At 60.6% G+C, this 57,671-nt stretch carries 56 protein-coding genes, 2 tRNA genes and 1 pseudogene (2 of these 59 running past the window's edge); 9 read left to right on the top strand and 50 right to left on the bottom strand.

Annotated features, from left to right (window positions below; translation table 11 throughout):
- The 3 genes from NBH09_RS01055 to gltB all read right to left on the bottom strand — a co-directional run.
- Nucleotides 1-311 carry the 5' portion of a hypothetical protein gene (locus NBH09_RS01055; protein WP_250786804.1) on the bottom strand. It extends 397 nt beyond the left edge of the window, so only the first 311 of its 708 coding nucleotides appear in the window; the start codon lies at nt 309-311; the stop codon falls past the left edge of the window.
- A gap of 415 nt (nt 312-726) precedes the next feature.
- Complete coding sequence (locus NBH09_RS01050; RefSeq protein ID WP_250786803.1) at nt 727-2,208, bottom strand: glutamate synthase subunit beta; 1,482 nt, start codon at nt 2,206-2,208, stop codon at nt 727-729.
- Nucleotides 2,209-2,213: 5 nt separating this feature from the next.
- Nucleotides 2,214-6,911 carry a glutamate synthase large subunit gene (gltB, locus tag NBH09_RS01045; RefSeq protein ID WP_250786802.1) on the bottom strand — a complete coding sequence of 1,566 codons (4,698 nt, stop codon included), beginning with the start codon at nt 6,909-6,911 and terminating at the stop codon, nt 2,214-2,216.
- Between the two features lie 459 nt (nt 6,912-7,370).
- Between gltB and gpmA the strand changes: the two genes are divergently transcribed.
- Both gpmA and NBH09_RS01035 read left to right on the top strand, forming a co-directional pair.
- Entirely contained in the window at nt 7,371-8,144 is a 774-nt protein-coding gene (gpmA, locus tag NBH09_RS01040; protein WP_089572215.1) for a 2,3-diphosphoglycerate-dependent phosphoglycerate mutase, read from the top strand.
- A 75-nt stretch (nt 8,145-8,219) separates the two neighbouring features.
- On the top strand, nt 8,220-9,476 hold the full coding sequence (locus NBH09_RS01035) for an Nramp family divalent metal transporter (RefSeq protein WP_124786021.1): 1,257 nt from the start codon (nt 8,220-8,222) through the stop codon (nt 9,474-9,476).
- Between the two features lie 307 nt (nt 9,477-9,783).
- Here NBH09_RS01035 and NBH09_RS01030 read toward each other — a convergent pair whose 3' ends face one another.
- From NBH09_RS01030 to NBH09_RS01005, 6 genes are all read right to left on the bottom strand, one after another.
- Nucleotides 9,784-9,927 (bottom strand): rubredoxin-like domain-containing protein, encoded by a 144-nt coding sequence (locus NBH09_RS01030; RefSeq protein WP_117638060.1) that lies wholly within the window; start codon nt 9,925-9,927, stop codon nt 9,784-9,786.
- 89 nt (nt 9,928-10,016) lie between these two features.
- Entirely contained in the window at nt 10,017-10,520 is a 504-nt protein-coding gene (locus tag NBH09_RS01025) for a flavin reductase family protein (protein ID WP_124786020.1), read from the bottom strand.
- A 206-nt stretch (nt 10,521-10,726) separates the two neighbouring features.
- Nucleotides 10,727-11,197 (bottom strand): SsrA-binding protein SmpB, encoded by a 471-nt coding sequence (gene smpB / locus NBH09_RS01020; protein ID WP_124786019.1) that lies wholly within the window; start codon nt 11,195-11,197, stop codon nt 10,727-10,729.
- Nucleotides 11,187-12,104, bottom strand: a complete 918-nt coding sequence (locus NBH09_RS01015; protein ID WP_117634813.1) for a tetratricopeptide repeat protein — start codon at nt 12,102-12,104, stop codon at nt 11,187-11,189. Before NBH09_RS01015 ends, smpB begins: the two co-directional genes overlap by 11 nt.
- Nucleotides 12,105-12,201: 97 nt before the next feature.
- Nucleotides 12,202-12,278: transfer RNA gene (locus tag NBH09_RS01010), tRNA-Glu, on the bottom strand.
- A 17-nt stretch (nt 12,279-12,295) separates the two neighbouring features.
- Nucleotides 12,296-12,369, bottom strand: a tRNA-Gln gene (locus NBH09_RS01005).
- A gap of 266 nt (nt 12,370-12,635) precedes the next feature.
- Here NBH09_RS01005 and NBH09_RS01000 point away from each other — a divergent pair.
- A complete protein-coding gene (locus tag NBH09_RS01000; protein ID WP_250786801.1) occupies nt 12,636-13,046 on the top strand; it encodes a hypothetical protein in 411 nt (136 codons plus the stop codon).
- 72 nt (nt 13,047-13,118) lie between these two features.
- On the opposite strand, the gene NBH09_RS00995 is transcribed toward NBH09_RS01000, so the two are convergent.
- From NBH09_RS00995 to ftsE, 9 genes are all read right to left on the bottom strand, one after another.
- Entirely contained in the window at nt 13,119-13,478 is a 360-nt protein-coding gene (locus NBH09_RS00995; protein WP_117564210.1) for an arsenate reductase family protein, read from the bottom strand.
- A gap of 92 nt (nt 13,479-13,570) precedes the next feature.
- Complete coding sequence (locus tag NBH09_RS10060; RefSeq protein ID WP_250786800.1) at nt 13,571-14,623, bottom strand: MupG family TIM beta-alpha barrel fold protein; 1,053 nt, start codon at nt 14,621-14,623, stop codon at nt 13,571-13,573.
- Nucleotides 14,624-14,740: 117 nt separating this feature from the next.
- Nucleotides 14,741-16,171, bottom strand: a complete 1,431-nt coding sequence (locus NBH09_RS00985; protein WP_250786799.1) for a PTS transporter subunit EIIC — start codon at nt 16,169-16,171, stop codon at nt 14,741-14,743.
- Between the two features lie 57 nt (nt 16,172-16,228).
- Nucleotides 16,229-17,152 carry an N-acetylmuramic acid 6-phosphate etherase gene (gene murQ, locus NBH09_RS00980; protein ID WP_250786798.1) on the bottom strand — a complete coding sequence of 308 codons (924 nt, stop codon included), beginning with the start codon at nt 17,150-17,152 and terminating at the stop codon, nt 16,229-16,231.
- 10 nt (nt 17,153-17,162) lie between these two features.
- Entirely contained in the window at nt 17,163-18,014 is an 852-nt protein-coding gene (locus NBH09_RS00975; RefSeq protein ID WP_250786797.1) for a MurR/RpiR family transcriptional regulator, read from the bottom strand.
- A 399-nt stretch (nt 18,015-18,413) separates the two neighbouring features.
- The gene (locus tag NBH09_RS00970; RefSeq protein WP_250786796.1) at nt 18,414-19,019 is read right to left on the bottom strand and encodes a recombinase family protein; all 606 of its coding nucleotides are present in this window, start codon (nt 19,017-19,019) and stop codon (nt 18,414-18,416) included.
- A gap of 178 nt (nt 19,020-19,197) precedes the next feature.
- Entirely contained in the window at nt 19,198-21,333 is a 2,136-nt protein-coding gene (locus NBH09_RS00965) for a ribonuclease R family protein (protein WP_250786795.1), read from the bottom strand.
- 193 nt (nt 21,334-21,526) lie between these two features.
- Entirely contained in the window at nt 21,527-22,447 is a 921-nt protein-coding gene (gene ftsX / locus NBH09_RS00960) for a permease-like cell division protein FtsX (RefSeq protein WP_250786794.1), read from the bottom strand.
- Nucleotides 22,434-23,654 (bottom strand): cell division ATP-binding protein FtsE, encoded by a 1,221-nt coding sequence (ftsE, locus tag NBH09_RS00955; protein ID WP_250786793.1) that lies wholly within the window; start codon nt 23,652-23,654, stop codon nt 22,434-22,436. The genes ftsX and ftsE overlap by 14 nt, the downstream gene beginning before the upstream one ends.
- Before the next feature lie 414 nt (nt 23,655-24,068).
- Between ftsE and NBH09_RS10055 the strand changes: the two are divergent.
- Nucleotides 24,069-24,152: pseudogene (locus tag NBH09_RS10055) on the top strand (zinc-ribbon domain-containing protein); the annotation flags it as partial.
- A gap of 108 nt (nt 24,153-24,260) precedes the next feature.
- Entirely contained in the window at nt 24,261-24,818 is a 558-nt protein-coding gene (locus NBH09_RS00950; RefSeq protein WP_250786792.1) for a hypothetical protein, read from the top strand.
- A 121-nt stretch (nt 24,819-24,939) separates the two neighbouring features.
- Here NBH09_RS00950 and NBH09_RS00945 read toward each other — a convergent pair whose 3' ends face one another.
- From NBH09_RS00945 to rpmE, 6 genes are all read right to left on the bottom strand, one after another.
- Nucleotides 24,940-25,881: a transketolase family protein gene (locus tag NBH09_RS00945; RefSeq protein ID WP_250786791.1), complete on the bottom strand. Its 942-nt coding sequence runs from the start codon at nt 25,879-25,881 to the stop codon at nt 24,940-24,942.
- Between the two features lies 1 nt (nt 25,882).
- Nucleotides 25,883-26,713, bottom strand: a complete 831-nt coding sequence (locus NBH09_RS00940; protein ID WP_006235308.1) for a transketolase — start codon at nt 26,711-26,713, stop codon at nt 25,883-25,885.
- 207 nt (nt 26,714-26,920) lie between these two features.
- Complete coding sequence (locus tag NBH09_RS00935) at nt 26,921-27,811, bottom strand: YitT family protein (protein ID WP_250786790.1); 891 nt, start codon at nt 27,809-27,811, stop codon at nt 26,921-26,923.
- Between the two features lie 167 nt (nt 27,812-27,978).
- A complete protein-coding gene (gene prfB, locus NBH09_RS00930; RefSeq protein ID WP_250786789.1) occupies nt 27,979-29,127 on the bottom strand; it encodes a peptide chain release factor 2 in 1,149 nt (382 codons plus the stop codon).
- Nucleotides 29,127-31,934, bottom strand: a complete 2,808-nt coding sequence (gene secA, locus NBH09_RS00925; RefSeq protein ID WP_250786788.1) for a preprotein translocase subunit SecA — start codon at nt 31,932-31,934, stop codon at nt 29,127-29,129. The genes prfB and secA overlap by 1 nt, the downstream gene beginning before the upstream one ends.
- A gap of 356 nt (nt 31,935-32,290) precedes the next feature.
- Nucleotides 32,291-32,716 carry a 50S ribosomal protein L31 gene (gene rpmE / locus NBH09_RS00920; RefSeq protein ID WP_195364312.1) on the bottom strand — a complete coding sequence of 142 codons (426 nt, stop codon included), beginning with the start codon at nt 32,714-32,716 and terminating at the stop codon, nt 32,291-32,293.
- A 349-nt stretch (nt 32,717-33,065) separates the two neighbouring features.
- Here rpmE and NBH09_RS00915 point away from each other — a divergent pair, with 349 nt between their 5' ends.
- From NBH09_RS00915 to NBH09_RS00905, 3 genes are all read left to right on the top strand, one after another.
- A complete protein-coding gene (locus tag NBH09_RS00915) occupies nt 33,066-33,353 on the top strand; it encodes an ACT domain-containing protein (RefSeq protein ID WP_006235289.1) in 288 nt (95 codons plus the stop codon).
- Nucleotides 33,354-33,430: 77 nt separating this feature from the next.
- The gene (locus NBH09_RS00910; protein WP_250786787.1) at nt 33,431-34,849 is read left to right on the top strand and encodes a citrate synthase; all 1,419 of its coding nucleotides are present in this window, start codon (nt 33,431-33,433) and stop codon (nt 34,847-34,849) included.
- Nucleotides 34,850-34,936: 87 nt separating this feature from the next.
- Complete coding sequence (locus NBH09_RS00905; RefSeq protein ID WP_250786786.1) at nt 34,937-35,779, top strand: Cof-type HAD-IIB family hydrolase; 843 nt, start codon at nt 34,937-34,939, stop codon at nt 35,777-35,779.
- A gap of 119 nt (nt 35,780-35,898) precedes the next feature.
- Here the strand turns inward: NBH09_RS00905 and NBH09_RS00900 are convergent, their stop codons facing one another.
- The 4 genes from NBH09_RS00900 to NBH09_RS00885 all read right to left on the bottom strand — a co-directional run bounded on the left by NBH09_RS00900 (nt 35,899) and on the right by NBH09_RS00885 (nt 42,285).
- Nucleotides 35,899-36,693, bottom strand: a complete 795-nt coding sequence (locus NBH09_RS00900; protein WP_250786785.1) for a Cof-type HAD-IIB family hydrolase — start codon at nt 36,691-36,693, stop codon at nt 35,899-35,901.
- 206 nt (nt 36,694-36,899) lie between these two features.
- Nucleotides 36,900-38,720, bottom strand: a complete 1,821-nt coding sequence (locus tag NBH09_RS00895) for an adenine deaminase (protein WP_250786784.1) — start codon at nt 38,718-38,720, stop codon at nt 36,900-36,902.
- Nucleotides 38,721-39,000: 280 nt separating this feature from the next.
- The gene (gene tyrS, locus NBH09_RS00890; protein ID WP_118079442.1) at nt 39,001-40,212 is read right to left on the bottom strand and encodes a tyrosine--tRNA ligase; all 1,212 of its coding nucleotides are present in this window, start codon (nt 40,210-40,212) and stop codon (nt 39,001-39,003) included.
- A gap of 96 nt (nt 40,213-40,308) precedes the next feature.
- A complete protein-coding gene (locus tag NBH09_RS00885; protein WP_250786783.1) occupies nt 40,309-42,285 on the bottom strand; it encodes a peptidase U32 family protein in 1,977 nt (658 codons plus the stop codon).
- Between the two features lie 164 nt (nt 42,286-42,449).
- Here NBH09_RS00885 and NBH09_RS00880 point away from each other — a divergent pair, with 164 nt between their 5' ends.
- A complete protein-coding gene (locus tag NBH09_RS00880; protein ID WP_250786782.1) occupies nt 42,450-44,660 on the top strand; it encodes a transglycosylase domain-containing protein in 2,211 nt (736 codons plus the stop codon).
- Between the two features lie 215 nt (nt 44,661-44,875).
- On the opposite strand, the gene NBH09_RS00875 is transcribed toward NBH09_RS00880, so the two are convergent.
- The 22 genes from NBH09_RS00875 to NBH09_RS00770 form a co-directional block, all read right to left on the bottom strand.
- On the bottom strand, nt 44,876-45,313 hold the full coding sequence (locus NBH09_RS00875; protein WP_022094272.1) for an arginine repressor: 438 nt from the start codon (nt 45,311-45,313) through the stop codon (nt 44,876-44,878).
- 132 nt (nt 45,314-45,445) lie between these two features.
- A complete protein-coding gene (locus tag NBH09_RS00870) occupies nt 45,446-46,486 on the bottom strand; it encodes a glycosyltransferase family 2 protein (protein ID WP_250786781.1) in 1,041 nt (346 codons plus the stop codon).
- A gap of 161 nt (nt 46,487-46,647) precedes the next feature.
- Nucleotides 46,648-47,472: a tRNA pseudouridine(38-40) synthase TruA gene (gene truA / locus NBH09_RS00865; RefSeq protein WP_118079434.1), complete on the bottom strand. Its 825-nt coding sequence runs from the start codon at nt 47,470-47,472 to the stop codon at nt 46,648-46,650.
- A gap of 92 nt (nt 47,473-47,564) precedes the next feature.
- Nucleotides 47,565-48,032 (bottom strand): 50S ribosomal protein L17, encoded by a 468-nt coding sequence (rplQ, locus tag NBH09_RS00860; protein ID WP_006235277.1) that lies wholly within the window; start codon nt 48,030-48,032, stop codon nt 47,565-47,567.
- Nucleotides 48,033-48,062: 30 nt separating this feature from the next.
- Nucleotides 48,063-49,004 carry a DNA-directed RNA polymerase subunit alpha gene (locus tag NBH09_RS00855; protein WP_006235276.1) on the bottom strand — a complete coding sequence of 314 codons (942 nt, stop codon included), beginning with the start codon at nt 49,002-49,004 and terminating at the stop codon, nt 48,063-48,065.
- Between the two features lie 32 nt (nt 49,005-49,036).
- Nucleotides 49,037-49,633, bottom strand: a complete 597-nt coding sequence (gene rpsD / locus NBH09_RS00850) for a 30S ribosomal protein S4 (RefSeq protein ID WP_006235275.1) — start codon at nt 49,631-49,633, stop codon at nt 49,037-49,039.
- Nucleotides 49,634-49,652: 19 nt separating this feature from the next.
- On the bottom strand, nt 49,653-50,057 hold the full coding sequence (gene rpsK / locus NBH09_RS00845) for a 30S ribosomal protein S11 (RefSeq protein ID WP_006235274.1): 405 nt from the start codon (nt 50,055-50,057) through the stop codon (nt 49,653-49,655).
- Between the two features lie 14 nt (nt 50,058-50,071).
- Nucleotides 50,072-50,446 carry a 30S ribosomal protein S13 gene (rpsM, locus tag NBH09_RS00840; RefSeq protein WP_022094275.1) on the bottom strand — a complete coding sequence of 125 codons (375 nt, stop codon included), beginning with the start codon at nt 50,444-50,446 and terminating at the stop codon, nt 50,072-50,074.
- Nucleotides 50,447-50,460: 14 nt separating this feature from the next.
- Nucleotides 50,461-50,574, bottom strand: coding sequence for a 50S ribosomal protein L36 (gene rpmJ / locus NBH09_RS00835; protein ID WP_006363204.1), 114 nt, complete (start codon nt 50,572-50,574; stop codon nt 50,461-50,463).
- A gap of 147 nt (nt 50,575-50,721) precedes the next feature.
- Nucleotides 50,722-50,940, bottom strand: coding sequence for a translation initiation factor IF-1 (gene infA, locus NBH09_RS00830; protein WP_035137443.1), 219 nt, complete (start codon nt 50,938-50,940; stop codon nt 50,722-50,724).
- Nucleotides 50,941-51,044: 104 nt separating this feature from the next.
- A complete protein-coding gene (map, locus tag NBH09_RS00825; RefSeq protein WP_250786780.1) occupies nt 51,045-51,833 on the bottom strand; it encodes a type I methionyl aminopeptidase in 789 nt (262 codons plus the stop codon).
- Nucleotides 51,830-52,456, bottom strand: coding sequence for an adenylate kinase (locus tag NBH09_RS00820; protein ID WP_006235269.1), 627 nt, complete (start codon nt 52,454-52,456; stop codon nt 51,830-51,832). Before NBH09_RS00820 ends, map begins: the two co-directional genes overlap by 4 nt.
- 18 nt (nt 52,457-52,474) lie before the next feature.
- Nucleotides 52,475-53,761 carry a preprotein translocase subunit SecY gene (gene secY, locus NBH09_RS00815; protein WP_022094278.1) on the bottom strand — a complete coding sequence of 429 codons (1,287 nt, stop codon included), beginning with the start codon at nt 53,759-53,761 and terminating at the stop codon, nt 52,475-52,477.
- On the bottom strand, nt 53,755-54,204 hold the full coding sequence (rplO, locus tag NBH09_RS00810; protein ID WP_006235267.1) for a 50S ribosomal protein L15: 450 nt from the start codon (nt 54,202-54,204) through the stop codon (nt 53,755-53,757). The genes secY and rplO overlap by 7 nt, the downstream gene beginning before the upstream one ends.
- 3 nt (nt 54,205-54,207) lie before the next feature.
- Complete coding sequence (gene rpmD / locus NBH09_RS00805; RefSeq protein WP_006235266.1) at nt 54,208-54,390, bottom strand: 50S ribosomal protein L30; 183 nt, start codon at nt 54,388-54,390, stop codon at nt 54,208-54,210.
- A 2-nt stretch (nt 54,391-54,392) separates the two neighbouring features.
- Nucleotides 54,393-54,917 (bottom strand): 30S ribosomal protein S5, encoded by a 525-nt coding sequence (rpsE, locus tag NBH09_RS00800; protein WP_006235265.1) that lies wholly within the window; start codon nt 54,915-54,917, stop codon nt 54,393-54,395.
- 14 nt (nt 54,918-54,931) lie between these two features.
- Nucleotides 54,932-55,300, bottom strand: coding sequence for a 50S ribosomal protein L18 (gene rplR, locus NBH09_RS00795; RefSeq protein ID WP_006235264.1), 369 nt, complete (start codon nt 55,298-55,300; stop codon nt 54,932-54,934).
- Nucleotides 55,301-55,375: 75 nt separating this feature from the next.
- A complete protein-coding gene (gene rplF / locus NBH09_RS00790) occupies nt 55,376-55,912 on the bottom strand; it encodes a 50S ribosomal protein L6 (RefSeq protein ID WP_006235263.1) in 537 nt (178 codons plus the stop codon).
- Nucleotides 55,913-55,945: 33 nt separating this feature from the next.
- Nucleotides 55,946-56,344, bottom strand: coding sequence for a 30S ribosomal protein S8 (rpsH, locus tag NBH09_RS00785; protein ID WP_006235262.1), 399 nt, complete (start codon nt 56,342-56,344; stop codon nt 55,946-55,948).
- 119 nt (nt 56,345-56,463) lie between these two features.
- Nucleotides 56,464-56,649 carry a type Z 30S ribosomal protein S14 gene (locus tag NBH09_RS00780; protein ID WP_022094280.1) on the bottom strand — a complete coding sequence of 62 codons (186 nt, stop codon included), beginning with the start codon at nt 56,647-56,649 and terminating at the stop codon, nt 56,464-56,466.
- A gap of 79 nt (nt 56,650-56,728) precedes the next feature.
- Nucleotides 56,729-57,286, bottom strand: a complete 558-nt coding sequence (gene rplE, locus NBH09_RS00775; RefSeq protein WP_006235260.1) for a 50S ribosomal protein L5 — start codon at nt 57,284-57,286, stop codon at nt 56,729-56,731.
- A 311-nt stretch (nt 57,287-57,597) separates the two neighbouring features.
- A protein-coding gene (locus NBH09_RS00770) for an XdhC family protein (RefSeq protein WP_250786779.1) crosses the window boundary here: on the bottom strand, nt 57,598-57,671 show its 3' end. 970 nt of this gene lie beyond the right edge of the window; only the last 74 of its 1,044 coding nucleotides appear in the window; its start codon lies beyond the right edge, outside the window; its stop codon occupies nt 57,598-57,600.

The following is a 57,671-nucleotide window of genomic DNA, read 5'->3' as shown; positions in this document are numbered from 1 at the left end:
TCGAGCCGCTTGAGCGCGGCAGGCGAAAGCGATGTCGGCGGCTCTTCAACATACAGCTCGAGCAGCGTCTTGCCATGGCGATAGGGGCGCTCGAAGAGCAGCCAATCGGTAAATGCCATGTTGTAGGCCATGATTTCGTTTTGCGAAGGCTCGGTGCAATAGCTGAGCCACGGGTCGACAATGATCTCGAACTGTTCGCGCGCCGGCTCCAAAAACTGGAACTTCCGCAGCATCCAAAAATGGGCCATGTCGGCAATATCGTTGCCGACGGCTTCGGCTAGCTGCGCTCGGTCTAAAACGTGGTCAGTCACGGCATCCTCCTCAAACTGATGAACCTCAATTTGAGCTTACGAGGAGGGTGGGCAGCCACTGTCAGCACGGACAAAATAGGCCTCCGGCTGCAAACCAACTGCCGACCAAACACTTGACGGGATGCTTGACCGAAAATGCGCACCGCAAAGAAACGGCAGGTAGATATAGACAGCTGACCCGCCATTTTGAGCCAGATGCCCGCTGCCACCACAGAAACAGCAGAGCACCACAGTCGCAAACGTCGACGAATGAATACTTGTACGTCGACAAATGACAAAGTCGCCCGCAAACCCGCAAGGAGTGTCCCCGAATGCCGGCACATAAGGAACGCCCCCAGCTGCCGGCACTTGGGGACGTTCCTTTTGGGCCGGCCGTTGGGGACAGCCCTTGACGATTCAGCTGTGGACAGCCGCCTTACAGCTCCAGCGCCGCGGCGGCTTCGGCAGCGCAGGCCAGGGCGTCGGCCATGGCGCTCACTACGAGCGAGCTGCCGTTGCGGGCGTCGCCGGCCACATACACCGGCGCGGCATCTGCGGCGACGCCGTCGACACGCGCCGCAAGATGCGAGCCCTCGGCGACCATCACAGGCAGCGGGCGGCCCGCCGTGGCAACAGGTACGCCGACAGCTTCGAACACGCTGCGCTCCGGACCCGTAAAGCCACAGGCGATGAGCACCAGCTGGGCCGGCACCTCGTGCTCGGAGCCCGCGATGCGTTCGGGCTTGCCGGCCGACCAATCCAGATCGACCACGCGCAGGCCCGCTGCCGCGCCCTTCTTGTCCAGCAGCACCTCGAGCGTATCCACGCCCCAGGCACGCATCTCGCCGCCCATGGCAGCGATAGCCTCCTGCTGGCCGTAATCGGTCTTCTTAACGTTGGGCCACTGCGGCCAGGGGTTGCTCGCTGCGCGCGCATCAGGCGCGGCCGGCAAAAACTCAAACTGGCGCACGCTGCGCGCGCCCTGGCGCACCGCGGTACCCACGCAGTCGTTGCCGGTATCGCCGCCGCCAATGACCACAACGTCCAGGCCGCGCGCGTTCACTGCGGGCTCGCCGCCATCGAGCACCGAGACGGTCGAAGCCGTCAGGTAGTCCACGGCATACACCACGCCGGGAGCGTCAATGTTCGCAGCCGAAAGCCCGCGCGGGGCACGGGCACCAGCTGCCACCACGACAGCGTCAAAACCATTGAGCTTGGCCGCCACCGCAGGGTTCGTAGCGTCAGTGCCCAGCTCAAAGACGATACCCAGCTCGCGCATGAGCGCCACGCGACGCTCGACCACAGACTTCTCGAGCTTCATGTTGGGAATGCCGTACATGAGCAGGCCGCCCGGGCGGACGTCACGCTCAAACACCGTCACGCGGGCACCGCGACGCGCAAGCTCCCATGCAGCCACCAGGCCAGCCGGGCCAGAACCAACCACGGCGACCGAGGGCGCGTCCTCCCCCGCCGGCTCAAAGCGACGCGGGCCACCGTTTGCCCATTCGTGGTCGCTGATTGCGCGCTCGTTATCGTGAATCGTCGTGGGCTGGCCGTCGACCGATCCCAAGTTGCACGCGGCCTCGCACAGCGCCGGGCACACACGGCTCGTAAACTCGGGCATGGGCGAGGTGAGCGACAGGCGCTCGGCAGCCTCGTCCCAACGGCCGCGGTACACCAGCTCATTCCACTCGGGAATCAGGTTGTGCAGCGGACAGCCGCTCGGGCGCGCCTTGCCAAAGCTCGCGCCCATCTGGCAAAACGCCACGCCGCACATCATGCAGCGGCTCGCCTGGGCACGGCGCGCGTCGTCATCGAGCTCCACGTACAGCGGGTCAAAATCATGGCTGCGCTCCTCCACGGGGCGAAGCTCGTGGGTCACGCGATCGATATCAAGAAAAGCACCGGGCTTACCCATGGCACTTACGCCTCCTTCTTGGTCGAAGCAACAGAGCTGGCAGCCACGGACGCAGCGTCCGCGGCACCGCCCGCGACATCAAAGCGAGCGACATCCGCGGCGCTCGCGCGACCGGTCACAATGTCAAACGCCAGCTCCTCTGCCTGCGCATGCGTCTTGCCGGCAGCCTCGCCCGCAGCGACAATCGCCAGCACGCGCTCGTACTCGGTCGGAATGACCTTCACAAAGTGCTTGCTCATCGTCTCAAAGCTGTAGAGCAGCTTAATGCCGCGCGGGCTCTGCGTCGCGTCCACGTGCTCCTGGATGAGTTCTCGAATCTGCGCCAGCTCGCCGGCCGTCGGGGCCTTGAGCTCAACGCTCTCGTGGTTCACACGGGCATCGAGCGTACCGTACTGGTCAAAGACATAGGCCACGCCACCCGTCATGCCGGCGGCGAAGTTCTGCCCGACCTCGCCCAGGATGAGCGCCAGACCGCCCGTCATGTACTCGCAGCCATGGTTGCCGCAGCCCTCGACTACCACGGTGGCGCCGGAGTTGCGCACGGCAAAACGCTGGCCGGCAAGACCGTTAATGAAGCCGCGGCCGCTCGTGGCGCCAAAGAACGCAACGTTGCCCACGATGATGTTCTCGTCGAACTTGTAGGTCGCATGCGGGTTGGGGCGCACCGACACCTCGCCACCCGAAAGGCCCTTGCCAAAGTAGTCGTTGGCGTCGCCGCACACGTTGAGCGTAATGCCGCGCGGCAGGAAGGCGCCAAAGCTCTGACCGGCCGAACCATCGCAATCGATGGTGATGGAGCCGGCGGGCAGGCCCTCGGGATGTGCCTTGGTCACCGCGTTGCCCAGGATGGTGCCCACGCAGCGGTTGACGTTGGCGATATCGGCGCGGAAGCGAATCGGACGCAGGTGCGCACGGGCATCGGCCGTATAGGGCACAAACAGCGTGGAGTCGAGCGTCTTGTCGAGCTCGCTGTCCGCGGCCATCTGCGGGAGGAAGTGGCGACCGTCGGCACCCGGGATATGGGCACCGAACTCGCAGGTCGCGCTCGCCAGCACGGGCGACAGATCGAGCAGGTTGGCCTTGCGGTTGCCCGGCACCTCGATCTGGCGCAGGCACTCGGGATGGCCGACCATCTCGTCGACGGTGCGGAAGCCCAGGGTCGCCATGACCTCGCGCAGCTGCTCGGCAACAAAGAGCATAAAGTGCTCAACGTGCTCGGGCTTACCGCGGAAGCCGTGACGCAGACGGCAGTTTTGCGTCGCGATGCCGGCCGGGCAGGTATCCTGCTGGCAGTCGCGCTGCATGAGGCAGCCCATGGAGATGAGCGGCATGGTTGCAAAGCCAAACTCCTCGGCGCCCAGCAAGCAGGCGACGGCAACATCGGTGCCGTCCATGAGCTTGCCGTCGGCCTCGAGCACCACGCGGGAGCGCAGGCCGTTTTGCAGCAACGTCTGCTGGGCCTCGGCAAGGCCGAGCTCCAACGGCAGACCGGCGTGCCAAATGGAATCGCGCGCCGCGGCACCCGAGCCGCCGTTATGGCCGCTGATCAAAATCTTGTCGGCGGCACCCTTGGCCACGCCGGTAGCAATGGTGCCGACGCCGGCCTCGCTGACCAGCTTGACCGACACGCGCGCGCCGGGGTTGGCGTTCTTAAGGTCAAAGATCAGCTCTGCCAGGTCCTCGATGGAGTAGATGTCGTGGTGCGGCGGAGGCGAGATCAGGCCGATGCCGGGCGTGGACTGACGGACCTCGGCGATCCAGGGGTAGACCTTCTTGCCGGGCAGGTGGCCGCCCTCGCCGGGCTTGGCGCCCTGGGCCATCTTAATCTGAATCTCAAAGGCGCTGCACAGGTAGCGGCTCGTCACGCCAAAGCGCGCGCTTGCCACCTGCTTGATCGCGGAGTTCTTGGAGTCGCCGTTGGCCAGCGGGGTCTCGCGACGCGGGTCCTCGCCGCCCTCGCCCGAGTTGGAACGGCCATGCAGGCGGTTCATGGCGATAGCCATGCACTCGTGCGCCTCTTTGCTGATGGAGCCGTACGACATGGCGCCGGTGTTAAAGCGGCGGACGATGTTGAGCGCGGGCTCCACCTCGTCGAGTGCCACCGGGGTGCGGCCGCCGGCATCAAAGTCCAGCAGGTCGCGCAGGCGCACGGCACGGCCGGTGCGGTGCAGGCGGGCGCTGTACTCCTTAAAGGTGTCGTAGCTGTCCTCACGGCAGGCGGTCCGCAGCAAGTAGACAGTCTGCGGATCGATGAGGTGATCCTCGCCGCCGAGCGGGCGCCACTTGGTCAGGCCCAGTGTGGGCAGCTGATCGGGAGCCGGACTCTTAAGGATGGCGAGCGCGGCGTCATAGCGCTCATTCTGCTCGCGCTCGACATCTTCGACGCCCATACCGCCCACACGGCTCACCGTGCCGGCGAAGTACGCGTTGACGAACTCCGGCGTAAAGCCCACGGCCTCGAAGATCTGCGCAGAGTGGTAGCTCTGCACCGTGGAGATGCCCATCTTGGACATGATGGAGACGATGCCCGCCGTCGCAGCCTTGTTGTAGTTGGCGATGCCCTGCTCGGCCGTCACGTCCAGGTCGCCGCGTGCAGCCAGATCTCGGATGCACGCATGTGCGTTGTACGGATAGATGCCACTCGCAGAGTAGCCCACCAGTGCCGCAAAGTCATGCGGGGACACGGCGTCGCCGCACTCCACCACGATGTCGGCAAAGGTACGCACGCCGGCGCGGATCAGGTGGTTGTGCACGCAGCCCACAGCGAGCAGCGACGGCACGGGCACCTCGCCCGCAGCGGCACGATCGCTCAACACCACGATGTTCACGCCGTCGCGGACCGCAGCCTCAACGTCCTCGGCAAGCTGCTTGAGCGCAGCCTGCAGTGCGCCCTCGCCGGCGTCGCGGCGGTAGACGGCACGGAAGCGGCGAGTCTTAAAGCCCACGCGGTCGATGGCGCAGATGCGGTCAAACTCTTCCTCGTTGAGCAACGGGCGCTCCAAGCGCACCAGCTGGCAGGCCGTGCGGGAATCCTCGAGCAGGTTGCCGTGGTTGCCCAGATAGAGCGTGGTCGAAGTCACCATATGCTCGCGAAGGGCATCGATCGGCGGGTTCGTGACCTGAGCGAATAGTTGATAGAAGTAGTCAAAGAACGAGCGCGTCTTCTTGGACAGGCAAGCCAGCGGCGCGTCGATGCCCATCGAGGCGAGCGGCGCCTTGCCCTGCTGGGCCATGGGACGCACGACCTCGTCAACGTCATCCCAGTGGTAGCCGAGCTTGGCCATACGCACGGCGACGGGTACCTCGGCGTCCTCGGCGGGCGTTGTCGCAACGGGCTCATCAAGCGCGTCAACGGTCAGCGTCTCCTCGGCAATCCAGTCGCGGTAAGGCTTTTCCTTGGCATAGCGGGCGCGCAGCTCGTCGTTGTAGATGACGCGGCCGCGGGCAAAATCGACCTCGAGCATCTGGCCCGGCCCCAGACAGCCGCTCGTCAGGATGTTCTCGGGGCTTACCTCGATGGTACCCACCTCGCTTGCCAGCATAAAGCGACCGTCGCGCGTCACATAGTAGCGGGCGGGACGCAGGCCGTTGCGGTCGAGAGCAGCACCCAGGGTACGGCCGTCGGTAAAGGCGATGGCGGCAGGGCCGTCCCACGGCTCCATGAGCATGGACTGGTAAGCGTCGTAGGCGCGGCGCTCCTCACTCAGGCTGTCGTTATGGTCCCACGGCTCGGGCAGCAACATGGACGCGGCACGCGTAAGCGGGCGACCGTTCATAACCAAAAACTCGAGCACGTTGTCCAGAATCGCGGAGTCGGAACCCTCGCGGTTGATGATGGGCATCACGCGCTCAAGATCATGCTGCAGCACGGGGCTGTACAGGTTGGGCTCGCGGGCGCGAATCCAGTTGACGTTGCCCTTGAGGGTGTTGATCTCGCCGTTGTGGATGATAAAACGGTTGGGGTGCGCACGCTCCCAGCTGGGCGTGGTGTTGGTGGAGTAGCGCGAGTGGACGAGCGCAACGGCCGTCTTGACAGCGGCGTCGTTGAGATCGATGAAGAAGCGGCGCATCTGCGTGGCGACGAGCATGCCCTTGTACACGATAGTGCGCGAGCTCATGGAGCAGACGTAGAAGATCTTGTCGCGCAGGGCAAACTCGGCATCGGCCTTCTTCTCGATAGTGCGACGGCACACGTACAGGCGGCGCTCGAAGGCGTCACCCGCCGGCGTATCGTCGGGGCGGCCCAGAAAGGCTTGCAGAATGGTGGGCATGCAGGCGCGTGCCGTCTCGCCCAGGTCGTGCGGGTCGACGGGCACCTCGCGCCAAAAGAGCAGCGGCACGCCGGCCTCGGCGCAGCCCTCCTCAAACACGCGACGGGCATCCTCTACGCCCTTGTCGTCCTGCGGAAAGAACAGCATGGCCACGCCATAGTCGCCCTCTGCCGGCAGAATCTGGCCGCACTTTTGAGCCTCTTTGCGAAAAAAGTGATGCGGAACCTGGAACAGGATACCGGCACCGTCGCCGGTGTTCTTCTCGAGTCCCGTGCCGCCGCGGTGCTCCAAGTTGACCAGAATGGACAGCGCGTCGTCCAGAATCTGGTGATGGCGCTCACCGTTGATATCGGCAAGTGCGCCGATGCCACATGCATCGTGGTCGAATTCGGGGCGATAAAGGCCCTGCTGTTGAGCGGAATCTGCCTGCATCGCGATCCTCCCCTAGATATTTAGACAGTCAGTTGAATAGGCATAGTAGGAGCATCAGGGCATCGTTGTGTTTCCCGCCCGTTTCGAAACAATCGCGTAACGCACACCTTACGAGTGGGCACCGCCGACCTCAAGGGCGGCAACAAGGCGCCCAAGTTCGGCTTGTAAGCTCACCGCTTCAAACATCTCAATCTGTAACAGGAGGAACCGATTTTGGCGCCTAGATGTTACAGATTGAGATTTTCTGCGGGACGGTTTTGGTTTGTCTCGATCTGTAACACGAAGGGTCGGTTTTGGCGGCAAACTGTTACAGATCGAGACATTTCGGCAGCCCCCTTTCACCATCCCATTCAAATACAACAATTTTGTTAGTCTTGGTTAACTTTTAAGCTTAAAACGGGTATCCTTTGCGGCGTCAAGCAAACGGCACGCACACCGTGCCAGATCAAGGAGGCCCCTATGGCGCACCAAGCAGACCAGCAGACGATGCAACTCGTCCTCATCCGTCACGGAGAGTCCGAGTGGAACAAGCTCAACCTGTTCACCGGCTGGACCGATGTTGAGCTCACCGACACGGGCCGCGAAGAAGCCGCAGCAGGCGGTCGAGCCCTCAAAGAAGCCGGTTTCGACTTTGACGTCTGCTACACTTCGCGCCTCAAGCGCGCGATCCACACCCTCAACATCGTGCTCGGCCAAATGGATCGCGAGTGGCTGCCCGTCATCAAATCCTGGAAGCTCAACGAGCGCCACTACGGAGCGTTGCAGGGTCTCAACAAGGCCGATGCCGCGGCGGAGCACGGCGACGAGCAGGTGCTCATCTGGCGCCGCTCCTTCGATATCTGCCCGCCGGCACTCGAGCCGAACGACGCGCGCGATCCCCACACCCAGGAGCAATACCGTGATGTCGCGCCCGATCAGCTGCCCTATACCGAATGCCTCAAGGACACGATCGCCCGCGCCTGGCCCTATTTCGAAGACGAGATTCGCCCCCAGATGCTCGCCGGCAAGCGCGTACTCATCGCCGCACACGGCAACTCCCTGCGCTCACTCGTCATGAAGCTCGAGCACCTCACGCCCGAGGAGATCCTCAAGGTCAACATCCCCACCGGCGTGCCGCTCGTCTACACCTTCGATACCGATTTCAATGTCCTCGACAAGCGCTACATCGGCGACCCGGCGACCATCGCCGCCAAGATCGACGCCGTGGCCAATCAGGGCAAAGCGCACAAGTAGCCCCAACCCAAATCCGACGCGTGGCGCCGCACGACCCAGATGCGACGTCACGCCGCCCATACGCAGGAGCGCACCATGCTCAACCATCTCAAACAACACTTTGGCTCCCGACGCACCGGTGGTCACGGAGGCCTAGACATTGCGCGGCATATCGGCCCCGGGCTGCTCGTGACCGTCGGCTTTATCGACCCGGGCAACTGGGCCTCCAATATGGCCGCGGGCTCGCAGTTTGGCTACGCGCTGCTGTGGATCGTCACGCTGTCCACGATTATGCTCATCGTGCTGCAGCACAACGCGGCGCACTTGGGCATCGCCACGGGCGCCTGCCTTGCCGAGGCCACGACCCGCTTTCTCCCCCGCATCGTGGGACGCGCGGTGCTCGGCAGCGCCTATCTCGCGACCATCGCCACCGCCATGGCCGAAGTCCTGGGCGGCGCGATTGCCCTTCAAATGCTCTTTGGGCTGCCCGTGCGTGCGGGCTGCGTCATCGTGGCGGCAGTATCGATGGCGATGCTCATGACGAACTCCTACAAGCGAGCCGAACGCTGGATCATCGCCTTCGTAGGCGTGGTAGGACTCTCGTTTTTGGCCGAGCTTGCACTAGTCAAGGTCGACTGGCCGCAAGCCGCCGCAAGCTGGATCACGCCCAGTATGCCCACTGGCTCTGCCGCGATTATCGTGAGTGTCCTGGGTGCGGTCGTTATGCCACACAACCTTTTTCTGCACTCCGAGGTCATCCAATCCATGCACTTCGAAGGCCAAGGCGAGCAGGTTATCGAAGAGCGTCTGCGCTACGAGCTCTTCGACACGCTCATTTCGATGGGCGTGGGCTGGGCAATCAACTCGGCCATGGTCATCCTGGCCGCAACGACCTTCTTTGCGCACGGCATGGTCGTAGACGACCTCGCCGTCGCAGCGGCCACGCTCTCCCCCATTCTGGGCCCGGCGAGCTCGACCATCTTTGCGGTAGCGCTGCTGTTCGCGGGACTATCGAGCAGCGTGACAGCGGGCATGGCGGCGGGGACCATCACTGCGGGCATGTTCGACGAGGAATACGATATCCACGACCGACATTCCTCGATCGGGGTGGCGGCCTGTTTCGTCGGCGCAGTGACGGCGTGCCTGGTCGTCCCAAATCCTTTTGAAGGTCTCATCTGGAGTCAGGCACTGCTGTCGCTTCAGCTACCGATTACGGTCTTTGTGCTCATACGGCTCACCAGTTCACCCCGCGTCATGGGCAAATACGCCAATTCGCGTCCACTCAACGCGCTGCTCGTAGGGATCGGTGCCATCGTGACGATTCTCGATGTCGTGTTGTTGACAGGGATGTAATGGGGCGGGGCACCTACTCAGGCAAACGTCTCGATCTGTAACATCTAGACCCGCTTTTGATGTCTAGATGTTACAGATCGAGATCATTCCGAGGGTCAGCTCCGTTTGTCTCAATCTGTAACAAGTGGGCCAAATTTCCACCGTTAGATGTTACAGATTGAGACAAAAGGTCGGCCGGACTCACAACAGACAGGATCGGCCAACAGCAACCGCGATCCCTTGGGGGCGGAGGAAAAGGGCCCCGGGCGAGAATTCGACCGAGGCCCTTGGACAGAGCTATGTTCGGCTTTCGCCGTGTGTCTGCGAGCTACTCCTCGACGAGCTCAAACTGATCGGGACCGACGCCGCAGACCGGGCACACGTAGTCCTCGGGCAGCTCGGGCGTGTCGACCTCAACCTCGTAGCCACAAACGATGCACACGAACTTATACGTCTTCTTCTCCTCAGCCATGATGTTCTCCTCTCGAACGCGACTGGTGATGTACTTCGCTTATTAGTATATGTTATCAATAATATAATGCAAGTATTTTTAGAACATTTCTAGCCTTGATACGAGGACGCCTTCGGAGGCGTCTTGCCCTTCAGGACCTTATGGTAGTAATCGTAGGTGAGCGGCGTCTCGTCGCTCAGGTGCTCGGCATCCTCGACCTCGCCGATAAACAGTAGATGCGTGCCCACATCCACAGTGTCGATCAAACGGCAGCTAAACAGGGCCGTCGCGTGCTCGGGCACATAGGGCATGCCCAGAGCCGTCTCGCGGGTCTCGTATTTGGCAAACTTGTCATAATCGCTGCTGGTGCGGAACCCAAAGTTACCGATGTAGAGCATGTCGGCGGTCTGATCGATCACGGTCAGCGCGAACGCTTTGGCCGATGCGATGACGCCCGAGGTGACGTTGTCCTTGTTCACGGCAACCGAAATGCGCGGCGGCATGGACGTCACCTGCACCGCAGTGTTGATGACGCAGCCGGCGCGCAGCCCGTCTGCCGCGGCGCTCACCACGTACAGACCGCTCGGCATGGTAAAGAACGCAGTTTTGTCCATAACGATCACTCCCCTAACCCGGGTTGGAACCTCATGGATGTATGTACCCACAAAAAAGGCGGCGCCCATAACGGATGCCGCCTTTGAGACATATGTGTCAGAACAGTAAGAAAGATGAGACGCCCGCAGTTGCGGTGAAATAGGGACTGAATAGCCCCTCAAACAGGCAAAACAGTCCGTATTCCACCGCAACTTATACAGAACGCCTAGCGATTGTGCTCCTTGAGGGCGCGGTCGATCTCGCGCTGGACATCGCGCTTGGCCATATCCTCGCGCTTGTCGTAAAGCTTCTTGCCGCGGCCTAGGCCCAGCAGCAGCTTTACGCGACCGTCGGTATTAAAGTAGAGCTCCAACGGAACCAGCGCATAACCACGGTTGCGAAGTTTGCCGTCAAGAAAGTCGATCTCCTTGCGGTGCAGCAGCAGACGGCGCCGACGGTCGGGATCGCGATTCCACACGCCACCATGGCTATAAGGGTGGATATGTAGGCCGACGAGCCAGCACTCCCCGCCACGAATCAGTGCAAAGGTATCGGTAATCTGGCACGCGCGCTCGCGAATCGACTTGACCTCGGTACCGCTCAGCTCAATACCGCACTCAAACGTCTCATCGATAAAGTACTCGTGATGTGCCGAGCGATTCTTGGAAATGAGCTTGCGCTCGCGCTTACTGGGCATCGCCGGCCTCCTTGGCGCCATCGGCGTTTGAGCCCGCAGCCTCGCGCTTTGCCTTGCGCTCGGCGTTAAGCTCGGCATCACTCTCGCGCACCAGCTTGATAATCGCCGCGCACGCCTCTTCGCCCACCAGGTCGCGGGCACGGACCGTCAGGCGCGTAGCCTCCTGCTTGTCGCCGTCGCTCGCAGCGTCGGTCGCGCACATGATCAGGCAGATGGCGATCTCGGCCGAAGGCGAGGTCGGCACGCCCTGCAGGGCGAGCTCACCCATCACATGGTCGTCACTCTCGTCCGCGGCATCCGGATAGGTGGTATGGATCTTGTTGAGCAGGCGCGTCGTATGCGCATCATTGGGCGCCAGGCGCAGCGCCAGACGCGCGCAGCCCACGGCAGCCGAAATGTTCTCGGTCTCGGGCTCCAAGAAGTACTGACCCAAGTTGGTGTAGGCGCGTGCGGCGCACTTACCGTCGCTCGCGCGCTCCAGCACCGAGAACGAGAGCGATGCCCACTCCTGCTTGTCCTCGAGCGCGCGGAACAGCTCGGCCAAGTCCAAGCGATAGTTGCAGTTCATGGGATCCCAACGCACGGCCTGCATCAGGGCATTCCGAGCACTCACATAATCCTGCTGGCGAATGTAGGCAAACGCCATGTCGGAGTACAGGCGGTCAAAGGGAACCTCGACCTGCACCAGCTCGCGCGGATCCTTCTCCACGCGGCGATAGGCCAGGCGCTCAAACTTGCTGTCGAAGCTAAAGTACTGGCGCTTCTCCTCCGTCTTGCACTCAGCGTCGATATACTCCTCGGCGAGCTCCACCAGACGCTCAAGCAGCGGCGTCGCCGTAGCCAGGTCGCCCTGCGCCAGATAGTTCTCGGCATACGTGATGTCTTCCAAGCTGATAGGCAGGTCCATGACAACTCCTCGGTCCGGGCGGCAGACTCAACGCGCGCCTTAAATATCGGTCAATACACAAAACCCGGGTCTCTTACGAGGCCCGGGCGTTCAATTTTGGTAGCCCGTACCAGATTCGAACTGGTGATCTCCGCCTTGAGAGGGCGGCGTCCTAAACCGCTAGACGAACGGGCCATATGTAGCAAATGCAATGGCTGGGATGGAGGGAGTCGAACCCCCATTGACGGAACCAGAATCCGCTGTCCTGCCATTAGACGACATCCCAATGACTGCATCGCTGCGCTCGGCTGTGCCTTTGCGCAAGAAAGAAATATACGGGAAGTCCGGCCGTGACGCAAGCCCCAATTTTGACTTTTTTGAAATTCAGTCAAATACGGCCAACACGTGAAGGACCTGTGAAGTCGACCGCTGCACACGAAGGGCAAAACGCCGCGAGCGGTAGCCGTCAACCGTTGGCAGATTCTACCGCGAAAACGATAGCACCAGGCAACACAATCGAAGTATCAATGATCACGTAGATATCGAGGCGCCATGGACGAAGAGCTTGATTACCTATGGGAGACCCTGGGCCTCGAGATCACTGCTGACCTTTGGCCCGAACGGGACAAAATCCATCCCACTCTGCGCCCCGCCATCACGGTGATGCAGGCAAAAAACCGCCGTGCATCCTTTTTGATCATGCGGATGTCATGGCACGCGGGACTCCCCGACCTTAAGCGAATCCAGGCAAGCCTCGTCGAGCTGTCCGGTATGCCGACTGTCATATCCGAGGCGCACCTGGAGCAGCGACAGCGCGAGCGACTGCAACAGCAGCGGATTCCCTTTATCTGCCCCGGTGTTCAGGCATATCTGCCCTTTATGGACGAGGAGTACTGGAGCGGCAAGCCCAACAAGCACGTAAAGGTCTACGATCCGCACGAATGGGCACAGCTCGAGGATTGAGCCGAGCGAGCCCGCCGATGGAAAACACGTCCCACCCTGAGCACTCAAAACGGGTCGCACTTTCCGCAGCCGCTACAGCAACGCCTCGACCCAAGCCGATTCCCTAAAGCCGGGAATCGCAAAGTCGTCGCCCACCAACAGCGGACGCTTAACCAGCATGCCGTCGGTCGCCAACAGCTCGTAGCACTCCCGATCCGTCATGCCCGCATCTAGACGCGCCTTCAGGCCCAGCTCTCGATATTTCATGCCCGACGAATTAAAGAAGCGCCGCACCGGCAGTCCCGAACGAGCAATCCAGGTCGCAAGCTCATCAGCCGTGGGATTGTCCAAAACGATATCGCGGTCGATATACTCTACCCCGTGTTCGTCCAGCCATGCCTTGGCCTTCTTACAGGTCGAGCACTTGGGATATTCAACAAACAGTACGGTCATGGGAATCCTCCGAATATAGATCGGCCAACGCAGGCACACGCCACACGAGACGCCTTCGTATGATGGGCCAATTGTAGCCCACGGGTCACACGCTAAACGAACCGTACCCCGAATCCGCGTTTGATGAACGGCAGCAGCTCCATTGCCTCGGGCGTGATATGGCCCGCAACGTTCATGCGCTCGTCACCGGGAAGATCGACCCGCGCAATCTCAAGCTCGCCTTCGTAGCGCCCATAGCCGCTATTGCTCACAGCGATCGACCCCGTCTTTCGTGACAGGCCGGCACCGGCATCCATCGGCACGGAATCCGGCTTAAGCGTCGTACGCGACTCCTGAGACCTAAAGATGAGGGTGCTCGAATCGGGTCGGTCGTGATGAATCTGCCCACGTACATAGGCATAACCGGGCTCAAGCTCGCATTGCAGGTCCACGTATCCGGCGGAAACATGAGCAAACTGCGTCCAGCCCGCATCGGAAAGATCGGGGTCGCCGGCCAACACAATGTCGCAATCGGCGCCATGTGCAAGCTCAAGCATATTGAGAGCAACCTTTGACGCGCGACCGCGCTGTGCCTCGACCGTCGGCAGTCCCTCGAATACCGGCCCGCGAACGTTGGCATCACCCGGCACAAAAGCCATGATTTCGAATCCAAGCGCCGCAAGACGAAGATTCACCCGAGCAATGTCCTCCAGAGCTAAACCGGTATAAGGCTTGGGGTAAAAATTGTGACAGGCGGCAAAACGAGTCACATCGGCACCGGCCTCACACCACGATGCGATTTCATCAGAACTCACCGTCGATGCATTGACCACAATGCGAAATACACCGGACAGCTCCGCGACCCGCTGGGCGCTAAAGCCATAGTCCAAACGAAGGTATTCCAACCCCAGATCGCGCAGGTCCTCGATGCGCTCAAGCCCGAGCAAATCGCACGTGCGCGGCCCCACATCGGCGATGAGCGCAATGCCGCGGGCGGAAAGCAGCGACAGCACATGACGGACCTTATCGGCATACGCCGCCCCCCCATCCTCGGGAATATGCAGCGAGGTGAACGCATAGCGCGCACCCGCCGCGGCACCATGCTCAATCGTCCGCTCAATATCCTGCAGAGGGCTGGAAAGATAAATCGAAATACCCGTTTTCACGCTTCAACACTCCTTTAAAAAAGGCCGGCGGAGCAGTTAGCCCCGCCGGCACAACCATAGCATCAAGAAATCTGCCGCGCGCCGCGAGCCCTGAGCAACACGGCTCGCGATATCAAACTACTCGCCAAAGAACTCGTTGATCTTCTGCTCGTCGACGCCAAAGAACCACGTCAGGACAAAGCCGGCGGCATAGGCAAGCAGCATAGCGGCAACGTAGCCGAGCTGCTGACCAGGAACGACGATCAGCAGGCCAAACAGACCGGAAACGCCCTGAGAAACCGTGCCGATGTGAAGCAGCGCCGCGAGCGCGCCGCCAAATCCGGCACCCAGGCAGGCCGTTACAAACGGACGAACGAGCGGCAGCGTAACGGCATACATCAGAGGCTCGCCCACACCGAGGATTCCAACGGGAATGGACTCTGCGACGTACTTCTTGAGCTTGGCGTTCTTGGTCTTAAAGTACAGCGCCAAACCGGCACCGACCTGGCCGCCGCCAGCCATCATAAGGATGGGGAGCAGGTAATTGATGCCCTTGGTAGCGCCGTCGGGATCGTTGAGCATAGCATGGATCGGCGTGAGCGCCTGATGCAGGCCGACGGAAACCAGCGGCAAGAAGCCTGCCGACAGGATATAGCCGCCCAGGACGCCCAGCTTCTCGAAAATAAAGGTCAAAACGCTAAAGATCGCCGTCGTCAGCCATGCGCCAACCGGCTGGATGACGAGCATCAGAGCAAAGGCGCCGATGATGAGCACCAGCAGCGGGGACAAGAACGTGTCGAGTGCGTTGGGCATAACCTTGCGAATCTGACGCTCCATCCAGGCAAAAAATGCGCCAGCGATAAGAGCCGCGATCATGCCGCCCGCTGCGGGGTTGTACTGCGCATTGGTGAGCGGCAGCAGAATGGCAGCGGCAGGATCAGCCGCACCAGGCGCAAGCAGGGGCATGGCACTGTTGGCGATACACATCATGCCGGCGATGCCGCCCAGCGCAGCGGAGCCGCCAAACTCACGTGCCGCGTTATAGCCCACCAAGATGGGCAGATAGGCAAACAGGGCCCAGCCCATGGAGCGAATGCCCTGGTACCACCACTCGCCTGCAAGCGCGCCTGCCGTCGAGACGTTAATGACGTTGCAGATACCGTTGATGAGGCCAGCCGCAATGATGCCGGGAAGCAGGGCGACGAAGACATTGGAAATCTTCTTGAGGAAGGCCTGAACCGGCTTGGACTCGTACTTTGCCTTCTGCGCGGCCTTGTTTGTGGCCGCAGCGTCAACCACGCTCTCGTCGGCAACGCCTTTCGCAAGGCCGGTGAGCTTGGAGAACTCCTCGAGCACCTTATTCACCTTGCCCGGCCCCAGCACGATCTGCATCGTGTCGTCCTCGACCAGGCCCATCACGCCGTCGAGTGCCTTAATACCCTCCGTGTCGACGCTGCCCGTGTCTTTGACGGTCACGCGCAGGCGCGTCATGCACGCCGCGTTTGCGAGCACGTTGTCTTTACCGCCCAAAAGGTCCAGCAGCTTTTGAGCCAGTTCTTTGTTCGTCATAACTCCTCCTTGTATTGGGTATCTCGTCTGGATGTCATATCAGCTCACGCCGCGCACCTATTGGGCATCGGCATTGCTCTTCTCATGGCCACTCACCGCAGCACGGACATGGCCGCGCGCCCGCTCAAGAGCCACCGCAGCCTGCTCGGCATCGCAGCCCAGCAGCACCGAGACAATAGCGGTTTTAACGTGGCCGCCGGCATCTGCAAGTGCCCGAACAGCGCGCTCGCGTGTGCAGCCGGTTGCTTCCATCACGATGTTCTGGCCGCGCACCACCAGCTTTTCGTTCGTTTGCTGCACATCGACCATCAGGTTTTGGTATACCTTGCCGATCTTGACCATGGCACCGGTCGAAATCATATTGAGAATGAGCTTTTGGACCGTTCCCGCCTTGAGCCTCGTTGAGCCGGTAAGCACCTCGGGGCCGGGCACGGGCTCTATGGCAAGATCTGCGTCCTCCCCGATCCTCGACCCCTGGTTGCAGGCGATAGCAATGGTCTTGCACCCGGTTGCCTTGGCGTACGCGAGGCCGCCCACCACATAGGGGGTACGACCGCTTGCCGCCAAACCAACGACGAGATCCTTGGAGGAGAGCCCATGTTCCCGCAGGTCGCTCGCGCCAAGCTCCTCGCTATCCTCGGCACCTTCGACAGCCTTGATAAACGCCCTCTCGCCTCCGGCAATGAGTCCGACAATCAGATCGGGCGATACGCCAAACGTGGGTGGGCACTCCGACGCGTCGAGCACGCCCAAACGACCGCTCGTGCCCGCGCCCATATAAAAGACGCGTCCGCCGCGCTCGAGCGCCTCGGCAGCCCAGTCGATTGCCGTGGCAACCCGGGGCAACACTTTCGTGACCGATTGGACGGCGCGAAGATCCTCATCGTTCATCGTCGTGACGATTTGCAGCGATGTCATCGTGTCGAGGTCCATTGACTTTTGATTTCGCTGTTCTGTCGTGAATTTTGTTAAATCGAGCATTTTGTTCACCTCATCTTTCCTGTTTCTCGATGTAGTTTTGCTTGATGAGATGCGTCGCCCGTTCGTAATCGCTCGCAACGTAAGCAGCGTAGAGGGCATCGACAACCATAAGCTGAGCCATACGCGAGGCCATGGCACCGCTGCGGACCAAGGGCTCGCTTGCAGCAACGCCGAGCACGGCATCGGCCATGGTGGCAAGCTTGGACGATCCATCTACTTTGGTCACGGCCACAACGGGACAGTTGTGGCGTTGGGCCTCGGCGGTGCAGTCCAGTACTTCTTGCGTTAAGCCCGAGTAGCTAAAAGCAATGCCGATATCGCCTTCGTGCATGTTCTTGGCGCACAAGAGTTGGTCGTGCCAGTCATCGTACAGATGGCATTCCTTGTCGACACGCATGAGCTTTTGTGCCAGATCGTGTGCAACCAAGCGAGAAGCACCAATACCGAACAGATTGACCATGCGCGCCTGCTTAAGATAGGCTGCACATCGTTCCAAAACGGTGTAATCGAGTGTTCGCGCCGTCGCCTCGATCGTGCGCACGTTGCTTTTCATCACCTTCCCCACGATACGTTCGACGCTGTCATCCACGGAGATGTCCTCGAGGGCCACGTCTTTCTTGTCACCCAAGAGCGCCAGCTCGGCAATCAGTTCGCGCTGGAACTCCTTGTAGCCCGCAAAACCCAAGCGCTTGCAAAAGCGCAAAATGCTCGAGGGCGAGGAGAACGTGGCATCGGCAAGACCGCGGACGGACAGCCCGACCACCTCATGCGGATGAGCACTCACGTATGCGATGACATTGCGCTCCGCCGGACTTGCGCTGAGCTCACGCTCGCGAAGCCTTAAAAGCAATCCGTTTGCCATCTCAAACACCTCCGTTGAGAAGAATTAAAGACCAACGAACGATTCGTACCGGATATAAACAGCTTTTACGGTACATTGTGCCGCATCATGGCGCACAAAGGGCGGGCATTCTACCACTCGCCCCTCAAATCCGACCGCTCGGAAATACGCGCGACACAAAATGATTCATCAAGGTCGCATTATTCGTAACAGGGTTGTTAACAGCGTCTCGCGTGGGCGCCAATGGGACAGGTTATGCGCTTATCCAAGCACACCGCCGCCAACGAGGCAAACAGCCCAACAAAGAAGAACTCTACGGTATGGGCGACACGACGGATGTTGGTGCCCATCCATATGCGAACGGGGGCAAGCGGGTCGGGATAGGCGGCGGTAGTCGCTGAGCCCGCATCCCCGGCACCCCTACTCCGTCTCGCGCATCCAGCGATCGAAGGTCCCCACGCACACACCTAGGCGCTTTGCCGCCTGACTCCGGGTAATATTGCCCGCCTCATAGATATCGCGCACTCGTTCAAATTGCGGAGGGCACGGCTTGCGGGGTCGACCAAAACGCACGCCGCGTGCCCGCGCCGCCGCGATTCCCTCCGCCTGACGACGGTGGATGTTCTCTCGTTCCACCTGCGCTACGTAACTCAACAGCTGCAAAACGATATCGGCGATCAGCGTGCTGGTCACATCCGATCCGCCGCAATCTCTCGCACGCGTATCGAGCAACGGCATATCCAGCACAACGATGGCCGCACCAAGTTCCTTGGTTATACGACGCCATTCCTCGAGTATCTCGCTGTAGTTTCGACCCAGCCGATCGATGGAAAGCACCACCAACACGTCACCGGAAGCCAAGACATGAAGCAGTTCCCGATACCGAGGGCGATCAAAGTCCTTACCGCTCGCATGGTCGGCAAAGATGTTCGCCGGTTCCACGCCATAGGCACCCAGCGCATCCAGCTGCCGATTCAGATTTTGATCACGCGAGCTCACCCGCGCATACCCGTACACCGTTGCCACAACATCCCCGCTCTCTCGTAAACCCGCCAAATAGGGACAGGTTTGTTTTGGTAGGTCCTATCTCCCAAAAGCATATGAAGAAGAGGCCGAGCTCATGGCAGGGTAATCAAGAGACACGCAAAGAGGGCGGCCCCGAAAGACCGCCCTCTACGCTCTGCCGATACTCACTCCGTGCCGGTTAATGAATGAGCTTAAAGTCCAAATGTCCGCGAGTCGTGTTGACGCGCGAGACCTCGATGATCACGCGCTGCCCCAACTCAAAACGACGCCCCGTGTCGGCACCCGTCAACGTGAGCGCGTCCTCGTCAAACTCAAACCACTCGTTACCCAAACTCTTAATGGAAACCAGTCCCTCGACCTGCGTTAGATCAAGGCGCACAAATAGCCCCATGCTGCTGACCCATGAGACCGTTCCGGCATAGCGCTCGCCCAGGCGATCCTCGTAGTACTGCGCAATCTTGATTTTTTGCGTCGCATGGCTGGCAGCGTCGGCCGCACGCTCGGCATCGCTGCACGCGCGGCAGATTTGCGGCAGGATGCGCGGAAGCGACTCTCGGCCTTTTCCGATCAGCCTCGGCGTACGCACCAAGGCGTCTTTTCCACCCAGCTGCTCGTATGCCAGCTGCAGCTTGAGTACGCGATGCACCACCAGATCGGGATAACGGCGAATGGGGCTTGTAAAGTGGCAGTAGCACGGCGCGGCGAGCGCAAAGTGGCCCTCGTTGCGAGGCTTATACAACGCACGCTGCATACTGCGCAAAAGGAGCGTGTTGACGAGTGGCGCGTTAGCCGTGCCGGCAGCAGCGTCAACCGTCGCCTGCAACTCGTCTGGACTTCCCAGGGTAATGCCCGCCGCACGGCGATCATCGATGATACCGAGCTGCGCCAGCGCCGCAGCAGCACCGTGCAGACTGTCGGGGCTGGGGTCATCGTGCACGCGATAGCACGCCTCGATATCGCGGTCGGCCAGCCACTCGGCGACGCACTCGTTAGCCAGCAGCATTGCCTCCTCGATAAGCGAGGTTGCGCAGGAGCGCTCGCGTGCCACAATCTGCACGGGCACGCCGTCCTCATCCAGCAGCGCGCGAATCTCGGCCGTATCAAAGTCGACCGAACCGCGTGCGCGACGTATGCGACGCCGAAGCTCCGCGAGTTCGTTTGCGGCGACCAGGAAATCGGCCAGGTCAACGTTACAGCTGTGAGCAGTGTCCTCGCACGCAAGCCCGCGCTCGAGCGCTTTTTCGCGCGAGGCTTCGGCCGCAGCGACATCCTCCGCAGCGCCCTCCAACACGGAATACTCAACTGCGCCGGCACGCACCAGCAGCGCCTCGGCACCGTCATAGTCCATACGCACACGCGAGCGAATCACACTGGGATAGGGGTCATAATGGCGCACACGGCCCTGCGCGTCGAGCTCGATGTCGACGGTAAACGCCAAGCGGTCCTCGTCAGGACGCAGCGAGCACAAATCGTTCGACAAGCGTTCGGGCAGCATGGGGAGCACGCGATCGGCAAGGTACACCGACGTCGTGCGATGGCGGGCCTCCAGGTCGATATGCCCATCCCAGGCAACATAGTGCGAAACATCGGCAATATGTACGCCCAGCTTATAGCCGCCCTCGGGCGTGCGCTCGAGCGAGATGGCATCGTCAAAGTCGCGCGCATCGACCGGGTCGATGGTGATGACAAAGCGATCGCGCAGGTCACGACGAAGCGGGTCTTTAAGCGCTGCAGCCACATCGAGCGAAAGCGCCTCTGCCTCTGCCAGAGCCGCTTCGGGATAGCTGTCGGTATAGCCATAGCGCGCCATAACATATTGGACGCCCAGATCGGGCGCATCGTCGCCGCCGATACGGCGCTCAAGAGTCACCGTGCCCGACTCCAAGCGCGTCGGGTAGGCCAGAATGCGTGCGACGACGACATCGCCAGGATGCACGCCCAGGCGCTCCGCCGAAGTGTCCTCGGGCAAAATAAAGAAATCGGCTTTGAGACGCGAATCGAGCGGCTCGATCACGCCAAGCGGGCCGGCCGTCTGATACGTACCCACCACGCTGATGGCGGCGCGCTCGATGACGCCCTCGATCACGGCACGACGATCGCCGCGCGGTCCCGCCTTGATGCTTACGGCCACGGTATCGCCGTCCATAATCTCACGCTTACCGCGACCCATGACCTTGTAATCGCCGTTGTCGGTCACGACATAAGCGCTGTGCTCATGGAGCTGAACGCGGCCAGTCATGCTCGGGCGACGCTCGCTGCGCACCGGCCCGCGTTTATTGCGTGCGCTACGCTTATGTTTGTTATTGCGCCCCATGGCGCCTCCTTACTATCGATAGCCGTTTACACCCCAAGAGTCTACCCAAATGATCCCTAGGGGACGGCAGGATTGCGGATCACTCGAATCGACCGACCCCCTAAGTGATCCGTTTTCCTCCGTCCCCTAGGGATCAAAAAACGGGCCGCCCCTGGAAAGGGACGACCCGTTGCAGACGGCATATCCGCAGCGCTTACACGCGCAGATAACGGCGCATGGCGATGGCAGAGCCAAAGAGGCCGATGATCACGCCGACAAGAATCAGTGCGGCGTAGGTCACCAGATAGTACTGCATCGGCAGCGTAAACGACATCCAGCCAACACTCTCTTGCAGGCGCGGAACCAGCAGGTTGCGCAGCAACTCCAAAACACCGATGGAAAGCAGCGAGCCCAGAATGGCCTGCAGCACGCCCTCGGTAATGAACGGCCCGCGAATGAAGCCGTTGCTGGCGCCCACCAGGCGCATAATCGCAATCTCGCGACGACGCGCCGTAATGGACAGGCGAATCGTGTTGTTGATAAAGATGAACGCGATAAAGGTCAGCAGACCGACGAGCACCACGGCGGCGATACGGATGTAGTTGGTTACCTGGAACAGGCGGCTCACTTCCTCCTGGCCATACAGCACGCTCGCGTTGACGTCGCCGTCGTCCGCGATCTTTTGGAAGTCGGCGTTCTTCTTGAGCTTCTTGGCCGTGCTCTCGACCTGAGACGGATCGTCCATCTCAATCGCAAACGAGGCGGGCAGCGGGTTCTGGCCGTCGAGCGCACTCATGGTGGCGTCGGCGTTGCCCGACATCTTGCTCGTGTACTCGGCCAGCGCGTCGTCCTTATCCTTATAGGTCACGGACTTGACGTTGCTCCACGTCTTGAGCTCGGCCTCAAAGGCCTGGACGTCTGCCTGATCGGCGTCATCGCTAATAAAGGCATTGATGACAACCTGATCCTCGACGGTACCGATCACGGAGTTCAGCATCGCGGAACCCATAATGAACAGGCCGATGATAAACAGCGAAAGGAAGATCGTGATGACGGCGCCGAGCGAGGTGGTCCAGTTACGGAAGAAGTGGCTGATAGCCTCTTTGAGCGAATAGCCCACGTTAGTTGGTGCCATAGTTGCCGTAACCTCCCCTCTCCTGGTCGCGGATTACGCGGCCGCCCTCGAGGGCGATCACGCGACGGTGCATGCTATCGACCATCTCGCGGTCGTGCGTGGCGACGATCACGGTGGTGCCGGTACGGTTAATGCGCTCGAGCAGCTTCATGATGCCCAGCGAAATCGCGGGGTCGAGGTTGCCCGTGGGCTCGTCGCAGATAAGCAGCGGCGGACGGTTGACCATAGCGCGGGCAACGGCGACGCGCTGCTGCTCGCCACCGGACAGCTGATCGGGCAGAGAGTCCATCTGATCGGCCAAACCGACCAGGCGAAGCACCTCGGGCACCTGGCTGCGAATGACGCCCTTGGGCTTGCCGATGCACTGCAGGGCAAACGCCACGTTTTCATAGGCGGTCTTCTGCGGCAGGAGCTTAAAGTCCTGGAACACGGCACCGATCTGGCGACGCAAAAACGGAACCTTGCGGTTCTTGATCTTCATAAGGTCCTGGCCGGCGACCAAAATGCGGCCGCTCGTCGGCTTGACGTCGCGGTTGAGCGTCGACAGCAGCGTGGTCTTACCCGAGCCGGAGTGACCGACCAAGAAGACAAACTCGCCAGGATAGATCTCGATGTTGATGTCGTCGAGCGCGGGCTTGTTGGGCTGTGCCGGGTAGATCTTGGTGACGTGCTCCATGAGGATGACGGGCTCGACACCGGCCTGCTTGGCCATCTTCTTGCGGCTGGCCTGCGGATCGATGGGCGCAAACACCGACGTAAAGTCGGGGTTGTTGAGCGCATTGTCGAGGCTTGCGACCTCGGCGGCCTGATCGCTCTCGACTACGGGAGCCGCGGGCTGCGTAGGATCGGGAATACCGGCAAAAAGGCCGGACTGCGCAGGCTGTGGCGCCGGAGTCGCAGGAGCCATGGGATCGGGAATACCGGCCATGACAGGCTGCGGCGCGACAGTGTCCGCCTGGGGCTGATCCACGCGAGCGGTCACCTTCTGCACGGGCTCAAAACCCGCGGCCTCGGAAAGCTCGACATCATTGGTGGGATTGTAGGCAAAGGGATCTGATGCCGGCTGTGCCTGATCTGCCGGCTGTGCGGGGATCGGGCTAAACAGCTGATCCTCTGAATCCGGGGTGGCGAAACGAGTGCCCGCGGCGCCTGGCTGCGTCTTGGGGGCGTCATCGCCCGCACCGGAGGTACGGAAGTGGTTACCCACTGGTGCTCCTTATCGTCGTACGTTTAAACTACATGAGCGCTTTGTATTTTAGCAGCATTAACTTCGCTGCACATAAGAAGCATGGCGGGGTTTTGGTCTCACCGGCCGCGCACAGGGTTACCTCCCAAATCGTCCTCGGACATGTCGGAGTCCCCGCTGTGCGCTTCGCGCTGCGGGGACTCCTCCGTCCTGCGGAAAGATTTGGGAGGTAACCCTGTGCGTGGCCTGCGGCTACTAAGGAGTCGCCGCGTTTCTATTAGGTGCAGCAAATGCATGCTTGGGAGGGTCTGAATTGCACTTTGTTGGGATGGGCCCGCTTCCCGGAGGAAGCTCTTGCTTGAAATGGGCTTGATTTGATTGTTGCGCAACTTGGATTTGGATTGTCGATTTACAGTGGCCTCGATAGGAACATCTATGGTTGTGGGGGCCAGTATGAATTGTCCTTATTGTGGAGCTGAGTTGCGCGATGGCGTGAGGTACTGCACAGCGTGCGGGGCTGCCGTCAATGGCATCTCTGCTGATTCTGAGCTTCGGGTAAAGCCTCGGAACCACGTTGCGATCATCCTTACCTGCATGCTGGTAATTGGCATTGTCGGCGGTAGCTGTATGGGCCTTCATCTGCGGCAGGTGTTGTCGCACTTCGTATCCGCCCATTCGGAGCACGCCATTGTGCTGGATGTCGCGGCTGCGGGCTGGGACACCGATAACGGGGCATCGCGCGTTCCGATACACATTACGGGCAAGACCATCGACGGAATAACGGTCGACAGAATTGAGTTCGTCGCCTCCGATGGCTCTGGCATCAATCTCATACAAGGTGTCTACACGCTCGAGGCAGCAGGTTCCCCTATCGCTGCGGATGGCACGATCTATCAAATTCCATGCACGAGTGCCACACTCGTCCTCGATGATGCCTTTGCCATGGGTGAAACGATCGATCTGGCCGAGCTTGCAGAACAGGATTCAATTCTCACCTTCTGCCCCATTGATGCCGCCGATGTGACCAATGACGAAATCTATGATGCCGCTTTGCTCGCCATGACATACCGAGGCAGCGATGCCCCCGATGTCGTTGCACTGTGCCAAGCCGCAATCAATCGTCGCGACGGAGCCAGCACAAGCGGGAACGCTTTCGAAAGTTGCAGTGAAATGCGGATTAATTGAGCTTTTAGGCTGACAAAACAGTCATTATTTCACCGCAACTGAAACAGGGGCGCCCTCCAAGAGAGCGCCCCTGCCGGGTTTCCATAGTACTGGCGAAGCAGTCCTTGAGATCCGCCTTGCCTTATGCCAAGAACTCCTTGGTGGTCGCCACGATGTTGGCGGCGTCCAGGCCGTACTTGTGCAGGAGCTCGGCGCCCGGGCCGGACTCGCCGAACGTGTCGTTGACGCCGATCTTCTTGAGCGGCGTCGGGCACTGCTCGCACAGGACGTCGGCAACGGCGCTGCCCAGGCCACCGATCACGGAGTGCTCCTCGACGGTCACGACGTGACCGGTCTTGGTGGCGCTCTTGACGATCAGGTCGGCGTCGATGGGCTTGATGGTGTGCATGTTGATGACCTCGGCGTCGATACCCTCGGCAGCGAGCTGCTCGGCGGCCTCGAGGGCCTCGCCGACCATCAGACCGCAGGCGATGATGGTAACGTCGGCGCCCTCGCGCATGACGATGCCGCGGCCCAGCTCAAACTTGTAGGTCTCGGGGTCGTTGATGACCGGCGAAGCCAGACGGGCAAAGCGCATGTACACGGGGCCGTCGCACTCGTAGGCGGCGCGCGTCACGGCGCGGGCCTCGACGTCGTCGGCGGGAACGATGACGGTCATGCCGGGAATAACGCGCATAAGGGCGATATCCTCGCAGCACTGATGCGTGGCGCCATCCTCGCCCACCGAAATACCGGCGTGCGTGGCGCCGATCTTGACGTTGAGGTGCGGATAGCCGATGGAATTGCGGACCTGCTCAAAGGCGCGGCCAGCGGCGAACATGGCAAAGGTGCTCGCGAAGGCGACGCGACCGGTGGTTGCGATGCCAGCGGCAACACCCATCAGGTTGCTCTCGGCAATGCCCACATCAAAGAAACGATCGGGGCAGGCGGCCTTAAACTTACCGGTCTGCGTGGCGGCGGCCAGGTCGGCGTCGAGGACCACAAAGTCATCGTGCTCGTTGGCGAGCTCGACGAGGGCCTCGCCGTAGCTTGCGCGCGTGGCGATTTTCTTGACGTCTGCCATCCTAGAGCTCCTCTCCGGCGGCCGTGAGCTCTGCCATGGCCTGCTCAAACTGTTCATCGTTGGGGGCCTTACCGTGCCAACCCACCTGGTTCTCCATAAAGGAGACGCCCTTGCCCTTCATGGTCTCGGCGATAATGGCGGTCGGCTGCCCCTTGGTAGCGCGGGCCTCGGCAAAGGCGGCGCGGATCTGGTCGAAGTCGTTGCCGTCGGCAAGCTCCACCACGTGGAACTTAAAGGCGCGGAACTTGTCGGCGAGCGGCATGGGGTCGTTGACCTCCTCAACGGGGCCATCGATCTGCAGGCCGTTGTGGTCGACGATCACGCAGAGGTTGTCGAGCTGCTGGTTGCCGGCAAACATGGCGGCCTCCCAGACCTGGCCTTCCTCGCTCTCGCCATCGCCCAGCAGGGCGTACGTGCGGTAAGTATCGCCCCAGTGCTTGGCGGCAACGGCCATGCCCACGGCAGCGGAGATGCCCTGGCCGAGCGAGCCGGTGGACATGTCGACGCCCGGGGTGTCGTTCATGTTGGGGTGACCCTGCAGGTGGCTGCCGATATGGCGCAGCGTCTCGAGGTCCTCCTTGGGGAAGAACCCGCGCTCGGCGAGTACGGCGTACAGGCCCGGAGCGCAATGGCCCTTGGAGAGCACAAAGCGGTCGCGATCGGCCTTGCGGGGATCGGCCGGGTCGACGTTCATTTCCTCAAAGTACAGATAGGTCATGATGTCGGCGGCGCCGAGCGAACCGCCCGGATGGCCGGACTTGGCAGCGTGCACGCCGGTGACGATGCCCTTCCTTACCTCGTTGGCAACCTTTTTGAGCTCTTCGTCGCTCATTGTGCCTTCCTTTCATCCTCATTAGGCAAAATGCGCACGGCACAGAAGGTAACCCCAACACAGCCGCAATGCACGTACGTCATTCATTATGCTGGAAACTGATGGCTTTACCAGAGTTTTTATCATTATTTGAACAATTTGGCAGGCAGAACCGCTGATGAAACGGTTTATCAATGTGAACGTCTTTTGGATGGAACGCAGTCGGCCCTACGCGTTAATGTCCTTGAATCCCTCACCGAAGGCTTCCGTAACGTCGGCGACCGTCACAATGGCATGAGGATCGCGCTCGCGCACGATCGTTTTAAGGGTGTTGAGCTCTCGACGGCTAACGATCACCATGATCACCGGCTTCTCGACGCCCGAATACATACCGGTCGCCTTTAATTTGGTGCAGCCGCGTCCCAGACCATACATGATGTCGGCCGCGATATCGGGGAAGTTATCCGAGATGATGAGTACCATACGACGCTTATTGCCGCCATCGACCACGGCATCGATCACATAGCCGCTAATCACCATCGAAAGTCCTGCGTACAGAGCATTTTCGAGGGAGAAGACAGGAGCCGATGCCGCACATACGGCAACGTCGATTGCCATGACGGTCGAGCCCACCGGCAGCGAGGTGTTACGCGAGATGATTTGGCCAATCGTGTCCGAGCCGCCGGTGTTGGCGCCGGCGCGCAATACCATGCCGTAACCGATGCCCGTGATAATGCCGCCCCACATAGCGGGAAGCATCAGGTCCGCATGTGCCAGAGGCGCTACAAACGGGGCAAACAGATCGGTAAAAAAGCCCAGCAGCACAAAGCCCGTCGCCGTCTGCACCACATAGAACATGCCGCCCTCGCGCATAACGATCAGCAGCAGCAAGGCATTCATCACGATGGTCTGGATACCGACGGGAAGTGACACGCCTCGCGCCGCGCCGACCGCCTGGATAATCGTCGCAAGACCCGTAACGCCACCGGCGGCAAGACCGTTGGGAATCAAAAACAGGTCGGTCGCGATGGCGGCCAAGGCACACCCCAACATGATCTGGGGTAGATCGTGAAAGAAGTTCATCGAAAGAATGCGCTTGATGTCCAGACGATATGCCATGCTGCCTCCCTCAAAAAAGCGCACCCCATCGGATGCGCTTTGAACTTCTTCTTGTATTCGATTCTACCGATTCGCCCAACAAATACCACCCCTGCGCAGGGTTTGTTCTGGATACAAAACCACCCTGCTCGGAGGGTTTTAATCCATTTCCACATAAACCGAGCGGTTTAGGCAGACGGGGTCTCCGCGTCAGCGTTGCCGGTAGCCCAACGGTGATAGCCAATTACAAACGGATCCAGGTCGCCATCGTCAAGAACGGCCTCGACGTTGCTGGTCTCCACGCCCGTGCGCAGGTCCTTAACCATCTGGTACGGGTAGAGCACGTAGCTGCGGATCTGGTTGCCAAAACCAATTGTGGTCTTGGGTCCGCGAATCTCATCCAGGGCCTCGGCGCGCTTTTCGAGCTCAATCTCGTACAGGCGCGCCTTGAGGATCTGCATGCACGCGGCCTTGTTTTGAATCTGGCTGCGCTCGTTTTGGCACGTGACCACGATACCGCTGGGGAAATGCGTCACACGCACGGCGGAGTCGGTGGTGTTGACACCCTGACCGCCCGGGCCGCTTGCATGGTACACGTCGACGCGAATGTCATCGGGACTAATCTCGATATCGATATCGTCGGGCAGCACCGGAATGACCTCGACGCCGGCAAACGTAGTCTGGCGGCGCTTCTTGTCGTCGGTGGGGCTAATGCGCACCAGGCGGTGAACTCCGGCCTCGGCACGAAGCATGCCAAAGGCATCCTTGCCTTCGACGGTAAAGGTCGCGCGATCGATGCCGATAACCTCGGCCGCGGGGCAATCGTTGATGGTGACCTTCCAACCGCGGCGCTGGCAGTACTTCATGTACATCTTAAAGAGCATGAAGGTCCAGTCCTGGGCCTCCAAGCCACCCTGCCCGGGCTTGATGGTCACAATTGCGTCGCCGTGATCGAACTCGCCGGTAAACCAGCTCGCAAGTTCAAGCTCGTCGATGGCGCGGGATAGGCGCTCCGCCGTGGCGGCAGCTTCCTCTCGCAGCGCAGCGGCATCGGGATCATCGCCCATTTCCTCGGCAAGCTCCAACGCGGCGCGAGCATCGGAGAGCTCACCGCGCGCCGTATCCACGGCGGCGATGTCCTCCTTGGCGCGCGCAATCTCCTCCATCGTGGCGCGAGCGGCATCGGCGTCGTCCCAAAAACCCGGGGCGACGCTTTTGGCCTCGAGCTCCGTTACGCGGGTACGCTTCTCGTCCAAATGGAGATACGACTCGACCTCGCCGAGTCGGTCCGCAAACGCGTCCAACTCGGCGGGTGTCACCTCTAGAGTCTCGGCCATTAACGATTCCTGCCGTGGCAGTACTTGAACTTCTTACCGCTACCGCAAGGGCACAGGTCGTTGCGGCCCACGTTGACATAAGGGTCGTCGCTCTCGGACTTACGGTAGGTCGTCACCTTGCCACCGTTGTTAACGGCAGCCGGACCCCCCTGGACGGCGGTACGGGCCTGCACCTGAGCCTGCTTGCGCAGCACCGAATCGCTGTTGTCGCCATCGACATCGGCGGGACCAGAGAAGCGCGCACCCTTAAGGGCGGGCTCCTCCTTGTGCTCCACAGCCTGCGGGGCAGCCTTGATCTCAATGCGTAGAACAGTACGCAGGTAATCCTCGTACATGGTATCGACGAGCATCTGGAACGCGCCGTAGGCCTCGGTCTTGTACTCGACCAGCGGGTCGCGCTGGCCAAAGCCGCGCAGTCCGATACCGGTCTTGAGGTAGTCCATCTCCTGCAGGTAGTTCATCCAACGCGTATCGATGACGCGCAGCATGACCTGGGTATTAAGCTCGCGCATCAGGTCCTCGCCCAGACGCTCGGCCTTCATGTTGTAGCACTTCTCAACATAGGCCAGGACATCGGCAGCCAGGGCCTCAAAGTCCTCGTCGGGGAACTGAGGGGTATCGATATGCCCGGTCAGCTCCACGACCCATTTGCGCAGACCCTCAAGATCGCGCTCGCCCTCGTGGCTGTCCTTGGTGCAGAACTCCTGCACGCAGCGGTACACGGTATCGTGCATGACCTCGGTGATGTGGTCGGTCAGGTCCTTGCCATCCAGAATCTTGTTACGCTCGGCGTAGATGACCTGGCGCTGCTTGTTCATGACGTCGTCGTACTCAAGAACGCTCTTACGCATGGAGAAGTTGATGCTCTCGACCTTATGCTGGGCGCTCTCAACGGCCTTGGAGATGATCTTGTGCTGGATCGGCATGTCGTCGCCCATATCGGCCGTGACCATCATCTTGGAGACGCGGTCCATCTTGTCGCCGCCAAACAGGCGCATGAGATCGTCCTCGAGCGACAGGTAGAACTGGGTCTCGCCCGGATCGCCCTGACGGCCGGAACGGCCACGCAGCTGGTTGTCGATACGGCGGGACTCATGGCGCTCGGTGCCGATGACGGTCAGGCCGCCGGCGGCAAGCACGCGCTCGCGCTCGGCCTTGCAGGTCTCCTTGGCCTCGGCGTTAAACTGCTCGAGCTGCTCGGGCGTGACGTCCTCCATGGTCAGGCCCTCGTACTCCAGACGCTCGCGCACCAGCTCGTCGGGGTTGCCGCCCAGCAAGATGTCGGTACCACGGCCGGCCATGTTGGTAGCGATGGTCACGGCGCCATAGCGACCAGCCTGGGCCACGATATGGGCCTCGCGCTCGTGGTGCTTGGCGTTAAGGACCTCGTGCGCGATGCCGCGCTTGGTAAGGGCGGCGGACAGCTTTTCGGAGCTCTCGATGGAGACGGTGCCCACCAGGACCGGCTGGCCCTTGGCGTGACGACGCTCAACGTCGTCGGCAACGGCGTTGTACTTAGCCTGAATGGTGCGGTACACCAGGTCCTCGTGGTCAACACGCTGCACGGGTTTGTTGGGGGGAATGACCTCGACGGGCAGCTTGTAGATCTCGCGGAACTCAGCGTCCTCGGTGAGTGCCGTACCGGTCATGCCGGAGAGCTTGTCATACAGGCGGAAGTAGTTCTGCAGGGTGATGGTGGCAAGGGTCTGGTTCTCCTCGCGCACGAGCACGCCCTCTTTAGCCTCGATGGCCTGATGCAGGCCCTCGGAGTAGCGGCGGCCTTCCATGATACGGCCGGTGAACTCGTCGACGATCTTAACCTCGCCGTTGGTGACCACGTACTGCTTGTCGCGGTGGAACATGTACTGGGCCTTCAGCGCCTGCTGCAGGTGGTTGACCAGCTGGCCGGAGAGATCGGCATAGATGTCATCGATACCCAAGCGGCGCTCGATCTTTTTAAGGCCGCGCTCGGTGGCGGCGATGGTGTGCTTGGCCTCGTCCATGACGAAGTCGCCCGTGGGCTCAACGTCCTCGGTGGCGGTGAGCATGTCGTGCGAGACGTCCTCGCCGCGCTCAAGGCCGCGCACGGCGCGCGCGAAGTCCTTGTAGGTGCTGGCGGACTTGGTGCCGGCGCCCGAGATGATGAGCGGCGTTCTGGCCTCGTCGATCAGGATGGAGTCGACCTCGTCGACGATGGCGTAGTTGTGACCGCGCTGCACACGCTGCTCGGGGCGGGTGACCATGTTGTCGCGCAGGTAATCGAAGCCAAACTCGGAGTTGGTGCCATAGGTGACATCGGCCTGGTAGGCTGGGCGCTTAAGCTCGAGCGGCATGTTGTTCTGCAGCAGACCGACGGTCATACCCAGGTACTTGTAGATACGGCCCATCCACTCGGAGTCGCGCTTGGCCAGGTAGTCATTGACGGTAACGACGTGCACGCCCTTACCGGCGATAGCGTTGAGATAGCCGGCCAGCGTGGAGACGAGGGTCTTGCCTTCGCCGGTCTTCATCTCGGCGATGTGGCCCTCGTGCAGCGCCATGGCGCCGATGAGCTGTACATCAAAGTGACGCATGCCCATGGTGCGCTTGGAAGCTTCGCGCACGGTGGCAAAGGCCTCGGGGAGCATGTCATCGAGCGACTCGCCGTTGGCGTAGCGCTCACGGAACTTATCGGTCTGGGCGCGGAGCTCCTCCTCGGTCATCTTCTCAAACTGGGGCTCAAGACCGTTGATCTTGTCGACGATCTTGTAGTAGCGCTTCAGGTCCTTATCAGATCCAAAGGACAGCAACTTTGACATGAATCCCATGTGGTTTTCCTTTTTGGCCATCGCCCGCGGCATGAAACCTTGGACGAGTTAAACACAGATAAATGTACTTTAGCCAAACAAGGCGCCGCCTATGCGGTCGACCTCAACCGCCACGTAATAACTACGACCAACCTGCCAAAAAGGGACTTGCCAAAAAGGGACTGGTTTATTTTGGCAGCTTTTATCTGGGAAAACGCTGTCTCTCTGCCATTTGGTGCAAGCCAACCCATCCCCTTCGCACCAACCTGGTGCAATGGGGACGAGTTAGCTTGCGCCAATAAAAAGAAAAGGGCCGCGCACCCAAATGGATGCGCGGCCCTAATGCCATGAATGCGAGTGTTTCCGCGGCGAGCTATTTACTCAGCAGCCTCGATGGTCTCGGCCTCGGCAGCGGCCTCCTCGACGGGAGCCTCTGCGGGAGCCTCGGCGGCCTGCTTGGCAGCCTCCTCGGCAAACTTAGCGGCACGCTTGGCCTTCTCGGCAGCCTTAGCCTCAGCGGCGGCCTTGCGAGCGGCCTCGGCCTCAGCAGCCTTGGCGGCCTTGGCAGCCTTGGCCTCCTCAGCCTTCTTGAGCTGGGCGGCAGCGGCGCCACCGAACTTGTCGGCGAAGCGCTGGACGCGTCCACCGGTGTCGACGAACTTCTGCTGGCCGGTGTAGAACGGGTGGCACTCGTTGCAAAGCTCGACCTTCATCTCGGACACGGTAGCGTGCGTCTTGAAAGTGTTGCCGCAGGAGCACGTCACCGTGCACTCGACATACTGGGGATGGATACCCTGCTTCATGGTAGGACTCCTTATTAGTCAGGCGCTGGTTACCGATCAGCGCATAAGGCGTCTTGGTTTCCGACCAAGACAACAAACTCGGCTATGGTACCACGGCGCCGCACGTCCCACAAAAGGTTCACGGTCTTTGCACCAGAGCGCACAGGCGCATCTGCCCGATCGCGGCGCCAACAGGAACCGCCTGACCTGTCCAGGGTGCCAAAAATACACCCCGCGAGACAAGCGCCCCATGTTGCAGACGTGTAACGCCGCAGCAAGGGTGCCCCTTTTGGCGCCAGACAGGTACAATGATGAACACTGTACCGTAGCGGAGCGCCCCGCGCACCGCAACCACGCGAAAGGGTTTCCCATGGCCGAGATCTCGTCCTCCCGCATCGTCATCACCGTCCTTGGCAAGAACCGCCCCGGCATCGTCGCCGGCGTCACCCGTGTTCTGGGCGAGGCCAACGTCGACATCCGCGACATCACGCAGTCCATTATCGAGGACATCTTCACCATGACCATGCTGGCCGACACCGCCGAATCCAAGCTCGACTTCGCCGAGCTGCAGAAGGCCCTGGCCGAGGCAGGCGAGCTTTCGGGCGTCAACGTGTCCATTCAGCGCGAGGACGTCTTTAACTTTATGTACCGTCTGTAGCGAACAAGCCGCTCGGGGCAGCTTGACGTCATATCGTCCAAGCGCGCGGCCCCAAAGCGGACCGGAGAGGAGCGCGCATGGCCTACGACGCCAAGAAAATCTACTACCGCTTCGACGATCACCTGAGCCGCCTGGTTCTGGATTACGAGGCGAGCCGTCAGATTTCGCCCGAAAGCGAAAACCTCTACCACGGCCTGCCGACCGCCCCGTACGACGAGGGCTTGTTCGTGGAGCACAACGTCAAGCGCGGCCTGCGCAATGCCGACGGCTCGGGCGTGGTCGCGGGCCTTACCCGCATCTCGGATGTGCATGGCTACAACAAGGTCGACGGAAAGGTCGTGCCCGATCAGGGCAAACTCACGCTTCGTGGCTACAGCATCGAGGACCTGGTCAACAACGCCCAGGCCGAGGATCGCTATGGCTACGAAGAGGTCGCCTACCTGCTCATCACGGGCTCTCTGCCCAACAAAGAGGAGCTCGACGGTTTTTGCGGACGTCTGGGTGCTTTTAGGCACCTGAGCGACGAGTACGTCAAAGAGTTCCCCATGACCACGGTGTCGTCGAGCATCATGAATGTGCTTCAGCGCGCCGTGCTGCTGCTCTACGCCTTCGACGCCGAGCCCGACGCCATTACACCCGAGCACGAAATCGACGTCGCCATCTCCATGCTCGCCCGTCTCCCCCGCATCGCCGCCTTCGCGCATATGGCCTCGGTCGCCAAGCGCCGCGGCTCCGAGGTTCATGTACCGCACCCCACGCCCGGCCTCTCCACCGCCGAGACCATCCTGCAGGTGTTGCGCGGCGGCATGGCATTCACCCGCGACGAAGCCATGCTGCTCGACGTGATGCTCATGCTGCATGCCGAGCACGGCGGCGGCAACAACTCCACGTTTGCCTGCCGCGTGCTGTCCTCCTCGGCCACTGACCCGTATTCCGCCTACGCCGCGGCCATCGGCTCGCTCAAGGGCCCGCGCCACGGCGGCGCCAACGCCAAGGTCGTGTCCATGCACGAGGACATCCGTGCGCATGTCTCCAATTGGGAGGACGAGGACGAGGTCGCAGCCTACCTGGGCAAGATTCTCGACAAGCAGGCCTTCGACGGCACGGGCCTCATCTACGGTATGGGCCACGCCGTCTACACGCTGAGCGACCCGCGCGCCGAGGTGTGCCGCCGTTACGCGCGCACACTTGCCGCCAAGAAGGACCTGGGCGATGAGTTCGCGCTCATCGAGCGCATTGAGCGCCTGGCACCGCAGGTGATGCGCGACCACGGCATGACTAAGCCCATCTGCGCCAACATCGACCTGTACACAGGCTTTATCTACAAGATGCTCGGCGTACCCGAGACGCTTTTTACGCCGCTATTCGCCGTCGCCCGCATGGCCGGCTGGTCGGCACACCGCATGGAAGAGCTCTTCTGCGCGCACCGCATTATTCGCCCGGCTTATCGCCCGGTTATCGAGCCGCTTGCGTACAAGCCGCTCGCCGACCGCTAGGACGCGGACCGTTATAGAACTCGAGCGTGGCCAGGGAATCACCGCCCTCGGCCACGCTTTTTATGCCAGCAGAAAGGGCTGCATCAAATGATTGTGTTTTCCGATATGGATGGAACGCTGTTGACGAGCGACAAGCAGATGAGCGACGCCACCTGGGCGATGCTCGACGAGCTTGCGCACCGCGGTATTGAGTTTGTGCCCTGCACGGGGCGCCCGCTGTCGGGCATCTTTGAGCCCATCCTCGCCCATCCCGCCGTGCACTATGCCGTCTGCGCCAATGGCGCCAGTGTCTGGCAGCTCGACGAGGATGCGCCCACCGACACCTCACGTGCTACGCGCATTTTGAGCCGACCGCTCGACCGCGCCATCGCCCACCGCGTCCATAGCATTGCCGCCGGCCATGACGTCACCTTCGATATCTTCGCGGACGGGCAGTGCTTCCTCTCCCGCTCGCTCTACACGCGCCTGGACGAATTCTGCGGCGGCGACCCACACATCGCGGCTTCGCTCAAGCGCACACGAACACCGATCGACATGGATATCGACAGCAAGATCGACGAGGTCGAGACGCTCGAGCGCATCGCCATGTACTGGCACGACCCGGCTGATCGCGACGCCATCGCGGCGGAGCTCGACACGCTCGGAGGCATTGAGGTCACGCGTTCGTACGCCATGAATATCGAGGTCATGGGCGAGGGCGCCACCAAGGGAACGGCCCTCACGTGGCTCTGCGAGCACCTGGGCGAGCGTCTCGCCGACGCTTGGGCGTTCGGCGACAACATCAACGACATCCCCATGCTGCAGGCAGCGGGCCACGGCATGGCCATGATCAACGCCGAGCCCGAGGACCGCGAGGCCGCCGATGCCATCACCGAATATGACAACGATCACGACGGCGTCGCCCGCACCATCATGGCCGCTCTCGCCTAGTCATTGGCCAGTCACTGAGGACGTTCTTGAATGACGAGTCGTTGGGGACACTCTTCGCGAAAAAGCTGCAAGAACTGTCCCCCACTGCCGGCAGAAAAGAAACGTCCCCATCTGCCGGATTAAGCGAGACCCTCCAGCACGCGACGGAGCTCCTGCTGGACGGCGTGGTCGCGGTTACAACCCACCACGCGATCGGCCACCGCCTTGAGCGCGGGGCGCGCGTTTTCCATCGCGCAGCCCGTGCCGACAAAGCGAATGATCTCGTAGTCGTTCATCGAGTCACCAAACGCCATGACCTCGTCGCGTCCAATGCCGTAGTGTTCCGCGAGCTGCGCGATGCCCGAGGCCTTCGACACACCGGGCTGCATAGCATCGATCCACGCGTTGCCCGAAGGCGCAAAAGTAAAGAGCTGACCAAGTTCGCGCTGTAGCACGTAGGCGCTGTCCATAACGACACCGTCATCGCAAAAGATACTCGCCTTGATGATATTTACGCTGGGATCGGGCAGCTCCCAAATGCGCTCGGCATTGGGAAGGTCCTTATCGACCTCACGCACGAACTTGCACTCGTCATCGAGCAGGAAGGACTTGGTTCGGTCAAAGAGCGCAAGATGCAGATTGGGAAACGTCGCGACTGCTTGGGCGAGCTTTCGAATCGCCAGGTGCGAATACACCTCACGGTCTACCATTTTGCCGTCGGCGTAGACCTGGGCACCGTTAGCGGCGACAAAGTCCATCTTGTCGCGAACGGGCGCAAAGAACTCGCACAGGCGATCGTAGCGGCGACCTGACGATGCGGCAAAATGCACGCCATGCTCGTGTAGCGCCAGAATCAGTTCGTAGGTCTCGGGAGGCACCTGGCTGTTTTCGTCAAGCAACGTGCCGTCCATATCGGATGCAATCAGTTTAAACATGGAAAAGCTCCCTTCGGGCTTGTTGGAATCGAACGTGTATCCAATTCCAACGTACCCAAAGGGAGCTCAGGTAAGACTCCGCGGGCGCAAACGTTACAAGGACCTAGCAAATAGCTCACGCGCGTCAGAGGTCCTACGGTCGCGACGTCAGGCAGCCCGCCAAAGAGTGTCCCCGATGACTAGTCGTTTAAGAACGTCCCCGATGACTAGTCGGCGTAGGTGAAGGTTGTAACGTCGAACATGCCCTCGGGGCGGATGCGGAGCGTCGGGATGACCGGCAGGGGCAGGAAGATGATGCCCATGATGGGGTCGAGCGGCGGCTCAATACCCATGGCGCGCGCCTTGACCATAAAGTCGTCGTGCTGCGCGGCAACGTCCTCGGCCGTGCCCTCGCTCATAAGGCCACCGAGCGCCAGCGGAATGCGCGCCACGACCTCGCCGTTGCGCACCAGCACGTGGCCGCCCTGGCCCACGGCCTCAACGGCGGCCATCATATCGGCGGCGTTGTCGCCCACCACGCACACGTTGTGCGAGTCGTGGCCGATCGTGGAGGCAATGGCGCCACCCGTGATGGTGAAACCGCGCACCCAGCCGCGACCGATGTGCTTGCCGACCAGGCCCAGGCCAGCGGGGCCGTCGCCGTCGGCGCCCTCGGCCTGCAGCGACACGCCGCGGCCATGGCGCTCAATCAGCATAATGCGACGCAAGTCCTCGTCAGTCTCAGGACGAACCATGCCCGTGATGGCCTTGCCCGGCACCACGTCAATCACGGCCTCGCCCGGCTTAAAGGCATAGTCGAATACGTCGAGCGAAAGCTTCGGCAGCTTAACGGAGGCGCGCAGCTCATCGGCAAGGGCCGCAACCTCGGCCATCTCGGGTGCAATCTCGCCCACAAAGGTGCCGTCCTGCGCCACCAGAGCACCGGCGGCATATACGCGATGCGGAGCCGTGGCAAACGTCAGGTCATTGAGCACCAGCAGGTCGGCACGCTTGCCCGGGGCAATCGCACCGCGTAGCTCGTGCGGGTCGCGGCAGCCGTGATCCAGGCCAAACGCCTCGGCCGTGGAGAGGGACGCCATAGAGATAGCGACCACGGGGTCGATACCGGCCTCAATCGCCACGCGGCAGGCATTGTCGATCATGCCGGTTGCAAGCGCATCGGAAGGAGCGCGGTCGTCAGTCGCAAAGCAGCAGCGGCGGGCGGGCGCGGGATTCTCCAGCAGCATCGGCGACAGGTTGGCCAGATCATGGCTGCACGTACCTTCGCGCAGCATCACGTACATGCCGCGAGACAGCTTGTCGAGCGCCTCCTCGGGAATCGTCGACTCGTGGTCGGCGATAATGCCTGCCGCAGCATAGGCGTTGAGGTCCTTGCCGGCAACGAGCGGGGCATGACCGTCAACCTGTTTGGACGGCGTCTGGTTGGCAGCGTCGATACGAGCACAGGTCTCGGGATCGGCCATAAAGACGCCCGGCAGGTTCATCATTTCGCCCAGACCAAAGACATCACCCGGATATTCGGCAAAAAACGCCTGCATGTCAGCGGCGGTAATCACAGCGCCTGCTTGCTCATCGGGCAGCGCGGGCACGCACGAGGGCATCATGTACTTGATGGAAATGGGCGCGCGACGGCCGTCCTCGATCATAAAGCGCAGGCCGTCCAGGCCGGAAACGTTGGCGATCTCGTGGCTGTCGGCAATGGCAGTGGTGGTACCGCGCGTCGCCGCCATGCGCGCATACTCGGCAGGGCGGATGTTCGAAGACTCGATATGCAAGTGTCCGTCAATAAAACCGGGGGCAAGATAGCGGCCCTGGCAATCGATGACCTCGGCAGCCTCATACGTACCGGCGGCATCGTCGCGACCATCGTAGAGCACACCGACGATCACGCCATCCTTGACGGCAACGCTACCGGGCGCCACGCGCTGGCCGTACACATCGACAATCTGTGCGTTGGCAAACAGCGTGTCAACGGGCACACGACCCTCGGCGGCCTCGATCACAGATCTCATGACCTCAACGGACATACATACTCCTTTAACCGTAGAAAAAAGCTGCGGAGCGGACAGGCCTTCACCGCAGCAAACCAATAGCCATTGTATGCCCAAAAGGAGGAGCGGCGGCACACCTCTCCGCTTAACGGCACCGCCAAATGATCCCTTGGGGACGGAGAAAAAAGTTGCGGTGGAATAGTTCCTGCCTGGGCGCCCGTATGGCATTTTTAGGAACTATTTCACCGCAACTCAAAGGGCCGCAGTCGGGAACCCCGGCTGCGGCCCTATTGCACATGTTAGGTTGACCTACTTGCTAGACCAATTTAAAGCCCTTGCGCTTGCCTACGGAGAGGGTGTCGCCCAGTTTGAGGGCGCTGGGGTCGATGTTGTAGCTCTTGGGAGCCACGGCCTTGCCGTTGATCTTGACGCCGCCGCCGTCGATGTCGCGGCGGGCCTGACCGGCGCTGGCCGAAAGGCCCAGGTCCTTGAGCAGGCCGGCGAGGTAGATCTGGCCCTCGTCGTTGACGGTCAGCTCAATATGCTTCTCGGGGAAGTCGGCGAGCTGGCCCTCCTTGAACACGCGGTCGAACTCGGCCTGAGCCTCGTCGCCGGCACCGGCGCCATGGTAGGTGTCGCACAGGTCGCGGCCCAGAGCGCGCTTGAGCTCATAGGGATCGGCGGAGCCGTCGGCCAGAGCAGCGTCGATCTTGTCGACCTCGGCCGGGGTGAGCGAGCTCGCCAGGCGGTAGTACTTGCCGATCATCTCGTCGGGGATGGACATGGTCTTGCCGAACATATCCTTGGGCGCGTCGGTCAGGCCGATGTAGTTACCGTAGGACTTGGACATCTTACGGACGCCATCAGTGCCCTCGAGCAGCGGCATGGTGAGCGCGATCTGGGGCTCCATGCCCATCTTCTCCATGAGCTCACGGCCGGCGAGCAGGTTGAAGAGCTGATCGGTGCCGCCCATCTCCACGTCGGCCTTGATCTGCACGGAGTCGAAAGCCTGCATCACGGGATACAGGAACTCATGCAGGGCGATCGGCGTCTGAGACTGGTAGCGCTTGGTAAAGTCGTCGCGCTCGAGAATACGGGCGACGGTGAACTTGGAGCACACCTGCAGCAGACCGGCCAGATCCATCGACAAGATCCAGTCGCCGTTGTGCACGATGGTGGTCTTCTCGGGATCCAGGATCTTCATGGCCTGGCTCACGTAGGTCTCGGCATTGGCCTCGATCTGCTCCTGCGAAAGCTGCGGGCGAGTGGAATTCTTGCCCGAGGGATCGCCAATCAGCGCAGTACCGTTGCCGATGATGAGGGTGACGTTGTGACCCAGGTCCTGGAACTGACGCATCTTGCGCAGCGGCACGGCGTGGCCCAGGTGCAGGTCGGGACTGGTGGGATCGACGCCGAGCTTGATGTTGAGGGGCTCGCCCTTCTCAAGCTTCTTGCGAAGGTCGGCCTCGGGAACGATCTGCGCGGCGCCCGAGGTGATGATACGCATTTGCTCGTCAACAGACAGCATTGGGTATCCTCCTTTTGCTATAGCACCCTCGCCGAAAACGGCGGTGCTGGAAGTCCATAAACTCTCTTATGATAACAAACTGACGCGACGCAGCACCTACGACAGGAAAATCCTCGTCCTGCCGCATGCGTCGATGGCAACTGGCAGACGTGTACCGTCACGCTCGACCAGATAGCGCACCTGCCGACGACGCAAGCAGTCGCGGCAACGGACCCGCCCCGTCGCATCGGTGGCGCAGACGCCCTCGGCGGTCAGCAGGCAGTGCTCGCACACCATGAGCTCGGGACGGTCGGCGTCGACCGGACCCAAGACGCCGGGTTCAGCAGCCAGCTCGGCAATACGCTCCCTATCATTGCTGAGCAGCTCGGCAGGCAAGTATACCCACCTCGCGCCAAGCCCGCGCAGCCAGGTAAGCGTGGCCCGATTGGCGCAGAACGCCGGCGCCGCCACGTCAAACGCCGTGCCCAGCTCGCGAGCCATCGCCACCTGCCCCAGGTTGCGGCAGACAACGCGCCCGGTACGTTGCATAAGCGCCCGAGTCCGCTCGGCGTCGCCTGCGCGGCACACTTCGTCGAGCACCACTGTCGCATCGGACAGATCCCGCTCATCGCGCGGATCCACATCCATCAGCTCCCAGGCAAAGACCATACGAGCAAAAGCCTCGCGCTTTGCCGGCTCCGCCGACCCCGCCAACTCCGTCGGCACGTCGCCATCTGCCAGAACGCCCTCAAACGGCAGCACCTCAACGGACCGCTCAGCAGGCGCGACCGCATCTGCCTCGACCCGCATGCGCTCCAACACCGTTGCCGTCTGCCCCAGCACGCCGGCACTGCGAATCAGATAGACCTCGCAGCCCGCGTCCACCTTGCGTTTGCAATGCACGACGATACGCTCTCCCGCAGCGGCATCCACGGGGCAAGGCACCTGGGGCCAGCGCTTGGGCACATCGGGGCGTGCATCGGCACCCGGATAGAACCGGATCTCGAGCGTGTCGCCCGCGGCCACGGCGGCATCGAGCTCGACGGTCACCTCTTCGTGACCCACCGTCACCAAGTGGCCCACGCGCACGCCCTGGTTAATCGCACGCTCAAAGCTCATGAGCTCAGCACCCGATCGCCCCCGCAGATACGCATCGGTAAACCCGCGGTTGAACGACCTGCCCAGCTCGCGCTCGAGCGCCGACACGGCAGCGGCATCCCACGCGCCATCGCGCAGCATATCGAGTGCACGACGCCACACCCGCACCACGTTGAACACGTAGTCGGGGTTTTTCATGCGACCCTCGATCTTGAGCGACGCCACCCCGGCCCCAACAAGCTCGGGCAGGTGCGCAATGCCCAGATAGTCGCGCGGGCACAGCAGACGATCGCCCTCCACGGAAACGACGCTCTCCCCCGCCTCGTCCACCAGGTCGTACGCCAAGCGACACGGCTGCGTACAGTCGCCGCGCATCGCCGATCGTCCACGCCGCAGGGCCGAAAACTCACAGGCGCCCGAATATCCAATGCAAATCGCGCCGTGGCAGAACACCTCGATAGGCACGCCGGTAGCACACAGGGCGGCAATCTCGTCGACCGCCAGCTCGCGGGCGGTCGTCACGCGCTCGACCCTGAGCTCGTCGGCAGCCAGGCGCACGGCGCCTTCGCTATGGACGCCCGTCTGCGTGGACAGGTGAATCTCGACCCCGGGAATCGCCGCGTACAACGCGCAGGCCAGACCGGCATCTGCCACGATCAAGGCATCGGCACCCAACCCATGCGCGTGCGCCCCCAGCGCCACCGCGTCGGCCAACTCGTCATCGAACACAAACACGTTGAGCGTCACGTATACACGCACGCCGTTCGCATGCGCCACGGCGCAGCCGCGCAAAAACTCGTCGTCGGTAAAGCCGTGTGCGCTCACGCGGGCGTTAAACCCACCCAGGCCCGCATAGATGGCATCGGCGCCCGCTGCGATCGCCGCGAGCATCTGATCGAGTCCGCCGGCAGGCGCCAGCAGCTCGGGCAGCGCCACCTCGGCAGCCCCCGGCTCGTTATCGCATTGTCCACTCGGCCCCATCGTCCGAATCGCCATCGGCAAACTCCTTACCAACAAGGTATGCATTCACTCTGAAAAATGCCGTCATCCAGCATACACGAGGCCTCGCGCGCCTCGTTTGGTTTATCGTGTAATAACTTATGTCCATCCTGCCCGGCAGCATACCTGCCGCCTGGCACAACATACCTGGAGGTCAATATATGGGTCCTCGCCAACGACAGGGGCGCGGTCGCTCTAAGACGCATGCCCTTCCCATGATCTTGCTCTCGTTTTTGGGCTTTCTGCTTATCGCGGGCGTAGCGTTTGGCATCGGCATGATCGGCAACGTCAACCGCTGGCTGTCCGATCTGCCCGACTACACCGACGCCAATGCTTACCTGGTAAGTGAGCCCACCGACATCGTCGACTGCAACGGCAATACCATTGCGAGCTTCTACACGCAAAACCGCAAGTCCATTACCAAGGACCAGGTGTCCCCGTACGTGCTGCAGGGCACTGTCGACGTTGAGGACGAGCGCTTCTACGAGCATGGCGGCATCGACCTCTGGGGCATTGCACGCGCATCGGTGGCAACCCTCACCGGTGGCCACGAGGGCGCATCGACCATCACCCAGCAGCTGGTTCGCAACACCATCTTGCAGGAGGAACAATTCGACTCGACCATCGAGCGTAAGGTGCGCGAGGCCTATATCGCCATCAAGATGGAGGATATGTACTCCAAAGACGAGATCCTCATGATGTACCTCAACACCATCTACTACGGCCATGGAGCATATGGCATCGAGGCCGCCGCCGAGACCTATCTGTCCAAAACCGCCGCCGACCTCACCCTGAGCGAGGCCGCGCTGCTCATCGGCCTTCCCAACTCGCCCTCGCAGTACGACCCCACGGTTAATCCCGACTTGGCGCTGTCCCGCCGCAATAAGGTTCTGGACAACATGCTGCGTCTGGGCCACATCACGCAGGAAGAGCACGATGCCGCACAGGCTGAGCCCATCACGCTTAACGTGACCGAGATTTCGGGCAGTGGCGTCGATGTGTACTCTCAGCCCTACTTTGTCTCCTACGTTAAGCAGTTGCTTGAGCAGGAGTTCTCCACCGACGTGCTCTTTAAGGGCGGTCTGACCGTCAAGACCACCATCGACCCCACCATGCAGCAGGTGGCCGAGGAGGCTGTGCGCTCGCAGCTCGACACGCTTTCGCTCGACGGCCTGGACATGGGCATGGTCGTCGTTGACCCCAAGACCGGCTACATCAAGTGCATGGTAGGCGGCTACGACTACAACGCCGACGAGAATCACGTGAACCACGCTACGGCAAAGCGCCCCGTGGGCTCCACGTTTAAGGCCTTTACGCTGGCAACTGCCATCCAAAACGGTATGAACCCCAACGTCACCCTCAACTGCAACTCGCCGCTCAAGGCCAAGGGCACCACGACCGAGGTGCAAAACTACGGCAACCAGAGCTATGGCAACATCACGCTTAAGCAGGCAACGGCATACTCATCCAACACCGGCTACATTCAGGTGGCCGAAGCCATCGGCAATGACAAGATCATATCGCTCGTCAAAAAGCTTGGCATCGATCCCGCCAAGGACAATATCGAGGACGTTCCCGTCATGACGCTCGGCACCGGGTCCATCTCACCGCTCGAGATGGCATCTGCCTACGCAACGTTTGCCAACGGTGGCTACTACCGTCAGCCCATCGCCATTACCGAGATCGACTCGCGTACCGGCTCGGTTCTGTACCAGCACACCGACAATCCCACGCAGGTGCTCACCGAAGGCGAGGCTGCCGCGGTTACCGATGTTCTATCCGGCGTCATGCAGGGCAGCGGCACGGGTGCCGCCGGCGCGCTGAACGTCAACCAGCCCTATGCCGGCAAGACGGGCACCACTGACAACACCACCAACCTGTGGTTCTGCGGCTTCACGCCGCAACTGACATGCGCCCTGTGGACCGGTTATTCCGCAGGCGAGATTCCCATCCAAAAGTACGGTTCGGACCTGCTGGGCGACAGCACCAACCTGCCCGTCTTTAAGAAGTTCATGAACACCGTTCTTGCGGGCACCGAGCGCGAGGAATTCCAGACCGGAACGGCTCCCACGTACAAGAACAATAGCGTCTGGAAGTTCTACGGCACTAGCAACGCCAAGAAGTCGGAGGACAAAGACGACAAAGACGAGGGAGCAACCACCACGACGACTACCACCACGACGACCGAGACCACGGGTGGCGATACGACCGGCGGCAACGGTACCACCGGCGGAGACGGTACGACCGGCGGCGGCGACGGTAGCGGCGGCGAGGGCGGCTCTCCTACCCCCACCCCTACTCCCACGCCCACACCCGATCCTACGCCTACCCCCGATCCTACGCCCACGCCCGACCCCTCTACGGGCCAGTAAGCGCAAAAAACGACTGACACCAAGGCGCCCGAGCAGCATATACGCTGCTCGGGCGCTTCTTTATTTCGGCAGATACCACAAGATGCCACGACGGCCCCGGCTACAGGACCGATAGAACAACAGGCACTGGTATGCAAAAAGGGCGCTGACCTTTATCAACGCCCTCGGCAATTACCTATAGCAACAAACGGCACAGCAGCAGAGCCGCGCATCCCCTACTTATGAGAGTTACTCAGCTTGTTGATGAGTGCCTCAAGACGTTCGCCGTCCTCGGCCGTCTGCGCAATGACTAAGATCGTGTCGTTGCCGGCAAGCGAGCCAAGCACGTCGGGCAGCTCCGCGGCATCGACCGCTGCGGCAATACCAGAAGCCGTACCGGGCTGTGCCTTGATCATAACCAGATTATCGGTGCGCAGTACGCCGGTAACCAGCTCGGAAACCATGCGCTGCAGATGCAGGTCCTCGGCAAGGACATAGATGCCCTCGGGGAGCTTACGCAGTCCCATGTCCGCGATGTCGCGCGAAACGGTCGCCTGCGTGCAATCGAAACCCATGGCGCGAAGCTCGTCTACCAAAACGCGCTGCGTACGTACGTCCTTATTGCGAACAATATCTCTGATGGCATCCTGGCGCCCATTGCGTTTTTTGGCCATACAAAACCTCACTCCAAAAGATGGCGGAGACAATCAATCAGTGATTGAATAGTTTAACGCTATTTGAAGGCTTTTGTGTATAAGAACGCATTTCGAAACAATTCTATGCAAGTTTGTTTCGAAATGAGCCGTTTAGGCGGTTTTTGCGCCCGTCCGGTTAAGAAAAGCTGCCAGATGCGTACACATCACGCAGCGCGCGGGCTTGGCGCTGGCGATCGGCCCAAACAACAGACCGAGCCCCCGATGGTTATCCTTGAGCGCGGCGACCATCTGACGGGTTCGAGGCGCATCGAGCATATCACGCATGCGGGCGGAACGCTCGATTGACGACACCCCATGCGGGCTCAGACACAAATTCTCGATGCAGGCGACCAGTCCGGCAAAGTAGAACTTTTGGCTTGCCAGCTTGAGCCGACCACCGCTGTCTGCTTCCGAGAGTGAGTCCGCAAGCTCGTCGAGCGCTCGAGTGTCATCGGATACCTTGGCATACATGGTGGGATCAAAGGCATCTGTAAGTTTAGGTGCCGCCGTGTGGAAACAAGCATCGCCGCAGCCGGACACGCATCGTGTCTGCGAAAGCGCGCATGCCATAAACCCAACTGTGCGAAACACCTTGTCGCACAAAAGGCATGCCTCAAACAGCGAGCGGCTGTACATCACACCAGAGGTCTGAACGACTAGGCCGCCTAAAATCAACTGAGGCAGCCCGGCCACCATCGAAGATTTGCTATCAATGGAAATATGAGCAGCATCCAAGACGCGCGAATGGCGCTCTCGATGTGCATCATAGCGGTCGAGCGACACCGTGGGGAGCACTATGTCTGCCGTAGTATCGCACGCGATATTGACCATCTTGGAAAGGGACTGCGGAGCAAACCACTCATCGGCGTTCATAGCGATGATTTGAGAGCCGCGCGAGGCAGCAAAACCGGCACGAAGACAAGCGCCGCGCTTCGCGTCCTCGACGTCAATCAAATCAATATGGATGTCTCTGTCGGCAGCAACTTCGAGCGAATGGCGCACACCAGCTACCACGCCGCGGCAAACGACGACAATCTGCAAATCGTAGAGGTCTTGGTTCTGGATGCTCTCGAGAGCGCGCATCGTATAACTGGGCGAACCCTCAACAATCAGGATCACCGAAAGTCGCGGATGCGAACCACGTCGAACCAAGTTTTCCGTCCTCTCGACAGCTAGTAACAAACTGTCGTTCATGGTACACCCCGTTAATTAATGCGGGCGGTCGCCCGTCGCGATGCACGTCAAGAACAGATGTTGCACACGCCCCGCCCACAGGCGCCGCACACAAAGATCGCCGTCAGGCAGCCACTTCCCTAATCGAGCACCACAAGCTCGGCGGGGTCGTAGTCCACGCCCATAAAGGTAAGACCGCATGCGGGCGCCGTAGGACCGGCAGCGGAGCGATCGCAGGCATCAATTACCTCGCGCATCCACTCGGGATCGCGGCGATGCATGCCGATCTCGACAAGGGTGCCCACAATGGTTCGAACCATCGAATGCAAAAACGCATTGCCCTCGATGGTAAACGTGAGGATGTCCTCGCCAAAGGCGACCTCATGGCCAAACTCGGCACGCATTACGCAGCGGTGCGTAGGTTTGCCCACGGCAGAAGCGACCTTGCAAAAGCTCTTAAAGTCCTGCTCGCCCAAAAGCGCAGGGCAGGCGGCCGCCATCGCATCGACGTCGAGGGGATAGCGATGCCACCACACTGCACCGCGTGACAGCACGGGTCGCGCATCACGGTCGGCGATGCGATAAGTGTACGTGCGAGAACGCGCGTCAAAACGTGCAGAAAAGCCTTTACGGGCCCTGTAGACCTCGTTTATGGCGATATCTTTGGGCAGCAGAGCATCCATAGCCCGCAGCCACCTACGGCGCGTCAAGGCGAGCTCAGCGTCCGTTACGGGCACGCTGATGTATTGGGCCACCGCATGCACGCCGGCATCGGTACGTCCCGCGCACGTCAGATCGATTGGGCGACGCAGCAACGTCTCGATTGCACGGCGCAACTCACCCGCAACCGTCGTCTGGCCCGGCTGCTCGGCAAATCCGCTATAGGAGGAGCCATCATAGGCCACACGAAATACAAGGGTGGCGTCGAGCTCGGGGGTCGAATTGAAATCAGACGGCGCAGTCATGGGCGCTCCCTACAAACAAGCAACGGTATTGCGACAAAAAAAGAGGGGTACGCGAACGTACCCCTCGAATATAGCCTATGCAGACGGAATGTCTACTCAGCAGTCTCCTCAGCAGGAGCCTCCTCGACAGCCTCGACCTTCTTGGGAGCAGCGGCCTTCTTGGGGGCCGGAGCAGCCTTCTTGGCCTTGGGCGTGCAAGGCTCGGTGACGAGCTCCATGATAACGATCGGAGCGTTGTCGCCCTTGCGGTTACCGAGCTTCATGATGCGGGTGTAACCGCCGTTGCGGTCCTGCCACATGCCCTGAGCAGCCTTGTCGAAGATCTCGGCAACGAGCTGCTTATCGCCGAGCTTGGCGATAGCCAGACGACGAGAGTGCAGGTCGCCCTTCTTGGCCCAGGTGATGATCGGATCGACGACCGAACGCAGCGCCTTAGCGCGGGTCTCGGTGGTCTTGATGCGGTCGTTCTCGAAGAGGGCCTTAGCAAGGCTCTTCTTCATGGCCTTGGTGTGGCTCGCATCGGTGCCGAGCTTCAGGCCCTTCTTAACGTTGTGACGCATGGTCTAGTTTCTCCTCAAATATGCGAAGCATTAAGCCTTCAGGCTCAGGCCCATGGACTCAAGCTTGTCCTTCACTTCCTCGATCGACTTAACACCGAAGTTACGGATGTTGAGCAGATCGTTCTCCGAGAACTCAACGAGCTGACGGACCGAGTGAATGCTGGCGCGCTTAAGGCAGTTGTAGGAACGGACGGAAAGGTCCAGATCCTCGATCTGCTTGTCCAGCTCGGCGTTGTCGTTGGTGACCTCGGGAGCGAAGATCGAAGCCTCCTCCTCGACCTCGGGGGTCTCGGCAAGGTTCATAAAGGCGGCCATATGCTGGTTGATGATATTGGCAGCCTGGACCACGGCGTCGCGAGGGGCGATGGAGCCGTTGGTCTCGATCTCGAGGACAAGGCGGTCGTAGTCGGTGTGCTGACCGACACGGCAAGCCTCAACGAGCTTGGCGCAACGGGAAACCGGCGAGTACAGCGAGTCGACGTGGATCACACCGATGGGATCGTTGTCGCGCTTGTTGGCCTCGCCAGAAACATAGCCGCGGCCATAGCCGATGCGCATGCTCATGGTGAGATGGCCGCCCTCAGTGAGCGTAGCAATGTGCTGCTCGGGGTTGACCAGCTCAAACTCGGACGGAATAAAGAAGTCCGCACCGGTGACCTCGCAAGGGCCGTCAACCGAGATGGTGGCGGTTGCCTCGTCGGTCGTGCCGAGAGCCCTGAAGACAAGACCCTTGACATTCAGGACGATGTCGGTGACATCCTCGACCATGTTAGGGATGGTCATGAACTCGTGCTGCGCACCATCGATCTGAATGGCCTCGACGGCGGCACCCTCGAGCGAGGACAGAAGAACACGACGAAGCGAGTTACCCAGCGTATCGCCGTAGCCACGCTCGAGCGGCTCGACGGAGACACGAGCAGAGGTCTCGTTGATCTCTTCGACCTGAACCTGAGGCCTAATGAATTCTGACATGTATTACCTCCAGCCTCAGCAGCCCGGATGGACTACTTAGAGTAGAGCTCGACGATGAGCTGCTCGTTGATATCACCGCTGATCTGCTCACGCGTCGGCAGAGCGAGCACGTTACCAGACAGCTTCTCGATATCGACCTCGAGCCAGCCAGGGACCTCAAAGCGCTCGGAGGAAATCAGGGCCTCCTTGATGGGGAGGAGGTCACGGAACTTCTCGCCGACAGCGACGACGTCGCCGGCCTTGACGCGGTAGGACGGAATGTCCACGCGCTTGCCGTTCACGGTGAAGTGACCGTGACGGACGGACTGACGAGCCTCTTTGCGGGTGCGGGCAAAGCCAAGACGGAAGACGACGTTGTCGAGGCGAGACTCAAGGATGATCATGAGGTTCTCACCGGTGACGCCGTTCATCTTACGGGCCTTGTTGAAGTAGCCGTGGAACTGCTTCTCCAGAACGCCATAGATAAACTTGACCTTCTGCTTCTCACGCAGCTGCATGCCGTACTCAGATTCCTTGCGACGGCGCTTGGGCTGACGGATAGATTCCTTCTTGCTGCTGTAACCGAGCTCAGCGGGATCGATCCCGAGCTGACGGCAGCGCTTAAGAACAGGAGTCCTGTCGATTGCCATATTGATACGATCCTTTCAGTTACACGCGGCGACGCTTCTTGGGGCGGCAGCCGTTGTGCGGAATGGGGGTCTTGTCCTGGATGCTCGAGACCTCGAGGCCAGCAGCCTGGAGGGAGCGGATGGCGGTCTCACGACCGGAGCCGGGGCCCTTGACGAAGACGGAAACCTTCTTCATACCGTGCTCCATGGCCTGCTTGGCAGCAGCCTCGGCAGCCATCTGGGCAGCGAACGGCGTGGACTTACGGGAGCCCTTGAAGCCCACCTGGCCAGCCGACTTCCAGGAAATGACGTTGCCCTGGGGATCGGTGATCGAAACGATCGTGTTGTTGAACGTAGAACGAATGTGAGCCTGGCCCACGGAAATGTTCTTACGGTCCGCGCGCTTCAGACGGGCAGCGCGAACGTTCTTCTTAGCAGTAGCCATCTATCTAGCGCTCCTTATTTCTTCTTCTTAGCACCGATCTGACGCTTCGGGCCCTTGCGGGTACGAGCGTTAGTGTGGGTGCGCTGGCCGCGGACCGGGAGGCCCTTGCGGTGACGAAGGCCGCGGTTGCAGCCGATGTCCATGAGGCGCTTGACGTTCTGGTTGCGCTCACGGCGGAGGTCGCCCTCAACCATGATCTGATTCTTATCGATATAATCGCGGATGGCGTTAACCTCATCCTCGGTGAGGTCCTTAACGCGCGTATCCACGTTAACGTTGCACTCGACGCAAATCTTCGTCGCAGTGGTGCGGCCGATGCCGTAAATGTAGGTCAGACCGATCTCAACGCGCTTCTCACGCGGGAGGTCGACACCATTAATACGGGCCAACGTAGTCTCCTCTCTTAACCCTGACGCTGCTTATGACGGGGGTTCTCGCAAATGACGAGGACCTTGCCATGGCGCCTAATGATTTTGCACTTATCGCACATCTTCTTGACCGAAGGACGTACCTTCATCGTTCTTCCTTTCGGTAGCGCTCAAACTACTTCCCTACTATCTACTCGCCCAGCCGCAGGCGTTTAAAACTATGGCTGGTCTTCACACGCAAACCGACCGTAGGTTGAGCTAAGCCTGCAGTCGGAAAAGAGCGTGTATGCGTGTCGCTATTTATAGCGATAGGTGATGCGACCGCGGGTCAGGTCGTACGGGGAAAGCTCCACGACAACCCTGTCACCGGGGAGAATGCGGATGTAATTCATTCGGATCTTGCCAGAAATGTTGCACAGAACCGAATGACCGTTCTCGAGCTCGACCTTAAACATGGCGTTGGGCAGCGGTTCCTTTACCGTACCCTCGAGCTCAATTGCGTCTTCCTTCTTCACAAGCAATCATCTTTCTCTAGAAAACGACAGCGATTGAGTATTCTACAACACGTATGCACGCATCGTAATAACTTCGTAATGGCTCCACAACTACGTGGAACTTGTTACATTTCTCCGCCCTGGAGCGAACACCAGGATCCTTGCGCATCGGTGGTAAGAATCACCGGACCGTCATCGGTGATGGCGACGGTGTTCTCGTAGTGCGCGGCGGGCAGGTGGTCGTTGGTCGTGACAATCCAACCATCGGAGCCCGTGCTCACATGATTGGATCCCATCGTAACCATCGGCTCGATGGCAATGACCATGCCGGCCTGGAGGCGAACGCCCCTCCCCTTCTTTCCATAATTCGGAACGTTGGGGTCCTCGTGCATCACATGGCCAATTCCGTGCCCCACATAATCGCGAAGCACGCCATAGCCGTGAGACTCGGCGAGGGACTGGACGGCATAACCAATGTCCCCAATATGGTTACCGGGAACAGCCTGCTCGATGGCAGCCTTAAGGCAATCGCGCGTAACCTCGCACAGGGCCTTAGCCTCGGGCGTGGGGGTACCGACGAAAAACGTCCAAGCGTTATCGCCGACCCAACCGTCGACAACGGCACCCGTATCGATGGAGATGATATCGCCATCGCGCAGAATCATGTCGGGATTGGGAATACCGTGCACCACGGCATCGTTAATCGATGCACAAATGGTACCGGGGAACCCGCCGTAACCCTTAAAGGCCGGGGTGCCACCATGCATGCGGATAATCTGCTCCGCAAGCTGATCAAGCTCAAAGGTCGAAACACCAGGGCGAACCATGGCTCCAACGTGGCGGAGCGCCATCTTAGATAGCGCTCCTGCCTTCTTCATCTGCTCGATTTGCGTTGCAGACTTAATCTTGATCATAGACCGAGAGCCTCTTTGACATCCCCGTACACGGTCTCGCGAGCCTGGTCACCGTTGACCGACTTGAGCAGACCCTGGCCACGATAGTAGTCGACGAGCGGGCTCGTGGACTTCTCGTAGACGTCGAGACGGTTCTTGATGGTCTCGGGCTTGTCGTCGTCGCGCTGATACATCTCGCCACCACACTTGGGGCAGGTAGCATCGGCAGCGGTGCCGGTGTAACCGCAGGCGCGGCAGGTGCGGCGCGAAGACAGACGGTCGATGATGACCTCGGGGGCCACGTCGACCAGAAGGGCGCAGTCGATCTCGCGACCCATGGCGGAGAGCTCGGAATCGAGCGTCACAGCCTGGGCGGTGTTGCGCGGGAAGCCATCGAGAATGAAACCTTGCTGGGCGTCATCGGCGGCAAGGCGCTCCTTGACAAGGTCAATCACGAGCTGGTCGGGAACGAGCTCGCCGGCGTCCATGTACTTCTTAGCCTGAATACCAAGCTCGGTGCCACCCTTGACGGCAGCACGCAGCAGGTCGCCCGTGGAAATGTGAGCGACGCCGAACTCGGCGACGAGCTCCTGTGCGACAGTGCCCTTACCGGCACCCGGAGCTCCGAGCAATACGAGGTTCATGAGCAATCCTCCTCTAGCCTATTTAAAGAATCCATCGTAATCATACATCTTGATCTGGCCTTCGAGCTTATCGACCGTGTCGAGCACGACGCCGACCATGATGAGGATGGACGTGCCGCCAAATGCCTGGATCAGCTGGTTACCCGTAAAGGAGAAGATGATCGAAGGCACGATGGCGATGAGCGCCAAAAAGACAGCGCTGGGAAGCGTAATCTTGTTGAGCGCGTTCTTGATGTAGGCCGCGGTAGCCCTACCCGGACGCACGCCCGGAATAAAGCCGCCCTGCTTCTTAAGGTTGTCGGCCGTGTCATCGGGGTTGAACACCATGGAGGTGTAGAAGTACGCGAAAAACACGATGAGGACAACGTTAAGCACCCAGTTGAGCCAGCCGCGCGAAAGCGCAGAGGCAACTGCCTGAATCCAGCCGATGCCGGGGAAGAACACGGCAATCTGAGCCGGGAAGTACAGCAGCGCCGAAGCGAAGATGATTGGCACGACACCCGCGGTGTTGACCTTGATGGGCAGGTAGGTGGTCTGACCACCCATCATGCGACGGCCCACGACGCGCTTAGCGTAGGAGACCGGGATGCGGCGCTGGCCGCGCTCAAGGAAAACAATCAGCGGGATAACCAGCAGGATGATGGCGCAGATGATCACCATGGTGATGATGCCACCGGCATTGCCCTCGGTGCTGGAGAAGATCGCCTGCGGCAGACCGGCCATGATGTTCGCAAAGATGATCAGCGACATGCCATTGCCGATACCGCGCTGGGTGATGAGCTCACCAATCCACATGATCAGCATGGCGCCCGCAGTGAGCGTGCCGACGATCATGAGGTCGAAGATGATCTCGGGAGCGCCGGCGCCATTGAAGCTGATGCCGAAGCTCTTAAAGAGGAAGAGGTAACCCACGGAGTTGAGGATTGCCAGAGCAAGGGTGAGGTAACGCGAATACTGCGTAATCTTGGTCTGACCGACCTCGCCCTCGCGGGCAAGCTCATGCAGGGAAGGCACAACGGCCTGGAGCATCTGGAGGATGATCGAGCTGGTGATGTAAGGCATGATGCCCAGCGAAAACACCGACACATAGCTCAACGCGCCGCCAGAGAAAAGATTCAGGAGGGCCATAGCACCTGCGGCGACCGAATTGTTATCGGTCGAGAAAAGGCCCAGCATCCCCTGGAAGGGAATGCCGGGCACAGGAACGTGCGCACCAATGCGGTACACGACGAGCATAGCTATGGTAAAAAGAATCTTTTCGCGCAATTCTTTGATGCGGAAAGCATTCTTAAGACCATTTAGCACGGCAGCTCGACCTTTCCGCCGGCGGCCTCGATCTTGGCCTGCGCAGAAGCGCTGACCTTGTCGACCTTGACCGTGAACTTCTTGGTGAGCTCACCATTGCCGAGCACCTTGACGGGCTCGAACTCGCTCTTGGTGATGCGAGCGGCCTTAAGAGCGGCACCGTCGATCACAGCGCCGTCCTCGAACTTACGCTCGAGACGCTCAACGTTAACAGCGGTGTACTCGATACGACGGGGGTTACGGAAGCCCGGAAGCTTGGGCAGGCGCATAGCCAGCGGAGTCTGGCCACCCTCGAAGCCGGCACCCTTGGTGCCGCCAGAGCGGGAACCCTGGCCCTTCTGACCGCGGCCAGAAGTGGTGCCGTGACCCGAAGAATTGCCACGGCCGACGCGCTTGCGGTTCTTGGTGGAACCGGGCGCGGGAGTAAGATCGTGAAGCTGCATTTGCTACTCCTCTACAATCTCGACAAGGTGCTTGACCTTGAAGATCATGCCGCGGACGGACTCGTTGTCAGCAATCTCGCGAACCTCGCGGATCCTGTGGAGACCGAGGGCACGGACAGTACGGACCTGGTCCTGCTTGCAACCGTTGGTGCTGCGGACCTGCTTGATCTTGATGGTGTCAGCCATGCTTAGTTCTCCTTACCGACGAACATCTCGGAGACCGTCAGGCCACGGCGAGCCGCGACGTCCTCAGGGCTGGAGAGCTCCTTGAGGCCCTCGACGGCAGCCTTGATGATGTTGAGGCCGTTGTCGGTACCGAGGGACTTGGACAGGACGTTCTTGATGCCAGCAAGCTCAAAGAGGGGACGCACAGCGCCGCCGGCGATAACGCCGGTACCCTCGACAGCGGGCTTGATGATGATGCGGCCGGCACCAAAGTGGCCGAGAACCTCGTGCGGGATGGTGCCCTGCTCGGTCACCGGCACGTGGAACATGTTCTTCTTGGCATCGAGAGATGCCTTGGAGATGGCCATGGGCACCTCAGCGGACTTGCCCATGCCAACGCCGACGTTGCCCTTGCCGTCGCCAACGACGACGAGAGCGACGAGGCTCATGCGACGACCACCCTTGACGGTCTTCGACACGCGGTTGATGTAAACGACGCGCTCCTCGAACTCGGAGGCCTCGCGCTGCTGCTTCTGATTACGAGCCATGTGCTACATACCTCCTAGAACTCGAGACCGGCGGCACGAGCACCGTCGGCGAGGGCCTTGACGCGGCCATGGTAGATACGGCCACCGCGATCGAAGGCGACCTTGGTGATGCCGGCCTCGATGGCGCGCTTGCCAACGAGCTGACCGACCTTCTCCGCAGCCTCCTTGTTCGAGGTGTGGGTGCCCTTGAACTCGGCCTCGAGGGTCGAGGCAGAGACGAGCGTCAGGCTGGAGCCCTTGCTGTCGTCGATGATCTGGGCATAGATGTTGGCGTTAGTACGGGTCACGCGAAGACGCGGACGCTCGGAGGTACCCGAGACCTTGCCGCGAACACGACGCTGACGACGCTTGAGGCCTTCCAGCTTCGCCTTATGCTTGTTCATACGTAAACTCCTAAAAAGGTTGATCTTGCCAGCACCTGACGGGGTGCTGGTCTTATGCGAGTGAGTCGGTTACGACTACTTGGCGGCCTTACCCAGCTTGCGGCGGATGTGCTCGCCAACGTAGTGGATACCCTTGCCCTTGTAAGGCTCGGGAGGACGATGGCCGCGGATCTCAGCGGCGATCTGACCGACCTGCTGCTTGTTGATACCCTTGACGTTCACGTGGGTGTTGTCGGGAACCTCGAAGGTGATGCCCTCGGGAGCCTCGACGATCACGGGGTGCGAGAAGCCCAGAGAGAACTCGAGGTTCTTGCCCTTCTGCTGCACGCGGTAACCGACGCCGGCGAGCTCGAGCTTCTTCTCGAAGCCCTCGGAAACGCCAACAACCATGTTGTGGATGAGGGCGCGGGTGAGGCCGTGGCGGGCACGGGTCTCACGCTCGTCGTCGGGACGGGAAACGGTGAGGACATTGTCCTCGACGTTGATAGCGAGCTTCTCAAAGACATCGAGCTCGAGCTGGCCCTTGGGGCCCTTGACGACAACGTTGTTGCCGTTGACTGCCACTTCGACTCCGGCGGGAATCTGGACAGGCTTATTACCGATACGAGACACGGTGATCTCCTTTCCTTCTACCTACCGAGCGAATTACCAGACGTAAGCGATGATCTCGCCGCCGACGTTGTGCTTGCGAGCATCGCGGTCGGTCATGACGCCATGGCTGGTGGAAATAATGGCGGTACCAAGGCCACCGCGGACGCGGGGCATGTCGGCAACGCCGGTGTACTTACGCAGGCCCGGCTTGGAAATGCGGCGGATGCCGTTGATGACCTTAGCCTTCTTGGGACCATACTTAAGCGTGATGTGCAGAGTCTTCTGGGGAACGGTGTCCTCGACATCGTAGCCCTCGATGTAGCCCTCCTCGTGCAGAACACGAGCGATCTCGACGAGCTTCTTGCTGCTCGGCATGGAGACCGTGGCCTTGTTCACAGAGTTAGCGTTACGGATGCGCGTAAGCATATCTGCGATCGGGTCTGTAAGGTTCATACAGATTCTCCTTCGTTCTTGATGAACACGTGCTCTTGGTTCTTCGCCGCCCTTAACGGCAAAGCCTTTTTAGCGCGTTTTCCCTGTTCCAAACTGATGCTTGAAACGCTGGTAGTGACTTACCAGCTGGCCTTCTTAACGCCGGGAAGCTCGCCCTTGAGTGCAAGCTCGCGGAAGCAGACACGGCACAGGCCGAACTTGCGGTACACAGAGTGCGGACGGCCGCAGCGCTGGCAGCGCGTGTACTCACGAGTAGAGAACTTCTGCTTGCGATTGCACTTGACGATCATCGATGTCTTAGCCACTTATATCCTCCTCACATAGAGTATTGTTCGCCCCAAGCGCCGCCCCCTTGTGGGAACGGCGCTTATAGGGCAGGTGAACCTATTTCTTGAACGGGAAACCGAAGGCGTCCAGAAGGGCCTTGGCCTCCTCATCGGTGTTGGCGGTGGTCACGAAAGTGATGTCCATACCGCGCTGGTGATCGACGGAGTCGAAGTCGATCTCGGGGAAGATGAGCTGCTCGGTGACGCCCATGGAGAAGTTACCACGGCCGTCGAAGCTCTTGGCGGAGATGCCGCGGAAGTCGCGGATACGGGGGATCGCGACGGAGGTCAGACGATCGAAGAACTCCCACATACGGTCGCCACGCAGGGTAACCTTGCAGCCGATCGGCATACCAGCGCGCAGGCGGAAGGTAGCGATGGACTTGCGGGCACGGGTGATCATCGGCTGCTGGCCGGTGATGGCGCGCAGGTCGCGCACGGCACCGTCGATGGCCTTGGAATCGGTAGCGGCCTCGCCGACACCCATGTTCACGACGATCTTCTCAAACTTGGGGATCATCATGACGTTCTCGTACTGGAACTTGTCCTGAAGCTGCTGCTTGACCTCGTTGTTGTACTTGGTCTTCAGACGCGGCACATACTTCTCTTCTGCCATTGTTCACTCCTTCTTGGGGTTTTAAGCACGGGGCGTGGCCACGATGGGTTGTCCTCGTGCCTCCTGGCTGCATCCGCGCCGCTCATGGCATTTTGCGGTTTGGACTCGACGCAGCAGGAGCCGACAAAACAATCGGTACTATACGCGCATCGGGAGCGTATTTCCAGAAAAACCTCGTCTGCCTGCACAACTCCACAACTCCCCCGCACAAATGGATCCCAAAAAGCAGTTGCGGTGAAATAGGGACTGTTTGGCGGCCTAACAGGCTTAAACAGTCCGTATTTCACCGCAACTTATTGGTGGGGATCCGATTAGCGCTTGCGGGGGACGAGTTTGGTGCGGCGCAGGTGGATCATCTCGGCGGCGATGGAGATGGCGATCTCCT

This window comes from Collinsella sp. BG-O-102, from assembly GCF_023656745.1.
Classification (GTDB): domain Bacteria; phylum Actinomycetota; class Coriobacteriia; order Coriobacteriales; family Coriobacteriaceae; genus Collinsella.
Note: the sequence above shows the minus strand (reverse complement) of the source record. Positions and strands in the feature narration are given on the sequence as shown.

Coding starts and splice junctions, on each gene's coding strand:
- rpsE (WP_006235265.1), bottom strand. CDS start 54,917: ATGGCTCGTAATCAGAAGCAGCAGCGCGAGGCCTCCGAGTTCGAGGAG.
- rpsH (WP_006235262.1), bottom strand. CDS start 56,344: ATGAACCTTACAGACCCGATCGCAGATATGCTTACGCGCATCCGTAAC.
- NBH09_RS00880 (WP_250786782.1), top strand. CDS start 42,450: ATGGGTCCTCGCCAACGACAGGGGCGCGGTCGCTCTAAGACGCATGCC.
- truA (WP_118079434.1), bottom strand. CDS start 47,472: ATGACTGCGCCGTCTGATTTCAATTCGACCCCCGAGCTCGACGCCACC.
- NBH09_RS00950 (WP_250786792.1), top strand. CDS start 24,261: ATGGGCCTTCATCTGCGGCAGGTGTTGTCGCACTTCGTATCCGCCCAT.
- map (WP_250786780.1), bottom strand. CDS start 51,833: ATGATCAAGATTAAGTCTGCAACGCAAATCGAGCAGATGAAGAAGGCA.
- rpsK (WP_006235274.1), bottom strand. CDS start 50,057: ATGGCTACTGCTAAGAAGAACGTTCGCGCTGCCCGTCTGAAGCGCGCG.
- NBH09_RS00915 (WP_006235289.1), top strand. CDS start 33,066: ATGGCCGAGATCTCGTCCTCCCGCATCGTCATCACCGTCCTTGGCAAG.
- NBH09_RS00945 (WP_250786791.1), bottom strand. CDS start 25,881: ATGGCAGACGTCAAGAAAATCGCCACGCGCGCAAGCTACGGCGAGGCC.
- rplE (WP_006235260.1), bottom strand. CDS start 57,286: ATGGCAGAAGAGAAGTATGTGCCGCGTCTGAAGACCAAGTACAACAAC.
- rplO (WP_006235267.1), bottom strand. CDS start 54,204: ATGCAGCTTCACGATCTTACTCCCGCGCCCGGTTCCACCAAGAACCGC.
- NBH09_RS00820 (WP_006235269.1), bottom strand. CDS start 52,456: ATGAACCTCGTATTGCTCGGAGCTCCGGGTGCCGGTAAGGGCACTGTC.
- rpsD (WP_006235275.1), bottom strand. CDS start 49,633: ATGGCAATCGACAGGACTCCTGTTCTTAAGCGCTGCCGTCAGCTCGGG.
- NBH09_RS00875 (WP_022094272.1), bottom strand. CDS start 45,313: ATGGCCAAAAAACGCAATGGGCGCCAGGATGCCATCAGAGATATTGTT.
- NBH09_RS00895 (WP_250786784.1), bottom strand. CDS start 38,720: ATGTCCGTTGAGGTCATGAGATCTGTGATCGAGGCCGCCGAGGGTCGT.
- NBH09_RS00995 (WP_117564210.1), bottom strand. CDS start 13,478: ATGACCGTACTGTTTGTTGAATATCCCAAGTGCTCGACCTGTAAGAAG.
- NBH09_RS00985 (WP_250786799.1), bottom strand. CDS start 16,171: ATGACGAACAAAGAACTGGCTCAAAAGCTGCTGGACCTTTTGGGCGGT.
- NBH09_RS01015 (WP_117634813.1), bottom strand. CDS start 12,104: ATGGACCTGCCTATCAGCTTGGAAGACATCACGTATGCCGAGAACTAT.
- NBH09_RS00910 (WP_250786787.1), top strand. CDS start 33,431: ATGGCCTACGACGCCAAGAAAATCTACTACCGCTTCGACGATCACCTG.
- rpmJ (WP_006363204.1), bottom strand. CDS start 50,574: ATGAAGGTACGTCCTTCGGTCAAGAAGATGTGCGATAAGTGCAAAATC.
- tyrS (WP_118079442.1), bottom strand. CDS start 40,212: ATGCTGTCTGTTGACGAGCAAATGCGTATCATCACCTCGGGCGCCGCG.
- murQ (WP_250786798.1), bottom strand. CDS start 17,152: ATGCTCGATTTAACAAAATTCACGACAGAACAGCGAAATCAAAAGTCA.
- NBH09_RS01025 (WP_124786020.1), bottom strand. CDS start 10,520: ATGGACAAAACTGCGTTCTTTACCATGCCGAGCGGTCTGTACGTGGTG.
- gltB (WP_250786802.1), bottom strand. CDS start 6,911: ATGCAGGCAGATTCCGCTCAACAGCAGGGCCTTTATCGCCCCGAATTC.
- NBH09_RS00935 (WP_250786790.1), bottom strand. CDS start 27,811: ATGGCATATCGTCTGGACATCAAGCGCATTCTTTCGATGAACTTCTTT.
- smpB (WP_124786019.1), bottom strand. CDS start 11,197: ATGCCCAGTAAGCGCGAGCGCAAGCTCATTTCCAAGAATCGCTCGGCA.
- ftsX (WP_250786794.1), bottom strand. CDS start 22,447: ATGGCACCAACTAACGTGGGCTATTCGCTCAAAGAGGCTATCAGCCAC.
- NBH09_RS00855 (WP_006235276.1), bottom strand. CDS start 49,004: ATGTCAGAATTCATTAGGCCTCAGGTTCAGGTCGAAGAGATCAACGAG.
- NBH09_RS00885 (WP_250786783.1), bottom strand. CDS start 42,285: ATGGCGATTCGGACGATGGGGCCGAGTGGACAATGCGATAACGAGCCG.
- NBH09_RS00905 (WP_250786786.1), top strand. CDS start 34,937: ATGATTGTGTTTTCCGATATGGATGGAACGCTGTTGACGAGCGACAAG.
- rpmD (WP_006235266.1), bottom strand. CDS start 54,390: ATGGCTGACACCATCAAGATCAAGCAGGTCCGCAGCACCAACGGTTGC.
- rplR (WP_006235264.1), bottom strand. CDS start 55,300: ATGAACAAGCATAAGGCGAAGCTGGAAGGCCTCAAGCGTCGTCAGCGT.
- secA (WP_250786788.1), bottom strand. CDS start 31,934: ATGGGATTCATGTCAAAGTTGCTGTCCTTTGGATCTGATAAGGACCTG.
- NBH09_RS01035 (WP_124786021.1), top strand. CDS start 8,220: ATGCTCAACCATCTCAAACAACACTTTGGCTCCCGACGCACCGGTGGT.
- NBH09_RS00900 (WP_250786785.1), bottom strand. CDS start 36,693: ATGTTTAAACTGATTGCATCCGATATGGACGGCACGTTGCTTGACGAA.
- NBH09_RS01000 (WP_250786801.1), top strand. CDS start 12,636: ATGGACGAAGAGCTTGATTACCTATGGGAGACCCTGGGCCTCGAGATC.
- NBH09_RS00940 (WP_006235308.1), bottom strand. CDS start 26,713: ATGAGCGACGAAGAGCTCAAAAAGGTTGCCAACGAGGTAAGGAAGGGC.
- NBH09_RS01030 (WP_117638060.1), bottom strand. CDS start 9,927: ATGGCTGAGGAGAAGAAGACGTATAAGTTCGTGTGCATCGTTTGTGGC.
- NBH09_RS00975 (WP_250786797.1), bottom strand. CDS start 18,014: ATGGCAAACGGATTGCTTTTAAGGCTTCGCGAGCGTGAGCTCAGCGCA.
- rplQ (WP_006235277.1), bottom strand. CDS start 48,032: ATGCGTCACAACGTTAAGAAGGGCCTGAAGCTCGGCACCGATGCGAGC.
- NBH09_RS01050 (WP_250786803.1), bottom strand. CDS start 2,208: ATGGGTAAGCCCGGTGCTTTTCTTGATATCGATCGCGTGACCCACGAG.
- gpmA (WP_089572215.1), top strand. CDS start 7,371: ATGGCGCACCAAGCAGACCAGCAGACGATGCAACTCGTCCTCATCCGT.
- rpmE (WP_195364312.1), bottom strand. CDS start 32,716: ATGAAGCAGGGTATCCATCCCCAGTATGTCGAGTGCACGGTGACGTGC.
- NBH09_RS00965 (WP_250786795.1), bottom strand. CDS start 21,333: ATGGGGCGCAATAACAAACATAAGCGTAGCGCACGCAATAAACGCGGG.
- prfB (WP_250786789.1), bottom strand. CDS start 29,127: ATGGCCGAGACTCTAGAGGTGACACCCGCCGAGTTGGACGCGTTTGCG.